The organism is Vibrio sp. 1-1(7), from assembly GCF_013048485.1.
Lineage (GTDB): Bacteria > Pseudomonadota > Gammaproteobacteria > Enterobacterales > Vibrionaceae > Vibrio > Vibrio fujianensis.
The window spans coordinates 1211104-1268774 of record NZ_VHSP01000001.1 but is presented as its reverse complement, the minus strand read 5'-3'; the positions used below and the strand labels follow the sequence as shown (position 1 = coordinate 1268774).

The window sequence follows — 57671 nt, the reverse complement described above, 5'->3', positions numbered from 1 at the left end:
GGTCGAAAAGGCAATAATATCTTCGCCGCTTTCTGCCAGTACGTGGAATTCATGTGAACCATTACCACCGATAGCGCCGGTATCGGCTAATACTGGACGGTAATCAAGCCCCATGCGATCAAATGCTTTACAGTAAGCTTGGTGCATGGCTTGGTAAGATTTTTCTAATCCGGCTTTGTCGATGTCGAAGCTGTAAGCATCCATCATACAAAATTCACGAGCACGCATGACACCAAAACGAGGGCGGCGTTCATCACGAAATTTAGTCTGGATCTGATATAAGTTGAGAGGCAGCTGTTTATAAGAGCTCACCTCATTACGCACCAAGTTAGTGATTACTTCCTCAGCCGTTGGGCTAAGTACAAACGGACGAACATGGCGGTCAGTAAAGCGAAGTAGCTCGGGGCCCATTTTTTCTGAGCGACCAGTTTCTTCCCATAGCTCAAAGGGTTGAACTACGGGCATCAGGGTTTCAATAGCACCGGCATTGTCGATCTCTTGGCGAACAATATTTTCGACTTTACGCAAGACGCGCAGACCTGTAGGTAGCCAAGTATAAAGACCTGAAGCTAGCTTACGGATCATACCTGCACGTAGCATGAGCTGATGGCTCACAACTTCTGCGTCGTTTGGAGTCTCCTTCAGAGTAGAAAGAAGATATTTACTGGTACGCATTTAGGTATCCGTTCATTAAAAGTTTAAAGGGTTACCACCGTGTGGGTGATAAAAAATACATGAGTCGCTAATAATATCAGTCAAACGCTCATGTCAAAAGCGTTCTATGGCTGTGACTGTCACTAACTGCTCATTAACGGTGAATTTTACGTTAAGGTCGTACAAATTTACCGCATATTCTCGTGGATCAGGACGATTTTTCTTATAAGCCGGGCGGGGATCTTGAGCTAACACTTCGGCAATCACCGATTGTTGAACTTGTCCTTGCGGTAACTTTTGTAGCGTTGTCAGGGCTGATGAGCTAAATCGCACTTCGCTACGGTTTGGTTCATCTTCTGCGTAACCGCCTGTTGCATCTGGGATTGAATCGGAATAGGGCAGATAGGGCTTAATATCGATAATGGGTGTGCCGTTAACCAGATCGACACTACCGAGTTGTAAGTATATTTGCTCGCCCTCTTTTTCTACCCCTTGTAGCGTAACGGCGGACATGCCAATTCCATTAGGACGAAAGGTGGAGCGAGAAGCCAGTACGCCGATGCGTTCATTGCCACCTAAACGAGGGGGGCGCACGGTGGGTTTCCAGCCTGCAGAAAGATTTTTATCAAATAAGAACAGTAACCAGAGGTGGCTAAATTGTTCAATCCCTCTGATGGCTTCAAAGCAATTTAGCTCGCCAAGTAATTTGACTCGAGCTGTCGCACTGGGAACCAGACGAGGCTGGCGCGGAACGGCAAATTTTTCTTGGTAAGGACTTTCTATTATTGCGATGGGATCAAGGTTGTACATTATCGTGATATTCGGCAAAAAACAGAGCCAACAAAATATCACAGTCTTAAGCATAAATCGCTTGCAAAATATATGATAATGATTCCTAATTGTATTGTTATAACATAACAACTTTTTTTGGAGGGGTAACTATGAAACAAGGGATTCATCCCGAATATCGGCCTGTGGTATTCCACGATACAAGCGTTGATCACTATTTTGTAATTGGTTCGACTTTGAAAACGGATAAGACCATCGAATTTGAAGGAGAAATCTATCCTTATTTTACGATTGAAGTGTCATCACAGTCACATCCATTTTACACCGGCAAACAGAGAGTCATTCAAAAAGAAGGACGCGTTGCCAACTTCAATCGTCGATTTGCTCGTTTTAGTGAATAAGGAAAAAAAGTGAAAGTATTAAGTTCGTTAAAGAGTGCAAAATTACGTCATCCGGATTGTCAAATAGTCAAAAGACGGGGGCGCTTGTACGTGATTTGTAAAACTAATCCGCGTTTTAAAGCGGTGCAGCGATAGAGGGGCATGCGGATAAAATCGCCGTATTATTATCCGCTGAGCACTAAAGGGAAGGACATGTCGTGCTTCCCTAGTTCATTTAGCGTCGTTTGGTTAGCCACCGGTCGAGATGGTTGGCAAACTCACGTCGTTCAGTTTGCGAAAGTGCACTGGGCCCGCCTGTTTGAATACCACTTGAGCGCATGGTATCGAGAAAGTCACGTATATTTAAACGTGCTTTGATGGTTTCTGTCGTGAAAAGCTCACCCCTTGGGCTTAACGCGAGCGCCCCTTTACTGATCACTTCATCGGCCAATGGAATATCTGATGTAATGACCAGATCATGGGGCGCAACACGCTTAACTATTTCATTATCGGCAATATCGAATCCTGCTGGTACTTGTAGCGCAAAGATATTGGCGCGTTTCGGTAAAGGAATAAGATGGTTTGCCACAAAAGTACATTCCACACTGGTGCGCTCTGCCGCTCGAATTAATGTTTCTCGAATCACTTTCGGGCAAGCATCGGCATCAACCCAAATTTTCATACGGATTCCTTATTCAGTAAGGCGATTTCCAGCTTTTCCACACGGGTAATGAGCGCGAGAACGGTTTGTTCTAGTTCTTGAATTCGTTGTTGAGCGTCATTTTTGGGGGTGGCAATTTCTATTTTGGGGACTCGCTGACTATTTTTCCAGCTTTTGATGGCTGCAATTATCGCTGGCATTGGAACACTCGAAGATAACCGTGCTTTCACTAAGGCGACGGTGGGTTGTTTCCCTTGCTGCTGTAACTGAGTCAGTACCGTGGTTAACTCATGAGTGGCGTCTTGGGTGAGCATAATGGCTCCTTATATTTGATCCTCGCTCATCTTACTGATAAATCGTGGTTAGCAAAAGAGGGATTGTCATGTAAGAGATCGCTCACAAAGCCTGTGAGAGAAGAGCGTTTTTTGACGAGTTTTTATGGGGTTTTATCATTAACCTATTGAATTTATTTATTTTTAATTGATGGTTGTGATGTGGGGTGAGTATTAATCTCTTGTTTGGGGGATTGTAAAAGAAGCGAAAAGAGGTAGATTATGTCTTGTCGATAGGAACATGACAGGGAATGGGAAAGATTCACGGAAGAGCACTTCAGGATGAATACGGCAAGCAAGGATCGTTGCTGTCAGGAACGATGGACAAATAAGGATATGACCATTAACAAGAGGTTAATGGGCATGGATAGCTAGGATCCTCGGGATGAGGTAGGGATACCATCAGGATGATGGAAGGACACCGCTCAAGGAACAAGTGATGAAAGCTGATCGGGATAGATTGGCAAAACGGATTGTAAGGACACCGCCAAGGTGGCGAAGCAGAGGATTGGGTTGCTGGATTCAACCACTATTAAGGATGATGCAGGGAGCAACCATTTAGTGGCAGGATCGCTACGAGTAAGACTTAAGCCCCGATACGTTCGTGTCGGGGCTTTTCTTAGTCTTTTCTAAGAGCGTGCTCTGTTTGAAACGCTCATCAAGTAAATAAATAGAATAATAACTTGATGTGGTGAAAACCTTGTTAAGATCAATACAACACCGTCAGCATTGGTTTACCTTCTCGCTCACCTTTTCAGGTTAACCTTGAAGCGGTGAGTGAGTTCTAAAATATCTGCAAACAAAGGATTGTCAGTGACGATAGTGACACGTAGAACATTAATTGTTCCCTATACCGATGCGTTTGAATCTGACTTTTTAATGCTCAACTGCTGTGTGAAAAATCGCGCGCAAATGAATGGCCCGAAGACGGTAGCATCGGCTCGGCAGCTCTTTCAGCGTATTTTACATGATGAGCATTTATATGCCATGGCCGTGTTAGATAACTATAACCGAGAGTATATGGGGCATATGTATATTGAAATCTATGATGAGTATGCCGAACTCGGTTTTTTATTTGATAAGTCTTATTGGGGACAAGGGCTAGCCAGTGAAGCATTGAGCGCTTTTTTCCCCAATATCTGTCAACGATTAAACTTGAGACAGGTGATGTCAATAGTGAATGCTGAACATGCTTCAGCGATTGCCATCTTACATAAGTTGGGCTTTCAGCATCAACATACTCAGGAAGAGATGTTTGGTCATTTCCATCAGTATCAATGGTTAACCCCAGAACAAGAATGATGAGCTAGGCTATATTCTATACGGTGGAAGCTGAATGTTTACCGGACGAAAACCAGCCATTATAAGCTCTCCTTGGTAGCAATCGTCCCCCAGTGCCGAAAATTCAAAATAATAGATCGTATACCAGCGCCAGCCTTTATCTGGCGCTTTCCATTTGTGTTGGCCGAAAGAGACACTCAGCAGTTGTAATTCTAGGTTGGAACAGTGACGAGTAATGTGCCGTTTGGCTATCTCAGCTTGGCGGCGTTGTTGCCAAAATGCAAAGCAGATCAGGCTGAGTAAAAGGATATAAATGAGGTTACTCGTCATGAATGCTTTTTCCTTAGTTTATGAGGATTGTTTTGTTGAACGTTGTAACTGGAGCAGCGCTTTGGCTAATTCAGGTGATGGGCTGGTATGCAGCAAAGGCAATAACACCATGCGTAGTTCCGGTAACATGACTAAATCGGCAAAGAGCCGGTTAAACAGCGTTTGATTCTCCGTTTGTGCTAAGCGAAGTAAAAAACGTTGAGCGCGGCCACTCTCTCTCAGTGTTGACCAAGCTCGTCCAGCAAGACCAATTAATACCTCTTGATGGCAATAATCAGGTGTGGCGAGGATAGCATCGGTCAATTTAGCTAAATAATTTGGTGTTGCACCTGAAAGGGCACGTACTAAGGCTGAGAGCAAAAAGAGATCCGTTTGTGAGCTGGACATTTGCTGGTTGGCCATCTCGTACAGTTTACTGGCAATGTTATCGGGAATGTTGACATGTTCAAGCACCCCAAGCAGAGCATACAGTGGTGAGCTGGGGAGGTGGTCAAGGGCTTTGCGAATGAATACACTATTATTTTGTTGTCTTAAACGAGCGCCGATGTCACTGATGCCTTGCAGACCGACGGTTTGCCAATTTTCCCAGCCAAGCCTTCCGGAAAAATAGTGTTGCGCATGTTCATAATATTGGCTAGTGGGCAAATGAAGTTGGGCTCGAATTTGGCTATGTAACACGGCCATTTTTTCTTCGGTTGGTTGAAACGTGTAGGGGTTATTGGCTAATTTTTGCTGCTGTTCTTCAGTGAGCGTTTGTTGTAAGCGAGAGCCCATCGCTTCGATCACATACTGGATAAACTGATTTATCTCAGCTTGAATGAGTAATCCTCGCTCATTGAGTGGAAATTTCGTGAACCAGATCCACGGTTGCTGATGCTCATTCCAATACACAATGGCTAAATGAGCTTGACGTTGTAAAGGGTAAGGATAGGGCTGCTGGCCTTGTTCAATTTTTTGAAATTGTTTTGCTTCGATTGGCTGAATTCTCCGGCCAAGATCAAACACAAGGTATTGGCAGCCACTTTGCTTAAGCAGCGTCGTAAGGGGATGGATAGGTTGCATAGAGATTAATTTGATCCTAACTTTTTGTCATGAATAGATGGTATCATCTGCCGCTAATTCAAGGCTAGCGATGTAAAACTTCATGACTCATCTAATTCCTTTCTCCGCTTTATTAACCGCATTGGAAAAAGAGCTTAAAGCGGCGGCTCTCTGGCAACATCAGAAACCAAAGGTGCACTATTTACAGAGTAAAGAACCCTTTTCATTGGACATTTTACATCCTCATGAGTGGTTACAATGGATTTTTTTACCGCGTATGCAGCAGTTATTGGCAGATAACGCCCCATTACCGCAAGGCTTTTTACTCACTCCCTATTTTGTTGAAGTGTGGCAAGAACAACCACAATATCAAGCCATATTAAATGTATTACATCAGATAGATAAGGCAGTGGCATCATGCTAGAGATCATTTATCAAGATGATTACTTGGTGGCGGTTAATAAACCCGCTGGAATGTTAGTGCATCGCTCTTGGTTGGATAAACATGAAACACAATTTGTCATGCAGATGTTGCGTGATCAAATCGGTCAGCATGTCTATCCTCTGCATCGTCTAGATAGACCAACATCGGGTGTGTTGGTTTTTGCTTTATCGAGTGAAACCGCGGCCATGATGATGCCGATGTTTGCTGAGCATAAAATGGAAAAAACTTACCATGCTCTTGTTCGGGGCTGGATTGAACAAGGTGGAGTATTAGATTACCCGTTGAAACAAGAACTGGATAAAATCGCTGATAAATTTGCTAAGCAGGATAAAGCACCTCAGTCAGCGATTACTGCCTATCAGCCGATTGCTAAAGTAGAAGTGCCGTATTCAACGGGGGCTTTTCCAACCACGCGCTACTGTCTCATGGAACTAAAACCACAAACTGGGCGTAAACATCAGTTACGTCGCCATATGGCACATTTGCGCCATCCGATTGTCGGGGATACCACGCATGGAGATGGAAAACATAATCGTTTGTATCGACAGCAATATCAAATTCAACGTTTGATGTTGCATGCGAGTGAACTCAGCTTTATTCATCCTTATACTGAGCAACCGTTAATACTCACAGCCTCTTTTGATGAGCATTGGCAACGACTGTTTAGTTTATTTGCTTGGCAAAATCCAATACAAAAAGGCCTTCTCGAATAAGAAGGCCTGAGTATTATTTCGCTAAATAGGCTTCAATGGCCCTTTGAATACCGGGGCCATCCAAACCTAATTCCGTATGCAGCTCTTCTTGGGTGCCTTGGGCGATAAATTGATCGGGCAAACCGAGGTGAAGCACTGGTTTGACGAGTTTTTGACTCATTAAAAACTCAACCACACCGGTTCCTGCTCCACCAGCGATGACATTTTCTTCTAGGGTAACCAAAACATCGTGAGAGTTTGCTAACTCTATAATCAAGGATTCATCAAGTGGTTTAACAAATCGCATATCGGCTACAGTGGCATTTAGTTCGGCAGCGGCGTCTAATGCATAAGGAAGTAGTGTGCCAAAGCTAAGGATGGCGACTTTTTCACCATGACGCATGATTCGCCCTTTACCTAATTCTAATGCGGAAAAGGTTTGATCAATCGAGACGCCCATACCATGACCTCGAGGATAACGCACTGCGCTAGGGCCTTGGTGTAAATGGCCGGTATAGAGCATTTGCCGACACTCATTTTCGTCAGCAGGCACCATGATCAACATATTTGGAATACAGCGCATAAAGCTGAGATCAAACGCTCCTTGGTGAGTTTGACCATCAGCACCGACTAAACCTGCACGATCAATGGCAAACATGATAGGTAAGTTCATGATGGCGACATCATGAATGAGCTGATCATAAGCGCGTTGTAAGAAGGTGGAGTAAATAGCGACAATCGGATGGTGTCCCCCGATCGCCATACCCGTTGCGAGTGTGACCGCATGTTGCTCAGCAATCGCGACATCAAAATATTGTTGTGGATATTCTTTGGAAAAACGAACCATGCCCGAGCCTTCTCGCATGGCTGGGGTTATCGCCATCAACTTAGGATCTTGTGCCGCCATATCACATAGGAAATCACCAAAAATTTTTGAAAAAGTAGGTTGATTATTTGTGCTTTTTGGCAAGCTAGTGTGGCGTAAATCAAATTTAGGCACCCCATGATAACCAATAGGATCTTTCTCTGCTGGCTCATAACCTTTGCCTTTTTTGGTCATGACGTGTAAAAACTGAGGGCCTTTAAGGTCACGCATATTTTTAATGGTTTTGATCAACTCAAGAACGTCGTGTCCGTCGATAGGGCCAATGTAGTTAAAGCCCAATTCTTCAAATAAAGTACCGGGCACAACCATTCCTTTTAAGTGTTCTTCAGTACGGCGAACAAGTTCTTTAATTGGCGGGATACCCGACAAGACTTTTTTGCCACCTTCACGAATCGAAGTGTAAAGGCTGCCTGATAAAACTTGGGCAAGATGGTTGTTGAGCGCACCAACATTTTCAGAGATAGACATTTCATTATCATTGAGAATAACGAGCATATCGGGATTGACGTCACCGGCATGATTCATGGCTTCAAACGCCATTCCGGCCGTAATCGCACCATCACCAATAACGCTCACCACCTTACGATTATTGCCTTCTTTTTCTGCGCAGATCGCCATTCCAAGAGCGGCACTGATTGAGGTTGAAGAGTGCCCAACCGATAAGGTGTCATATTCACTCTCCTCCCGCCAGGGGAAAGGGTGGAGCCCATCCTTTTGACGAATAGTCGACATTTGCTCGCGTCGCCCGGTGAGGATTTTATGTGGATAAGCTTGGTGTCCAACATCCCAAATTAAGTGATCAAAAGGTGTTTGATAGACATAATGCAATGCGACGGTGAGTTCAACGGTGCCTAAGCCCGAAGCAAGATGACCACTTGAACGACTGACGGAGTTGAGTAAATAGGTGCGTAGTTCCTCACACAGTTTTGGGAGAACTTCTTTTGGCAGACTTCGTAACTCATCAGGAGTATTTGCGAGAGCCAGTGTCGGATATTTTGAGATATCAAGAGTCATAGTTATGCGCGCTTATAGTGTTAGTTTTTGCGCTCGATGACGTATCGGGCGAACGCTTCAAGGTGCTCGGTATTATAAGGAATTGTCCGTAACGCTTCGAGCGCTTCTTCAAACAGAGCCTGAGCTTTATTGATGGCACCTTGTAATCCCAGTAAAGCAGGATAGGTACTTTTATTCAATTGTTGATCGGAGCCTTGCGGTTTCCCTAGCGTTTGTGTATCACTGATGATATCTAAAATATCATCTTGTACTTGAAAGGCGAGGCCAATTGCAGCAGCATAGCGATCTAACTGCGGTAAGACCTCTAATCCGGCTTGACCTGCAGCCAATGCTCCCATTTGGACCGCACAGCGCATTAAGGCTCCAGTTTTATGATGATGAATCGCTTCTAGATTTTGTAAACTGATATGCTGATTTTCTGCCGCTAAATCTAATGCTTGACCCAAACACATGCCTTGTGCTCCGGATGCTTGAGCCAGAATTTGAATCATTTTAATACGATGACTTTCGGCTAAAGTCGCAAGAGGCCCTTCAGATAAAATGGTAAAAGCCAATGTTTGTAATGCGTCACCAGTTAAAATTGCCGTCGATTCATCGAATTTAATATGACAAGTGGCTTGACCTCGACGCAGTTCATCATCATCCATGGCGGGTAAGTCGTCATGAATGAGTGAATAAGCATGGATGCATTCCACGGCGCAAGCGGGGGTATCTAAATCGGATAATTCACGACCTAGCATCTGTCCAGTGATATACACCAGATAAGGTCTGGCCCGCTTACCTCCGAGCAATAGGCCATAACGCATCGCTTCGATCAAAGGAAGATGTTGGTAGGGTAAACGATTTAACCATTTATCCAGTTGCTGGTTGTTTCTCTGCTGAAGAGAAGAAAGCGCCTCAATCATAGAACACTCATCAAATTTTAGTTATTCAGGCAAGTCAGTAAAATCAGTCAGTGGTGCATCGTCACTGTTACGGAGCAAAATACTTACCCGCTGTTCTGCTTCGTCGAGCTTTGTCTGGCCACTACGGGCAAGTGCAATACCGCGCTCAAATTTTTTTAGGGCTTCATCTAATGCAATGTCACCACTTTCTAGCTGTTCAACGAGATTATCTAGCTCTTCAATGGTCGCCTCAAAGGACATATTTTCAGGTTTTTTACTCGCCATAATCATTTTGCCTTAGAAAAGATGCACGAAAGTTACCCTAGGGCGTGGAAATGGTCAAATTTAACCAAGTAAATCGGTAGAAGTGGCGCACTTTTTCTTTTTAAAACCGTTTTTGTCCACAGTAAGCGATTGAGTATATCGATCCCATTTGGGTATTGTCACCACTGTGCGATCACACGTAAAAAAGAAAAATAGGTAAAAAATGATGGAATTGTTATGCTCACTTGGGGATAACAGACTTTAAGTATAAACTTACCGATAATTTAGTTAAAGATTTTACTCCTTCGCCGATAAAGAGAGTAATCAGAAAAACGCGAATGACAAGCATGAGGAGCGCTTCGTGGATTTAGCAACGCTGATAGGCCTGATTGGTGGCTTAGCTTTCGTCGTTATGGCAATGTTTGTGGGTGGCAGCCTGATCATGTTCGTTGATGTCACTTCGATCCTGATTGTTATTGGGGGAACAACGTTTGTTGTCTTAATCAAATTTACGGCTGGGCAGTTTTTTGGTGCAGCTAAAATTGCCGCTAAAGCCTTTATGTTTAAAATTGAAGATCCAGAAGAACTGATCGCCAAAATTGTGGAAATGGCAGATGCTGCTCGTAAAGGTGGATTTTTAGCGTTGGAAGAAATGGAAATTTCCAATTCATTTATGCAAAAAGGGATCGATTTATTAGTCGATGGGCATGATGCTGATGTGGTTCGTGCGGCATTACAAAAAGATATTATGCTCACCGATGAACGACATGAAATGGGAACAGGCGTGTTTCGCGCATTTGGTGATGTTGCCCCAGCAATGGGCATGATCGGGACCTTGATTGGCTTGGTTGCCATGCTTTCTAACATGGATGATCCCAAATCAATTGGTCCGGCAATGGCGGTGGCTTTATTAACGACATTATATGGCGCGATCATGGCCAATATGATCTTCTTTCCTATCTCTGATAAGTTGGCCTTACGTCGTGGACAAGAAACATTAAACCGTCGGCTTATTATGGATGGTGTGCTGGCGATTCAAGACGGTCAAAACCCGCGGGTCATTGATGGTTATTTGAAAAATTACTTAAATGAAAGTAAACGCTCGCTTGATGTCGATAACGAATAAGCGGAGTGAATAATGGATGAGCAAAAATGTAAATGTCCACCACCTGGCGCTCCTGCGTGGTTAGGAACCTTTGCTGATTTGATGTCACTGCTACTGTGCTTTTTCGTACTACTGCTTTCTTTTTCTGAAATGGATGTACTGAAATTTAAGCAAATTGCTGGCTCAATGAAGTTTGCATTTGGGGTACAAAACCGATTGGAAGTGAAAGATATCCCGAAAGGTACCAGTGTTATTGCGCAAGAGTTTCGTCCAGGCCGGCCAGAACCCACACCGATCGATATCATTATGCAACAAACGATTGATATTACTCAGCAAACCTTAGAGTTTCACGAGGGGGATTCTGATCGTGCTGGCGGAACACAGCGGGATTACGGTCAATTAACGGGCGGCGAAACACCGGAAACTTCTACCCAAAGTAACCAAGATAGTGATTTGGACCAGCAACAACAGCAAGCGCAGCAGTCTCAAGAAGTAATGGCTGAAGAGTTAGAAATTATTTCTGAAAATATCAAAAAAGCCTTACAAAGAGAAATTGAGCAAGGAGCGGTCGAAGTAGAAAATCTCGGTCAGCAAATTGTCATCCGCATTCGTGAACGTGGGGCATTCCCTGAAGGATCTGCGTTTTTACAGCCTAAATTTCGTCCTTTAGTCCGGCAGATTGCGGAGTTAGTCAAAGATGTACCTGGCATTGTGCAAGTCTCCGGCCATACAGATAATCAACGTTTAGAATCAGAACTCTATCGCTCTAATTGGGACTTGTCTGCCCAGCGGGCTGTTTCTGTTGCGCAAGAAATGGAAAACGTACAAGGGTTTGATCATATGCGATTAAAAGTTCAAGGCTTAGCAGATACGGCTCCGGTTGGCCCTAATGATACTGAAGCTCAGCGTTCTCGTAATCGCCGAGTGGAAATTAGCATTATGCAAGGTAAGCCTTTGTACAGTGAAGAAGTTCCTTCGCTTCCTCAATCGTAAGTGTTGTGCGACCCCTTTTATTGGTTGCGGGCAAGCTGAGTGGCTTGCCTGTTTTCTATTCTTTTCTCTCTAAGCCTAGATCGTGTATAATCCGCCCCCTTTAGTAACGCCAGTGATGGAGTGTATCCAGACACTGCGCGCTAATGTTGTCCAAATCCTGATTGCGAATCACCCTATGAAATTTATCGTTAAGCCCCATCCTGAAATTTTTGTTAAAAGTGAATCTGTCCGTAAGCGTTTTACTAAGATTCTTGAAACTAATATTCGCAACATTATTAAGCGGCGAACCGAAGGGGTGGTCGTGCTGAATCGTCGCGACCATATTGAAGTCACAGCGAATAACGATGATTTCTACGCACAAACGTTGGAGGTATTAACCACCACGCCGGGCATCCAACAAGTTTTAGAGGTCAAACAGTCACACTTTAAAGATATACATGATATTTATTTACAAGTCTTAGCACAAAGCGGTCATCTGATTGAAAATAAAACCTTTGTTGTGCGAGCAAAGCGTCGAGGAGAGCATGATTTTTCTTCGATCGAGCTTGAACGTTATGTTGGTGGTGGTTTAAACCAAGCTGTGGAATCGGCCAAGGTTAAGCTAAAAAAACCAGAGGTTACCATTCAGATAGAAGTAGCTGATGATTTACTCAATCAAGTGATTACTCGTTATAAAGGACTGGGGGGATTTCCTCTGGGCACTCAAGAAGATGTATTGAGTCTCATCTCTGGTGGATTTGATTCCGGTGTCTCTAGTTATCTTCACATTAAACGAGGCTCTAAAGTCCATTACTGTTTCTTTAATCTAGGTGGGCCTGCCCATGAAGTTGGAGTAAAACAGGTGGCGCACTATTTATGGAATAAATATGGCTCCTCTGCCAAAGTGCGTTTTATATCGGTTGATTTTGAACCAGTTGTGGCGGAGATTTTAGAAAAGATCGAGGATGGCCAGATGGGAGTCATCCTTAAGCGAATGTTTATGCGTGCCGCCGGGATGATTGCTGAAAAACTGGGAATTCAAGCGCTGGTCACGGGGGAAGCATTAGGACAGGTATCAAGCCAAACGTTGACCAACCTACGTCATATTGATGGGGTAACAGATACTCTGATTTTACGTCCGCTCATTAACTGGGATAAAGGCGATATTATTGATCTGGCGCGTGAGATCGGGACAGAAGATTTTGCGAAAACCATGCCAGAATATTGTGGTGTGATTTCCAAAAGCCCAACCGTTAAGGCAGTAAAAGCTAAATTAGAACAAGAAGAAGCGAAGTTCGACTTTTCTATTCTTGAGCAAGTGGTTTATAACGCTCGTCAAATGGATATCCGTGATATTGAGAAAGAAAGTCAGCAACAAGCGTTGGAAGTAGAGCAAGTTGACGCTGTACAAAACGATGCGGTTGTACTCGATATTCGGAGTCCGGATGAAGAAGAAGACAAACCATTACGTATCGATGGTGTGGTAGTAATGCACTTGCCTTTTTATAAACTGGCAACACAGTTTGGTGATCTTGATCAAACTAAGACTTATTTATTGTATTGCGAACGAGGTGTGATGAGTCGATTACAAGCGTTGTATTTACAAGAACAAGGTTTTCATAATGTAAAAGTTTATCGTCCGTAACGTCGTTTAACTCTAAGGCCTAGCCAAATGGTTAGGCTGAGTTATTCTCTATCTCTTCTTACACTGACTTTTCTTTCCCACATAAAAAAACACCGCTTTAAAGCGGTGCTAAATATTTGACAGACAGGTCAAAAATAAATACAGGAAGTATATGTTTTGTGGCAGGGGATAACTGCACAAAACAGGATGGTAGAAACTACCTAACTCGAATTCCGAGTTTGCAAACACAACATCGTAACAACAAAGCCTATTGATTCTCGAGAGAATCAAGCCGTTCAGGCTTGCGCTACGGGGTGAAATATAGATTTTCTCTGGCTGGTTAGCAATGGACAATTTATAATGTTTCAGATTAAAAAAACTAATCTACTATAGAGGGTTACCATGTCCAGAAGATTACCCCCGCTAAACTCGTTAAAAGTGTTTGAAGCGGCCGCGCGTCACTTGAGCTTTACTCGTGCAGCCGAAGAACTTTTTGTGACTCAGGCTGCTGTTAGCCATCAAATCAAAGCGTTGGAAGAGTTCCTTGGCTTAAAACTTTTTCGACGCCGTAATCGTTCTTTGTTACTAACTGAAGAAGGGCAAAGCTATTTTCTCGATATTAAAGATATTTTTGGCTCACTTGCGGAAGCAACGGATAAGTTATTAGAACGCAGTGAAAAAGGGGCTTTAACCATAAGTTTACCGCCTAGCTTTGCCATTCAATGGCTGGTGCCTCGTTTAGCTGATTTTAATCAACAAGAGCCAGATATTGATGTTCGAATCAAAGCGGTGGACATGGAAGAAGGGTCGTTAACTGATGACGTTGATGTCGCTATTTACTACGGGCGCGGTAATTGGCCTGGGCTGCGTGCTGATAAACTTTACCAGGAATTTTTAATACCACTTTGTTCCCCCGCTTTATTATTGGGCAGTAAACCATTAGCGACTTTGAGCGATTTAGCACAGCATACTTTACTGCATGACACCTCTCGTAAAGACTGGAAACAGTTTGCTAAAGAAAATGGTTTGGAGTCCGTGAATGTCAATCATGGGCCTATCTTTAGTCATTCAACGATGGTATTACAAGCCGCGGTGCATGGACAAGGTGTCGCCTTGGGTAATAATGTGCTTGCTCAGCCAGAATTAGAATCAGGGCGGTTGGTTGCCCCTTTTGATCAAGTGCTCATGACTAAAAATGCCTTTTATGTCGTTTGTCATGAAAAACAGGCGGATATGGGACGTATCGCAACCTTTCGTGACTGGATGCTTAATAAAGCACGCCGTGAGCAAGAAGTGATCTTAGAAGAAGTGACGACTTCTCGTGAGTGAGATTGTCTTTTCCGAGCGTTTATCATTGAGTGATTCGCTCAGTTTATTAGCGAGGTTTATGATGAGGAGTCAGTTTTTACTTATCATTGGTGGTTTTTTTTTCTGGTGTAGCGGTCGCTTTGGGTGCTTTTGCCGCTCATGCACTGAAGGCGCAACTTTCGACCCATTTATTATCGGTGTTTCAAACGGGAGTGAATTATCAATTTATTCATGGTGCTGCTTTATTGATGTGTGGCGTTTTATTGCAATTGCCTTTGCACGATAAAGCTCGAAAACATTTTAGCCGAGCAGCAATTTGCTTTATTATCGGCATCCTTTGCTTTAGCGGTAGCCTTTATGCGTTAGCCTTGACGGGCGCAAAGTGGTTTGGTCCGATTACCCCATTGGGTGGGGTGTTGTTTTTATTTGGCTGGGGAATCTTTATCCTAGCTGCTATGAATATGAAAGAGGTGAAGCGGTGAAACACGTAATGCTCTACTGCCGTGCTGGTTTTGAAAAAGAGTGTGCTGGTGAAATTCAGGATAAAGCGAGCCAACTGGCAGTCTATGGCTTTCCTCGTTTAAAACATAACACTGGGTATGTTCTGTTTGAATGTTATCAAGCGGAAGATGCCGATAAATTGATTAAGCAGATCGACTTTCAGGCGCTTATTTTTGCGCGACAAATGTTTGCAGTGGTTGCTGAGTTTGTCGATTTGCCAAAAGATGACCGAATTTCTCCTATTGTTTCACAGCTGTCAGCCATTGAGTCGCTACCTCGGTGCGGGGATATTCGGATTGAAACGCCAGACACTAATGAAGCGAAAGCGTTATTGAAATTCTGCCGAAAATTTACGGTTCCTTTGCGTCAAGCCTTACGTGGAAAAGGATTTTTATTGGCTAAAGATAACGCTAAGAAACCCGTATTCCATGTCTGTTTTATCGCTCCTGGGCACTGTTACATGGGCTATTCTGACAGCCAGAATAATTCGCCTTTTTTTATGGGGATCCCGCGCTTAAAGTTTCCTGCTGATGCACCAAGTCGTTCAACCTTAAAATTGGAAGAAGCGTTCCACGTTTTTATTCCCAAAGAGGAGTGGGATACCCGTTTAGCATCAGGGATGTGGGCGGTCGATCTCGGCGCGTGTCCAGGAGGATGGACTTATCAATTGGTGAAACGGTCTATGTTTGTTCATGCGGTCGATAACGGTATGATGGCTGATAGCTTGATGGAAACTGGCCAAGTAAAACATCATATGCAAGATGGCTTTAAATTTGAGCCCCCTCGAAAAAATGTCACTTGGTTAGTCTGTGATATGATTGAAAAGCCTTCCCGCGTTGCCCAATTAATGGGGGAGTGGCTTATTAGTGGTTGGGCCAAAGAGGCAATATTTAATCTTAAATTGCCGATGAAAGGCCGCTATGATGAAGTCTTAGAAGATATTGAAAACTTAAAGTTATTTCTTAAAGAGCATCAAGTAAAGTTTAGGTTGCAGGCTAAGCATCTGTATCATGATAGAGAAGAGATCACCGTACACGTGCAAACGTTATCGAATATCACCCCTTACTAATTCTTGTTGTCGAGCTTACGTGTTCAGGGTTGAAAACGAATATCTTGCAAGTTAAATCCTAGCTCAATATCGGTTTTGAGCTGGGCAACTTGCTTGCATATTCTGGCCATTTCTATTTGTTCATCCAGCTTTTTTCGATATTTATCTGCGAGTTGGTCGCTGGCATAAGCCTCTTCAATGGTTGCAAATTGTTGTAGAATAGCCCTAGCAGCTTTAGGGCCAATCCCGGTAACGCCAGGTACTTGGCTCGAACTTATCCCAGTTAATCCCCAGAAATCTGCCAGTTGAGTTGGCCGCACACCAAATTCGTTGTCAATAAATGGAACGTCAAGCCAACGTTGTTGAAAGTAGTCTCGAATTTGTAATGTAGGTGACAGGAGTTGGCAATAGCCTTTATCGGTGGAAATGATAGTCACTTTTTCTTGATGACGAGCGACTTTGCAGGCGAGCGTCGCCACTAAATCATCAGCTTCGTCCCCATCAGAGAGTAATGAGTCAATCCCTAACTCCCACCACGCTTGTTGAATGGTGTCTAAACCTTCTTGCAGTGGTGTTGGCATCGGCTTGCGCCCTTGTTTATAGGTTGGTAGCAACTGGGCTCGCCATCCCCTGTCTTGTAAGTGGTGATCAAAGACAGCGATGATATGGGTCGGTGTTGATTCATCAATGATACGCTGCAGTGTTCGGCACGTGGTCGTCGCTGTTCGCATGATATCCGTGGGATCGGGTTGCGCTGAGTGCACGCGACGAATGAGGTTTAATGCATCAATTATCACAAGATGGAGAGACATAATCACAAATAATAAGGGCTGATAAGCCCTTATTGTAATGAAATAAAATGAGATGACTATCCCTGTTGTTTTATTTGCCGGTGTCAGCGCTTAAGTGGTAATACGATAACAAGGTTCATAAGCGGTGCCCCCAGGTAATTTCATTCGATGTTGCTGTACAAAATCAGCAAGCAATTTATCCATTTTCTTCATTAGCATCGGATCGCCATGCAGTTCAAATGGCCCTTTACGCTCTATTTCACGAATCCCTTCCGCTTTAACGTTACCCGCTACTATACCGGAGAAAGCTTGGCGTAAATTTGCCGCCAGTACTTCAGGGCGTTGGTTGAGATGTAAGTCTAAGCTTGCCATATTGTCATGGCTTGGTTCAAAAGGTAGTTGAAATTCAGGTTCAATTTTAAGCGACCAGTTAAAACTATAAGCATCATCATGATCTCGACGGTGTTGTCGCACCAAGGGCATTGCTTCTTTCATAATACGCGCAGCTTGAGCGGGATCATCAATCACAATGGTATAGTGTTTTCTTGCCTCTTCTCCGAGTGTGGCCGCAATAAATTGATCAATAGATTGAAAGTAAGCTTCACTCTCTTTGGCACCAGTGAGAACGATAGGCATCGGCTGCTCAGTATTTTCTGGGTGCATCATTATGCCTAAAATATATAGCAGTTCTTCCGCGGTGCCTGGACCACCTGGGAAAATAATAATACCGTGTGCCATGCGTGCGAACGCTTCTAAACGTTTTTCAATATCCGGCATAATGATCAATTCATTTACGATTGGATTCGGTGGTTCAGCAGCGATAATGGAAGGCTCCGTTAAGCCTAAGTAACGTTGTTGACGGTAATGCTGTTTTGCATGACCGATTGCTGCGCCCTTCATCGGTCCTTCCATCGCTCCTGGGCCACAGCCAGTACAGATATTGAGTTCACGTAGCCCAAGTTCATGGCCAACAGCACGTGTATACTGATATTCAGTTTCATTAATGGAATGGCCGCCCCAACAAACAATTAAATTGGGTTCAATACCTGGGATTAATGCACCAGCATTACGCAAAATTCCGAATACAAGATTGGTAATGTGGCTAGCATTGGTGAGATTTAATCGTTGCTGATCCGACAAGTGCATGTTGACATAGACAATATCACGCAGTACAGCAAACAGATGTTCTTGAATGCCTTTAATGATTTGCCCATCTACAAACGCTTGTTCAGGGGGATTGGTTAGCTCAAGCTTAATCCCACGTTCACGACGTAGGACGGTAATATCAAAGTTTTTATACTGATCCAATAACTCTTTTGAGTTATCTGTATGGCTACCGGAGTTTAGTACAGCAAGACTACAATTACGATACAGTTGATAGAGATCACTGGACGCCGTTTTTTTTAGTCGTTCTACTTCAAGCTGAGACAGTAAATCCATACTGCCTGCTGGGCTAACTTGAGTGATCATCGAGACCTCCTTAACTAAGTTACCACAGACATAATCAGGGAATGAAATTGACCTGTTGCATCAAAAAGAAACCTGAATTAGCCGCGCTGTAACCGATAGAAATATTGCTATCAATCTTGTTCGCTTCCTTTGCATTGGGGAATCTTCAACCGCACAAGATGTGAGTTTAGTCACTAACTTTTGTTATCTTATGTCAGCTTTGTATGAAAAGTAGCCGAATTGGTTATTTCCATGCTAATTGATTTGGCCCATATTTTTTGACTTCTTGCAAAGAACGATAAAGACGGTCGAGCACAATTTCAGGGGTATCCGATTCTTTAAATGCAGAGGTTGCACCACTGAGAGTCATGGTAATGTGTTTATCTCTGAACTTAAATGGTAAACGAGCAACGTTGCGCTGTATTTGCTGGATAAGTTGATGGCATTCATTATCGTTGCGCTCTGGTAGCAGAAGAATAAACTCCTCACCTGAAAAACGTGCCAATGTGTCTGTTTTATTTAGTTCTTTATGAATCGTTCTGGCGATGATTTTTAACGCTTTATCACCGGCTAAATAACCAAAACTTTCATTGATCGCTTTAAATTTATCAATATCGAGCACAGCGACACGTAAATGGTGTTGAGAACGAATCCAGCGGCGGTATTCCAGTTCCAGGTGATCATTAAATGCGGTTCGGTTGTACACTTTAGTTAGTGGATCTTGCAGTAAGCGTTGCGCTTGATCTTCTAAGCGACGTCGATAATCTTGAGTTAGTTCAAACAAGGCTTCCATTTGATTTTTGCTGTAATGCATCCGTTCAATTAATGCTTGCTCTCGTTGTTGAGCTTGATCGAGACGTTCTGATAATGATGTGATTTCTCCGAATAAGCTATTCAATGCTGCTGTTGTCGTGGGCGATTCCAGTTTGTTTAATTCATGCTGTCCACGAGTAACTAACTGGTTTAATTCTTGATTGATTTCTTGCCGGTGAACGTAGTTCTCGGTGCTTTGCTGTAAATTTTGTCCGGCACTTTTTAGGTTTTTGATTAATGCAGTATTCACTTGCTGTAAAAATTTTTCAGAGCTTTTTCGTTCGTATTGAGTACCGTCAATAACCAGCCTTAATACTTGTAAGGCGAGTTCTAACAAAGTGTCGCTATTAACACCAAGCAGTAATTTGGTTCGAATATCAGCCAGTAAATCGCCTGATTCTCCCTCAAAGTCCAGTTCGGTGATTAAATTTTGTAACTCACTGTTTAATTGAGTGAGTAAGGCATGCTCGCTCGTCGAGGGAAATGCTTGACTCAGTGTATGTGAGTTATGAGTCAAAATTTTCACTACCCGTTCATAAAGTCTCAGTAGGTGAATGGCTTGTGTCGTTTGAGCTGCTGGTTGAGCATGGGATTGGTTAAAGAGTTCTCGAAGATCACGTTTTATTTTTACTGGTATCCCGGGAATTTGCAGTAAAATATTACGGCTATGCTTGATCTGTGCATCCAGATTGTCAGTCTGTTGTTCCGTTGCTAACGAGTTCGGTTTCAACATGTGCTCCAGTACGGCTAAAGGAGAGAGAATGAAAACCTGCATTTATTGTTGTATGGCCAAGCGTTATCACGTTACGCAGCTTGATAAGCATAACGTCATGGCCTTTAGAGTAGACAGTGGAGGTAAACTCATCTCTTTTCATTCTACTTTCAAAGCGAAACGCATTTATCTAGCGTGATAACGACTGCCCAAGTTGACTGGATACTGGATATCTCTAGAACACCCATCAACAACACATGAATGAGGTTGTAACCCTGATCCTATTTACTTATTTGTCGATAATAACAAATAATTATCTCGCGTCACCTAGCTTTGCTGATTAACCGTACACTATTTATTCATCTTTTAGGAGTTTTTTGATGTCCTCCTCATTCTTACAAGATGAGTGAACTTTTATTAACCCCTGATTAATCGCTAACTGACAACATTTACGGATATGATTGGAGGCAAAGCTTGCGGCTGGCGCATTATCAATAGCTTTAAAATAGACCCAATGGCTGTTTTTATCTCTTAAGCTCAATCCGCGTGCGACACTCGTCGCCATGAGTAAGATGTCTAATAGTTCTTTATCATTAATGGCGGTATATGATCGTGGCAAGAATGGATAGTCTGCAATGCCAACCCGAATGGTTCGGTTGAGGGGTTGATCGGGCTGGAACTGTTCAATCCAAGTTTGAATTTTATCAAATAACATTTCAGGTGGTTGTGCGCGATCACTATTGGCTTCTATATATAATAAGTTGGCATCAGAAAAATGGTATAGACGAGAAGGATCGGTTAAGTGGGTCTTCAAAAAAGCGCCTAGTGCATGTTCCATTTCGACACCACGACTGTAGCCATATTGCAGGTACATGTTACGTAGCAAGGGAAGATCGATCATGACGAAACGCAGTCGATCATTGAGCGGTTCATGGATCAATTCACCAATATGCCACTGTTCATAATTATGACTGCTGCGTTGTAATGACGAAAGAAGTTGAGTATTGAGCATTCTTAAATTGGGTAATCGTGAACGAGAGTGAGTAAATAAGTTGTTGTTGAGTTCATCAATCTCATCCTGTTGTCGTTGGATGACATAACCTCGGCGCATCAAAAATAAAAACAAAATGATACAGATGATAAACAGTGAAAAGGCAATTTTTTGAAATTTGCTGTATTCCTGCTGAGTTTCCAATAACGCCTTTTCTTGGCCAACTAGATGCAACGCCTGTTCAGCAAATTCTTTTTGTTGCCGGAAGGCATCTTCGCTAATTTGATTGAGTTTATTTTGACGAATTTGCGCAATAGAATTACTACGCTTGATATTGTCTAATGCTTGGGCGTATTGTCCTTTTTGTTCATAGCCTAATGACAGCAGTCGATAAGCTTGCTCCTGTGTGGTTAAGTCACTTAAAGATTCGGCTACATTGAGTGCCTGTTGAGCATAGTGAATGACGCGTTGGCTATTTTGTTGCGAATAGGCGAGGCCAGCATTGAGCAGAGCAGCTTGACCTTGTAGTTTTGGCATCGGGTGGGTTTGTAATAGATCTTGTGCTAAGAACAAATATTGTTCTGCTAAGGGATAGTTATATAACTGTAAATAAGTAGCGGCTAAGTTTAACCTTACCTCAATCACGTTGGTGATATTGATGTCACTACTTTCATGATCAATCGCATTAAAATAATGCACGAGCGCTAAATTGTATTTACCTTGTTGATAATACACATCACCCATCCGTTTTAGTACCGCAGCTAAAACGGGAGATTTCTCATAATTACCATAAAATTCTGCAGCTTGAGAAAGATGAATCAATGTTTTATCAAAAACTCTTCGTTCATAAAAAAGTTGTGCGAGTAAGGTGTTAGCTTTGGCCAGTTGAGCGCTGGCATCAATTTCAATCGCTTTCCAATAGGCAATCAGCAACTCGGATAGTGCTAGATTATATCGTTCATGCCTAAGATAATGTTCCCCCACGACGATATGATAATCAATCATCGGTTTTTGAGCAGATAACGACTCAATATAAGGTTTTACTTCAAGAAATAAACGGTTCGCTAATTGGACATCGTTGGCTTGTGATGCAATTTCCGCCCTTAGCATGGTGGTTTGATAATCGATCTCTTTAGTTAAGCGGCTACTCTCCTTGAGCGATTCATATCGGGCGATAATGTCTCGCAATTGGGCTCGAGCTGCACTGGCATTGCCATCGAAACGCCACTGTAAACGAACCGTTAATATATCAACACTTAATTCGAGATAAGGTAATTGATATTGAATCGCGAGCTGTTTGGCATTCTCTAACCATTCAAAAGCGGCTTCTCTATGACCAAGACGAAATTCAGCGTTCGCCAGTATTTTTATTGCCTCAATGCTGCTTCCTGGCGTTCGAATGCGACTGTCGGTTTCATCTCTGCTGATACTGGCGGGATTTTTTTCTGCTTTATCGGCTAATTTTCGCTGTTGAAGATAGTCTTGTGCGAGCGCCTTAGCTTGTATCGGGGAAATGTCAATTAAGCTATAGGCTTCATTTAGCATAGGAGAAGAATAAACGGCTGCGTAAGCCCAGCTAGGTAGACAAAGCAGTAACGTCACCAAACCACGATATATCCAGCGGAAAGATTGCATCCTAAACCGATTCCTTTTATTGGCGAGCCATACGTAAATTATGCGTTGGGGTGGCATGATGGGTAGAGCGGAACGGATTAATGTCCAGACCGCCTCGGCGAGTATATCGAGCTAGAACGGTGAGTTGTTCAGGATGACAGTACCGACAAATATCGGTAAAAATCCGTTCAACGCATTGTTCATGAAACTCATTGTGTTCGCGGAATGAGACGATATAGCGCAGTAAAGCCTCCCGGTGTATCTGTGGCCCTCGATAAGTAATTTCGATACTTCCCCAATCGGGTTGATTGGTAATTAAGCAGTTAGATTTGAGTAAATGACTATGTAGCGTTTCTTCGACAACCTCAGAACTGACCGCATGGCATAATGTATCCGGGTTAAATTGATAATCGGTAATGATTATATCTTGCTCATCAATGCATTCTCCTTGCATGGTTGCAATGGGTTGATGTGTATAGTGAGCGAGAGGGTAAAGTTGTACGCTAACAATCTCTCCTGCGCATTGAGACAGATCCTGACTTAAACATTCCTGTACCGCTTGCCAAGACGAAAATTGGGTTTGATTTAAGCTATTGAGGTAAAGCTTGAAGGATTTAGACTCAATTAAATTGATACTGGTGGCAGGAATCATCACCTCACCAATAGCGACTTGAGGCAGCCCTTTGTTATTGAGCCATGAAAGCTCATACAGTGTCCAGATATCACACCCAGTGAATGGTAATGACTCACCAAGTTTGAGTTGTTCTCGATTTAAACGACGAGGCACCGGTTGCAGTAAATGGGGATCATACCGATGGCTATAATCGGTTTTTTTGCCTAGCGTCAGTCCTGCTAGCTCTTTTGCTTCAGAATATTTGCTCATCATTTATCGTCAATTCGATTAGAATATGAGGAATTTTACGCAATATGACCGCTGGTGTCACTGGCTGTCTGTGCTTTGCAATGGAGAACCGCATGACTAATTTAGTCACCCGAGCCTTATTATCTTTTACACAGCGTTACTCTAACGCCTACTTTCAGCGCTATCAAACTTTACCTTGTAGCCATGACCTCGTGGGGTTAGCTTCCGTGTGTATTCAAGAGCAAGAGGACGATAAGGTTTATTGGCAAGCACAGCAACGAAATAGTATCGCGTCTCTCGCTTCGGTGGAACAAGGAATGGAGTTAACCCTTCATCCTGACATTGATCCTTTTTATGGCACACAATATTGTGCGGATATGCCAGCTTTGTGGCGAGATCAAGCATTAACACTAGTACAAGTCTGGAATAAAGATGATTATGTCAGGCTACAAGAAAATATACTTGGTCATCTTGTCATGCAACGACGCCTTAAACAAAAACCAACCGTTTTTATCGCGACAACCGATGATGATATGACGGTAATTTCCATTTGTAACTTAACCGGGAACGTCATTCGAGAAACGTTAGGTCGTAAGCATAGAGAGGTGCTTTGCATGGATGTGGTGGACTTTTTAAATCAACTTAAACCCGCGGTGTAACTTTTATGGCTTATGTAGTAGAGCTCGAATTTGAATGCTTTGATAATACGACTATCAGTGCGGTCGATAAAGCGGTTAATGGGTTAATGGAAGCATTGCGTTTCAATGGCCAAGTACTTGGTCGTGAATTTCCATTAGTACTCGGTGAAGGGGAGTTTTTTCTTCGAGCGGTGTGTCCTGAACAAGACAGTTTGCATCCTAAATACCATTCAGATTTTGTTAAAGTCTCTCTAGAACGTTTGTCTGAGGCATGTTTACTTGCTCCGAAAGTCCGCTTATTAGGGAGGGATATTAATTCAGAGCAAGCTGCGGATTCCGTATCACCGAGTTGGCAAGTGCTTTATACCACGTATCTGCATACTTGTTCTCCATTGCGTAGCGGTGAAACATTATTACCTATTCCTTTATATCGCCATCCAGCGACATTTAACGGCGATCATAAAGCGGTCATAAAATGGCAAACCGAGTGGCAGGCATGTGATGAAATTCAAATGGCTGGTGGTTGTAAAGCGGAACACGCTGCATTGGATGAGCTGTGTGAAATACAGAGTGACTTATTTCGTCGTGGCTGGGATTTGCGAGGAAGAATTGAGTATTTAACCAAAATTCCGACCTATTATTACCAATATCGAGTCGGAGGGACGAGTTTAGCGGCTGAAAAAGCCCGTCCTTGCCCTAAATGTGGTGGTATGTGGTTACTTAAAGAACCCTTGCATGACATTTTCCATTTTAAGTGCGATCAATGTCGCATCGTGTCGAATATTTCGTGGGATTATCTGAAAAACTAAAACAGGTTAGTTGCCTCATTCATTAAATGAGGCGAGATAAAAAGGAAATAATCGCTACTTGACGTTGCAGTGATATCGGTTGCGTTCGGTTGGCCAAACTATATTGTGTCGGGCTTGACGACATTGTGTCTGGCTTCACTTAGTTACCGTCGGCCTGCAACGCCAAGTTGTTCGGGTTTATCTTATGACTGTTTTTGAGGCGTCGTTGAGTTTACCAGCCTTTTACTGAACCACCATGGAAGATGGTTGACGCTGCGTTTGCGACTTCATCGGTTTGGTATGCCTTGAGGAAGTTCTGTACATTTTCAGCGTTGACGTTATCTTGCCGTGCAACTAGCAAGTTGACATAAGGTGACTCTTTGTCTTCGACAAAAATCCCATCTTTTTCGGGAGTCAAGTTGATAGAGCTGGCGTAAGTGGTATTGATAATGGCCAATGTTACATCATCCAGTGCGCGAGGCAGTTGTGCCGCATCAAGTTCCATAATGCGCACACCTTGGGGATTTTCGATGATGTCACGGACCGTGGCCAATAGACCAACGTTCTCACGTAGCGTGATTAACCCCTGCTGTTCAAGTAACAGGAGTGATCGGCCAAGATTGGTTGGGTCATTCGGTACCGCAATACGGGCTCCTTGTTCTATTTCATCGATGTTTTTGATCTGTTTTGAATAGCCAGCGATAGGATAGACAAAAGTATTACCAACAATGGCCAATTTATAGCCACGGTCAGCGATTTGTTTGTCGAGGTAAGGTTTGTGCTGGAATGCATTGATATCAATTGAACCATCATCTAATGCCGCATTAGGGGTAACGTAGTCTGTGAAGGTAACCAGTTCGACATTCAGGTTATATTTTTCTTTGGCAATTTTGGCGGCAACCTCTGCAACTTGAGCTTCGGCACCGGCAATGACCCCAACTTTGACGCTATTGACATCGACATTTTTTTCACCACAGCCAGACAAAACCAGCGCTGATGCAGCTACTGTAGCAGCCAATAGCCCTTTTAAGTTCAACTTCATATCTATTCTCCTTGTTATAAAACGATATTTTACTTATTTGTGATCAACGCGGCGCACGAGAAAATCACCGATGGATTGAATGATTTGTACTAAAACGATCAGCATAACCACCGTCACGGCCATAATCGTGACATCATAACGGTGGAACCCGTAACGGATTGCCACATCGCCTAAACCGCCACCGCCAACCGTACCAGCCATAGCGGAATAGCTGACCAGGGTAACTAAGGTAATGGTCACTGAATTTAAGATCGTTGGCATCGCTTCAGGTAGAAGTACTTTACGGATAATCTGCATTGGTGTTGCCCCCATCGCTTGGGCTGCTTCAACCAAACCGCTGGGCACTTCGATAAGAGCGCCTTCAATCAAACGCGCAACAAAAGGGATTGCGCCGATGGTTAAAGGGACGATCGCCGCAGTCGTGCCAATAAAGGTTCCGACTAATAGTTTCGTCACCGGGATAATCGCAACCATTAAGACTAAAAATGGTACCGAGCGGCCAATGTTGACGATAGCACCTAATATTTTGTTGAGTCGTATATTTTCTAATAACCCTCCTTTTTTAGTGAGGTGCAAAACGACGCCAAGTGGAATGCCGATAGCAAAGCCAATTAAGCCAGCAACGGCGACCATATATATGGTTTGCCAGGTTGCCGTTAACAGTAAGTCGCTGTTTAAGCTCAGCCACGCACTAATGGCATTCAGCCAGTCTACAATAATATTAAAGGACATAACCGAGCACCTCGACTTTTACGTTGTTGTCTCTGAGATATTGAATTGCGGCGCTATCATTTTGTTCGTCACCAAAGATTTCTGCCACCATCATGCCAAATTTTACCCCGCCAGCGTAGTCAAGATCGGAGCTGAGGATGCTTACATCGATATTAAACTTGCGAGAAATCTGTGACATCAGGGGAGCATCGACGGTTGAGCCAGTAAATTCGAGACGAACCAAAGGGTAACTGCCCGTGACTCGTTGTGGTTGTAAACGCGCTTGGTAATCGTCTGGAATAGACAGATCCAATGTCGAACGAATAAACTGATGCGCTAAGGTGGTTTTGGGGTAAGCAAAAATATCACCGACACTACCTTTTTCTACTAATTGTCCATCGCCGATGATGGCGACCTCGTGACAAATGTTTTTAACTACATCCATTTCATGGGTAATCAGCAAAATCGTAATATTTAATTGTCGGTTGATCTCTTTTAGAAGCTCAAGAATGGATTGCGTTGTTGCCGGATCAAGCGCACTGGTTGCTTCATCACAAAGTAAAACTTTAGGATCAGACGCTAAAGCGCGCGCAATTGCAACGCGTTGCTTTTGCCCACCACTTAAATTGGCTGGATAAGTATCTCGCTTTTCTGCTAAGTCTACTAAGGTCAATAATTCTGTCACTTTACGAGCAATATGTGTCGAGGGATGACCGGCTAACTCAAGGGGTAGCGCGATATTTTCAAACACCGTTCGGGAAGAAAGCAGGTTAAAGTGCTGAAAAATCATCCCAATATTGCGCCTTGCTTGGCTGAGCTGTCTGTTGTTCAGTGTCGTTAAATCGACACCATCGACAATGACACTACCACTGGTTGGTTTTTCCAACATATTGACGCAACGTATCAAGGTGCTTTTGCCTGCGCCTGATGAGCCGATAACACCAAAGATAGTGCCTTGTGCAATATGGAGATTAATGTCTACCAAGGCGTGAATTTCTTGATTACCTTGATAGAACACTTTATTTACTTGATTAATTTGAATCATAAAACCATGCCGCGTTCTTTCACTCTTGTCGATTGATGCTATGAGTTCTGTGATTTTAAGTCAATAGATATTTTTACGTCTAGACGGCTAAAACTTTTTTATGCTGTTAAGTATCGAACAAGAGGGGCTTGATTTTACTGGTAGACTTTCAACCTAGCATATTGGTGCTAGTTGAGTATAATTCTTGGAAAATCGTCACTAGAGAGCAATGTTTTGGCTAAACCCGCTGTGTTTTTAGACCGTGATGGGGTGATTAACCTCGATACGGGGTATGTGCATGATGAGCACGATTTCCATTTTATTGATGGTGTTTTTGATGCGACTCAACAATTGAAAGAGATGGGCTATCTATTAGTGCTGGTGACTAATCAGTCTGGGATCGCTCGAGGTCTCTTCAGTGAAGATCGCTTCTTATCCCTCACTCAGTGGATGGATTGGAACTTTGTTGATAATGGGGTTGAATTTGATGGTGTCTACTACTGTCCACATCATGCTGAACAGGGGATTGGAGACTATAAGCAAGATTGCGACTGCCGTAAACCAAAGCCGGGCATGTTTTTTTCAGCGCGTGATTTTTTGAAAATTGATATGGCGAGGTCGGTGATGGTGGGTGATAAAGTCGAAGACATGATGGCCGCAGAGGCTGCTGGGGTAGGACAGAAAATTTTAGTGCGCACCGGTAAACCGATTACTTCACAAGGTGAAACTTTAGCCAATGCGGTTCTCGATAGCATTGCGAATGTACCCGCCTATCTTCGCTCTTTATCTTCGGCTATCTGAACGTTATGAGTAAAAAACTGACGATCCTTGATATAGCAAAACTCTCCGGTGTCGGAAAATCGACCGTATCGCGAGTTCTCACCAATGATCCGAAAGTGAGGCCAGAGACGCGCGCGCGGGTTGAGCAAGTGATCGCTGAATCTGGCTATGTGCCGTCAAAATCGGCCCAATCTATGCGTGGTGGAAGCCAAAAAGTGGTTGGCGTTATTATTTCTCGTCTTGATTCGCCGTCTGAGAACCGTGCGGTCAGTCGTATGTTGCAAGTGCTTTATCAGCATGGCTATGATGTGGTCATTATGGAAAGCCAGTTTGACAGACAAAAAACGTTAGCTCACCTGCAAGTGTTGGCAAAGCGTAATGTTGATGGGGTAATTGTTTTTGGCTTTACTGATATCGATTTATCGACATTAGCGAGTTGGAATAAACGCGCTGTGCTTGTTGCAATGGACTGTGAATTTGTTTCTTCTATCAATTATGATAACCAAGGTATTATTAATCAAGCTTTGAGTTATCTCCAACAAAAAAATCTATCGCAAATCGCCTTTATTGGCGTTAATCCTCGAGATAAAACCACGGGGTTAATGCGTCTACAGGCTTATCTCGACTGGTGTGAGGCGAACGGCAAGTTGCCTAATTATCAAACCGGTGAGCTAGATCATGAAAGTGCCTATCAATTGGTCGACCACGTTTTATATCAAGACACTCAGGCGATTGTCTGTGCCAGTGATACCTTGGCATTAGGTGTTATCAAGCGCTTACAAGAGCGGCAACGTGATGATATTGCTGTGACTGGTGTTGGTGGTAATGAGCTTCTTTCTTTTCTCTTTCCGAATGTATATAGCGTTGATCCTGGCTACCATCAGGCAGGTGAAAAAGCGGCTAACTTACTGATTCATCAGTTATCAAACGATAGCACTGAGTGCGTTCATATCACACAACGACCAGCATCCACCTTGTGAGTAGCGCTCCCATTTCTTCTCTTTGACGTTTCGTTTTCGAATGATGGACTTTTTATGCATTGTAGCCATTTTCTTTCAATATGGCTTTTGTGTTTATTGGTGCTATCTAGGTTTCGTCAGGAAGCGGTTCTTGAGATAAACCCCGAACCATTTGTGATCCATTTCAATTTATGGGACTGTTCCCATTTTATCTTAATATCGAATATGTCAGTATCTGACCATTCGAATGGGATTGTTCCCATTAAAATATCAACTATGATAAATGAAAAACAAATGGGGTGGATGGGATATGGCTAAGATAGCGAAACAAGACGTCACTCGTCTGATTGAGCTGATTGGTGGCAACGAAAATATTGCGAGTGTCAGTCACTGCTTAACACGTTTACGGTTTGTACTGAATGATACCGCGAAGGCTGATAGTAAACAGATTGAAACGCTAAGTATGGTGAAGGGGTGTTTTACCAATGCTGGGCAGTTTCAGGTCGTGATTGGTACTGAAGTCGATCAAGTTTATAAAATTTTATTATCGTTAACGGGGAAATCAGAAACATCGAAAGATGATGCGAAACTCGCCGCTCGGCAGAATATGAATGTGCTTGAGAGAGGAATATCTCATTTAGCTGAAATTTTTGTCCCACTATTGCCAGCGATCATTACCGGGGGGCTTATTCTGGGCTTTCGTAATGTGATTGGTGACATTAAAATGTTTGACGGTCAAACCTTGACCGAGATTAGCCAGTTTTGGGCGAGTGTGCATGCCTTTTTATGGTTGATTGGCGAAGCCATCTTTTTCTTCCTTCCTGTTGGGGTGTGCTGGTCAACGGTAAAAAAACTGGGTGGGACACCGATCCTCGGGATCACGCTTGGGGTGACTTTGGTTTCCCCCCAATTGATGAATGCTTACTTAATCGGCACGCAGGTGCCAGAGGTGTGGGACTTTGGTTGGTTTGCGATTGAGAAAGTTGGCTATCAAGCTCAGGTCATTCCGGCTATTTTAGCTGGTGTTGTGCTCGCGTTTATTGAAACGAATTTAAAACGCATTATTCCTTCTTATCTCTATCTTGTGGTGGTTCCTTTCCTTTCTATTATTCTGGCTGTGATTTTAGCCCATGCCTTTATTGGCCCATTTGGACGTGTGATTGGTGACGGGGTGGCTTACGCGGCTAAAGCAGCGATGACGGGTGATTTTGCGGTACTTGGTTCCATGGTTTTTGGCTTTTTGTATGCGCCATTAGTGATCACCGGTATTCACCACACCACCAATGCCGTAGATTTACAACTGATGCAAGATCTCGGCGGGACACCCATTTGGCCGCTAATTGCGTTGTCAAATATTGCGCAAGCATCTGCTGTGATGGGAATCATCATCATTAGTAAAAAACAGGGTGAGCGAGATATTTCTATCCCCGCGGCTATTTCAGCTTATCTGGGCGTTACAGAGCCAGCAATGTACGGGATTAACCTAAAATATAAGTTTCCTATGCTGAGTGCGATGATCGGCAGTGCATTAGCGGCGGCAATTTGTGGCAGCGCTGGTGTCATGGCAAATGGTATTGGTGTGGGAGGGCTTCCAGGAATTCTTTCTATCCAGCCACAATACTGGGTTACCTATCTGCTGGCGATGTTGGTTGCCATTGTTGTGCCTGTAGCGTTGACCTTACTGATGTATAAACGTGCGCAATTAAAAGATGATTTAGCACCAGCAAGCGAGTAATTCTATTTTAGAGTGGTCGATTACCACTCTTTTTTCTCCATTTTTAGTCAGTGAGTAGAGAGCAGATGAGAGCAGTTAATAGCGATAATGAATGGTGGAAAACGGCCACGATTTATCAAATTTATCCGAAAAGTTTTTGTGATAGTGGTGCAAAAGGAACGGGCGATCTACAAGGGATTATTAGCAAGTTAGATTACTTAAAGCTGTTGGGGATCGATGCGATTTGGCTTACCCCCATTTATCCTTCACCGATGATTGATAATGGATATGATATTGCCGACTATTATGGCATTAATCCAGACTTTGGTTCGATGGCAGATTTTGAACAACTGCTCAATGAAGCCCATCAGCGCGATATTCGTATCATTATGGATATTGTGGTTAACCATACGTCAACCAAACACGCTTGGTTTCAGTCGGCTATTGGTGATAAAGCAAGCCCTTACCGAGATTATTATATTTGGCATCCCCCTGTTAATGGTCAGGTTCCCAATAATTGGCAATCGAAGTTTGGTGGCAGTGCTTGGGCTTTGGATGAAAAAACACATGAGTATTATCTACATCTTTTTGCTCCAGAACAGGCGGATTTAAATTGGGAAAACCCTCAAGTACGTCAAGAAGTTAAAGATATTATTCATTTCTGGGCTCAAAAAGGCGTTGATGGCTTTCGGCTTGATGTCATTAATCTCATTTCTAAACAGCAAGATTTCCCTAATGATGAACAAGGAGATGGTCGACGATTTTATACCGATGGCCCAAAAGTTCATGACTATTTGCAAGAAATCAGCCGTGATGTCTTTCAACGCTATGGTAGTGTAACGGTCGGCGAGATGTCATCGACCACGTTAGAGCATTGTCAGCAATATTCAGCATTAGATGGTAAAGAGCTTTCGATGGTATTTAATTTCCACCATTTAAAAGTGGACTACCCAAATGGTGAAAAATGGGCCAAAGCGCCATTTGATTTTTTGCAATTGAAGCAGATTTTTAACCACTGGCAAACTGGGCTTAATGGCCAAGGCTGGGGAGCTTTATTCTGGTGTAATCACGATCAACCTAGAGTGGTGAGTCGTTTAGGCGATGATCAGCAGTATCGTGTTGAATCGGCAAAAATGTTAGCGGCATCCATTCATATGATGCAGGGAACTCCCTATGTTTATCAAGGGGAGGAATTGGGCATGACGAATCCTGGTTATACTTCCATTGAGCAGTATCGTGATGTGGAAAGCACCAATATGTATGACATTATGGTTAATCAGAAAGGTGTCAATAAAGAGGACATGTTGGCTATTTTAGCCGATAAGTCACGCGATAACTCACGAACACCGATGCAATGGAATAGCGCTGTATATGCAGGGTTTAGTCAGGCGACACCGTGGTTATCCGTGGCTGAAAACTATCAGCAGATCAATGCAGAGCAAGCCTTAGCGGATAACAGTTCTGTCTTTTATTTTTACCAACGTTTAATTCAATTGCGTAAAAAGGTTCCCGTGATCACACAGGGAGATTATCTTGATTTGTTGCCGGATCATCCAGCCATTTTTGCTTATCAAAGACGGGATGATAAACAGACTCTATTTTGCCTTAATAACTTTTATAGTGGAGAGGAGGAGTGTGTTTTACCTGAATGGGTGCAATTAGAGAATGCGCGTTATTTATTGGGAAATTACTGGTTACCAACAGATCAACCAGTGCACGCTCATCAAATACTGCGTCCTTATGAAACACGAATTATTTTGGTTGAGCATTAAATAGGGTCTGTTGACCGATCTACGGCGTTATTGGCTTCAAGGCGGAATCGGCTTGAAGCCTTTTTATTTGTGAGTGAGAAGTCATTCACTGATTGATTGGAGGGTAATAAAAAAGCCCACTCAATGAGTGGGCTTTCTCTAATATGGTGGAGGGGGACGGATTCGAACCATCGAAGGCGGAGCCGGCAGATTTACAGTCTGCTCCCTTTAGCCACTCGGGAACCCCTCCAAGGGGTTTTAACGGGCAGTCATACTACCACGTACTTAACTGAGGTTTTCCCAACACATCAATCAAGGGTTTCTCTAATGAGAGAATATGGTGGAGGGGGACGGATTCGAACCATCGAAGGCGGAGCCGGCAGATTTACAGTCTGCTCCCTTTAGCCACTCGGGAACCCCTCCAGGGGTTTTTAACGGGCAGTCATACTACCGCGTACTTAACTGAGGTTTTCCCAACACATCAATCAAGGGTTTCTCTAATGAGAGAATATGGTGGAGGGGGACGGATTCGAACCATCGAAGGCGGAGCCGGCAGATTTACAGTCTGCTCCCTTTAGCCACTCGGGAACCCCTCCAGGGGTTTTAACGGATAGTCATTGACCATCACGTAAGTTAATCGACGTTTTCCCAACGCATCAATTAGCTGCGGAGCGCATATTATCAAACTCGCTCTTACTGTAAACCCTTTTTTTATGATTTTGAACTGAATGCTGGCTTTTTGGGCAGAAGTTATTAACTACGCTACGATTATGCGGGTAAAATGACAGCTATCCATATGATTTTCTCTGAGATCTTTACGTTACTTGACGTTTATTTACAAGATAACCAGTTACAATAAAGCAAGTTTCTTATTGTTTGACCTTAACCATGAAAAAATTATCATTTCTTGTTCGTTACCTATACACGTTCTTGGCTATTTTTATGTTCTTTCCCTTGGCGGCAAAGGAAGTTAAAAGTGTCCCAGTGGTCATTGAAAGCGTACAGATGCACCAAGTGTCACAGCATTTATCTCTGGTGGGTAAACTCCAGGCCGAACAATCGGTTGATATTGCTTCTGAAGTTTCAGGAAGAGTGGATTTTATCGCTGTAGCAACCAATCAAATCGTTAAAAAAGATCAACTGTTGGTCAAGTTAAATGACCATAAAGCTCAAGCAGCATTAGCGGAAGCACAGGCTTATTTGGTTGATGAACAACGTAAGTTGGCTGAATTTGAACGTTTGGTTAAACGCAGTGCCATTACTCAAACGGAACTAGATGCTCAAAAGGCCAGTGTCGATATTGCTCAAGCAAGGCTAGATGCAGCCAAGGCAAAATTGGCAGATTTACATATTACCGCGCCTTTTGATGGTACGATTGGATTTGTTGATTTTAGCCGTGGTCAGTTGGTCAATGTCGGTAGTGAATTACTGACATTAGATAATTTATCGCTGATGCGCTTGGATCTTTCGATTCCAGAGCGTTATTTGTCTAGTTTGTCACTTGGTATGTCGGTATCAGGTCAAACGTCGGCTTGGCCTGATCAAACCTTTCACGGTACTTTGGTTGCGATCAATTCACGCATCAATCAAGACACCCTCAATTTACCGGTTAGAGTTCACTTTGATAATAAAGAGGGAAAGCTAAAACCGGGAATGTTGCTTTCGGCTCGGATCGATTTTCCCGCCATCAGCGCTCCGATTATTCCAGTACAGGCTTTGGAGTATTCCGGCACGAAACGTTATGTATACGTCCTTGGTGACGATCAACGAGTCATCCGAACCGAGGTATTCTTAGGGGCGCGGATCGAAAATCAAGTCGTGATAGAAAAAGGGTTATCGATTGGGCAGCGTATTGTTGTGCAAGGTATTGTCAATATGCGCGATGGATTATCTGTTACCGAGGTGACCCAAGAGGGGTATCCTGTGGTAAGGGGTGAGCAATAATGTTGTTATCAGATTTTTCGGTTAAGCGGCCTGTTGCTGCGTTAGTCCTGAGCTTGTTGCTGTGCGTATTCGGTTTTGTCTCTTTTTCTAAATTGGCGGTTCGAGAAATGCCAGATATTGAAAATCCTGTGGTTTCAATATCAACGCGGTATAGCGGGGCTTCGGCTACCATTATCGAAAGTCAGATCACTTCAATTCTGGAAGACCAATTAGCCGGAATTAGTGGTATTGATGAAATCAGTTCTGTAACCCGTAATGGTATGTCACGGATTACCGTCACTTTTGATTTAGGCTACGATTTAAATACAGGCGTCAGTGATATTCGTGATGCGGTCGCCAGAGCGCAACGTTCTTTACCAGAAGAAGCGGATGACCCACTGGTATTTAAAAATAATGGTTCTGGTCAGGCTTCGGTCTACATCAATTTAAGTTCTTCTACGATGGATCGAACTCAGCTTACCGATTATATCGAGCGTGTATTGGTTGATCGCTTTAGTTTGATCAGCGGTGTCAGCTCAGTGGATGTTTCTGGTGGGCTCTATAAAGTGATGTATGTACGTCTTAAGCCTGAACAAATGGCTGGGCGAGGTATCACGACCACTGATATTTCTAATGCTTTACGGCGAGAAAATATAGAAAGCCCCGGTGGGCAAGTTCGAAATGATTCGACGGTGATGTCGGTACGTACCGCGAGAAGTTATCAAACACCGGAAGACTTTCAATATTTAGTCATCAAACAAGCCAGCGATCGTTCCCCGATTTATTTACAAGACGTTGCGGATGTTTTTATTGGTGCAGAAAACGAAAATTCGACCTTTAAAAGTGATGGCGTGGTAAATGTGAGCATGGGAGTAGTGCCACAATCGGATGCTAACCCACTTGATGTTGCACAGCGTGTTCACAAAGAAGTGGATCGTATTCAACAATTTTTACCCGATGGAACGCGGCTCGCCATTGACTATGACTCGACCGTTTTTATTGAACGTTCAATTGATGAAGTGTACAGCACTTTATTCATTACTGGTGGATTAGTAGTGTTGGTACTGTATATCTTTATTGGACAAGCCAGAGCAACTTTGATCCCCGCCGTTACTGTACCGGTATCTCTGATTTCATCCTTTATTGCTGCGTATTATTTTGGCTTTTCCATTAATCTCATTACCTTAATGGCTTTGATTTTATCAATTGGGTTAGTGGTCGATGATGCGATTGTGGTGATGGAAAATATTTACCACCATATTGAACAAGGCGAAAAACCGCTATTGGCAGCCTATAAAGGGACTCGAGAAGTTGGATTCGCGGTGGTGGCCACGACCTTAGTATTAGTTATGGTTTTTTTACCCATCTCATTTATGGATGGTATGGTGGGGTTATTGTTTACTGAGTTTTCTGTTTTGCTCTCAATGGCGGTTATTTTTTCATCATTAATCGCATTGACATTAACGCCAGTCTTAAGCAGTAAGATCTTAAAAAGTGGTACAAAACCAGCGCGTTTCACTTTGTTGGTCGATCGTTTGTTTAGTCGGTTAGAGTCGGGGTATCGCTTTGCTCTGAAAGGTGCACTTCGTTGGAAATGGGTGGCACCTATCGTTATTCTCGCGTGTGTCAGTGGGAGCTATGCCTTAAATAATATGGTTCCGGCACAGTTGACCCCTTCAGAAGATAGAGGGGTTATTTTTGCTTTTGTCCGTGGTGCAGACGCAACCAGTTATAATCGAATGGCAGCCAATATGGATCTGGTCGAGTCGCGTTTATTGCCTTTACTAGGGCAAGGTTTCTTGAAGTCATTTAGTATCCAATCGCCCGCTTTTGGTGGCAATGCTGGGGATCAAACCGGCTTAGTGATCATGATCTTAGATGATTGGAATGAAAGAGAGATCACCGCACAACAAGCGCTTGGGCAAATTCGGCAAGCGTTAGACGGTATCCCGGATGTGCGTGTATTTCCATTTATGCCCGGTTTTCGTGGAGGGTCGAGTGAACCCGTTCAATTTGTGTTAGGCGGCGCAGATTATACGGAGTTACAAAAATGGGCAGAGCAGTTGCAGCAAGAAGCAACCAACTCCGGCATGATGACTGGAGTCGACAGTAATTATTCGGAAAAAACGCCTGAATTAGTGGTGTCGGTTGATCGACAACGAGCTGCACAGTTGGGTATTAGCGTGCAAGAATTATCCGAAACATTGGAAGTGATGTTAGGAGGGAAAAAAGTCACCACATTTGTTGAGCGGGGTGAAGAGTATGATGTCTACTTACGTGGCGATGAAAATAGCTTTAATAATGTCGCCGATCTTAGCCAAATTTATATGAGAACCTCATCTGGAGATTTAGTCACGCTTGACACGATCACTCAGATTGAAGAGGTTGCATCACCCATTCGGCTTTCCCATTATAATAAGCAAAAAGCAATCACCATTACGGCTAACTTAGTCGAAGGGTATACGTTAGGCCAAGCTTTGGACTTTCTAGATCAAAAAGCGATAAAGCTATTGCCCAGTGATATTACCGTTAGTTATTCAGGCGAATCGAAAGATTTTAAAGAGAATCAATCGAGTGTTGTGGTGGTTTTTGCATTAGCACTGCTTGTTGCCTATCTGGTATTGGCTGCCCAGTTTGAAAGCTTTATCAATCCTCTGGTGGTGATGTTTACCGTACCAATGGGCGTGTTTGGTGGTTTCATCGGATTGTTTGTCATGGAGCAGGGGCTGAATATCTATAGTCAGATTGGCATGATTATGCTGATTGGTATGGTGACCAAAAACGGCATTCTCATCGTTGAGTTTGCCAACCAACTGCGAGATCGTGGTTATGAATTCGAACAGGCTATTATTGATGCGTCTGCACGCCGTTTAAGGCCAATTTTGATGACCGCATTTACCACCTTAGCTGGTTCTGTTCCACTGATTCTTTCCACGGGGGCAGGGTATGAAAGTCGAGTATCGGTGGGGACGGTGATTTTCTTCGGTATGGGGTTTGCTTCGTTTGTGACCCTGTTTGTGGTGCCCGCCATGTATCGGCTACTGTCTCAAGCGACTCGTTCTCCTGGTTATGTAGAATCTGAACTTAACAAAGCGTTAAGCCATGATGTGAAAGGTAGAGCGAGCCATTAATGGCTGATAATGATAAATCTTGAGCCGACCATGTTCGTCGGCTTAAGATCTGCTAGAAGGCTTCGAATTAAGGTTGGTAAGTCACTTTATAGCGAGTGGGTTTATGATTCATTGCCAATACAATATTAAGAATCAATGCCCCAAAAATCGAAAGCAGGATCGTAATCGGTGAGACAAGCAATAATGAGCTGGCCAAAATGATCCCATCAATGGCCATTTGTGTTTTACCGACAGAGATAGCATATCGATCTTGAATATATAGGCAAAGCACATTAAACCCGCCCAGGCTTGCACGGTGGCGGAAAAGAATCAGCATACCCAAGCCCATCAGCAAACCTCCTGCCAAAGCACAATAAAAGGGATTTACAGTGTTGAGTGAAATAAATAGCGATAAGTGATCGGCGAAGAGAGAGACCAAAGCACCACATATCACACTGTTTAAAGCAAATCGACGGCCAAAACGACGCCAAGCCAACAGATAAAATGGGCTATTGGCGATAAAGTAAAGAACGCCGAATGACCAAGGTAGCAAATGGGTCAAGAGCAATGCGAGCCCGGCGGTTCCTCCAGTAAGCAGCTCTCCAGCTTGAAGAAAAAAAACGCCTTGAGCGACTAAAAAGGTGCCAGTTAACATCGCGATAATATCTTCTTTATGGGTATGTTTTTCCATATTGACCAATATGTTCCCTATTCTTTCAGTTTGAGTATAGTGGCTGGTGGTCTTTCCTTGTCCGACTTGAACGAGGGCGATGATCAGCCAAAATGTATAAATAAGTCGTAGTCGGTTGGTGAGAAGGGAAATCGACTTATTCGGTCTATTTAGACCAGTAATCCGGTATACTAATGAAAACTCATTATTTTCGGTAGCAAGCGGAACAAAATTAAGGTACACCTATGTCACTGGCGCTTTACAGCGTGTAAAGCGTAAAATTGACACTTCGACAAGTGGTGCGCTTTTCCCAAGCGATAAGATGAAAAAACTTGTCCGTCATTATGAAAAAACTGCATGATATTTTGTGTGATTTGGGCTTTATGCTAAAGAACAAATTAGGTAGAATGCGCCCCATTAGGGTGACGAAAACGTTTGCGTTTGGGTCATTGTGTGGTTTTTAGCTAATTTCAGATAAATCTGAGTCAGGAGATACAGATGCTTAAGCGTGATATGAATATCGCTGATTACGATGCGGAGCTATTCGCAGCAATCCAAGAAGAAACCCTTCGCCAAGAAGAACACATCGAGCTTATTGCTTCAGAAAACTACACTAGCCCACGGGTTATGGAAGCGCAAGGTTCTCAATTAACCAACAAATACGCAGAAGGTTACCCCGGTAAACGCTATTATGGTGGCTGTGAATACGTTGATAAAGCAGAAGCATTAGCGATTGATCGCGCTTGTCAGCTATTTGGTTGTGAATATGCGAACGTTCAGCCGCACTCAGGTTCACAGGCAAACAGTGCCGTGTATATGGCACTGCTTAACCCAGGCGACACGGTTCTGGGGATGAGTTTAGCGCACGGTGGTCATTTAACTCACGGCTCCCCGGTAAACTTCTCTGGCAAGCTTTACAACATTATTCCTTATGGCATTGATGAGAGCGGTCAGATTAACTATGACGAAATGGAAGCCCTTGCGATTGAGCATAAACCTAAAATGATCATTGGTGGTTTCTCTGCTTACTCACAAATCGTTGATTGGAAACGGATGCGTGAAATTGCGGATAAAATTGATGCGTATTTATTTGTCGACATGGCTCACATTGCTGGTTTGGTGGCTGCAGGGGTTTATCCAACACCAGTACCCTATGCACATGTTGTCACCACAACAACGCACAAAACGTTAGCGGGGCCGCGCGGTGGTTTGATTTTGTCAAACGCAGGCGAAGAGTTGTATAAAAAACTCAACTCAGCGGTATTCCCTGGTGGTCAAGGTGGCCCTCTAATGCACGTAATCGCGGCTAAAGCGGTGGCATTTAAAGAAGCGATGGAGCCTGAATTTAAAGCTTATCAAACTCGTGTGGTACAAAATGCCAAAGCGATGGTGAGCCAGTTCCAAGCTCGTGGTTATAAAATTGTATCCAATGGTACTGAAAACCACCTATTTTTGGTCGATCTGATTGATAAAGATATTACCGGTAAAGATGCTGACGCTGCGCTAGGTGCCGCGAATATTACCGTTAATAAAAACTCGGTACCTAACGATCCTCGTAGCCCATTTGTTACGTCTGGTATCCGTGTTGGTAGCCCAGCGATTACTCGCCGTGGTTTTACGGAGCAAGATGCGAAAGATTTGGCGAACTGGATGTGTGATGTCTTAGATAACATCAACGATCCTGCTGTGATTGAAGCAACGAAACAGAAAGTCTTAGCGATTTGTAAGCGCTTACCTGTGTACGCATAACGGCTAGTGGTTTTATTGGAAAATAAGGCCCGCATTGGCGGGCCTTATTTATAGACGAATGAGTCAATCATTGGCGATACTATTTTGAAATGCTTAGCAAGGTGCCTGACTTGCATTGAAAAAGATAGTACTTACTACTTTCGCTAAATTTACCTAACCCTTCACCATCACAATAATCAATGTTGATATCTCGCATGGTGTTTAATGTCTTTTCACTTTGTAGAGCAAACTTAGAGCCATCGGCGCAGACAATACGTACTCGACCATCATCACTGACCGAATAGATATTCACTTCGGTATTACACAGCTCAAAAGAGGCTTCACGAAAATTATCTTGTTGGGTATTAGAGCTACACCCAGCAGTCACTGCTACGGCTAGTAAAGCAAGAAAGCCGACTTTATTCATTAGCATGATCCTTATTGTCTAGATAGCGATGTTCTGTCTGCCCAAGCTAATCATTATTATTGATGTATTTGTTTAGTTTAATAAAAAAGTCGACATTTTGTCGACTTTTCTGCTATTCAGATGAATCTATTTAACTTCCATGCCTTTCGCTTGCAAATCAGCATGGTAGGAAGAGCGTACAAATGGCCCGCAAGCAGCATGGGTAAAGCCAAGCTCAAGGGCGATTTCTTTTAGCTCATCAAACTCTTCAGGTGGGACGTAGCGTTCAACCGGTAAGTGGTGGCGACTGGGGGCTAGATATTGGCCTAGCGTTAACATGGTGACACCGTGTGCACGCAAGTCTTTGAGAACTTCAATGATCTCTTCTTTGGTTTCCCCAAGCCCCATCATTAAGCCTGATTTAGTTGGGACATCTGGGTGTCTTTCTTTAAATTTTTTCAACAGTTCAAGTGACCACTTGTAGTTTGCTCCGGGGCGAGCTTTACGATACAAACGAGGGGCGGTTTCAAGGTTATGGTTAAAAACATCGGGTGGATTATCATTGAGTTTATCTAAAGCGATATCCATGCGACCCCGAAAATCGGGTACTAGTGTTTCTATTCGAATGCCTGGGTTGAGTGCTCGTATCTCCCGGTTACAATCGGCAAAATGCTGGGCTCCTCCATCACGTAAATCATCACGATCAACGGAGGTGATCACCACATATTTGAGTTTCATGTCATGGATAGTTTGGGCCAGTTTTTGGGGTTCTTCACTATCGGGCGCGATGGGGCGGCCATGGGCAACATCACAGAAGGGGCAGCGACGAGTACAAATCGCGCCAAGAATCATAAAGGTTGCAGTGCCGTGATTGAAACATTCAGCGAGGTTTGGGCAAGAAGCTTCTTCACACACGGAGTGAAGATTATTCTTACGCATTGCTGCTTTGATATCTTGGATACGTTGGCTATCCGCCGGTAATTTAATTTTCATCCATGCCGGTTTACGTAAAACTTCATGCTGCTCGGTGGGCATTGTCTTAACTGGAATTAAGGCCATTTTATCGGCGTCACGGTACTTAACGCCTCTTTCCATTTGAATTGGTTTGCTCATGCTATTTTACCTGTCAAAGGTGCTTCAGTGCTAAATTCGACTTGTTGATAACCGAATATACGGACAAGCTCTTGGATCATATTTTGTTCAACATCCTCAATACGGTGAGGGCCAGCTATGTCAGAAACCTGTGTCATTTCCATTCCTTGATAACCACAGGGGTTAATCCGTAAGAAAGGAGATAGGTCCATATTGACATTGAGGGCTAAGCCATGAAATGAACAGCCTTTACGAATACGTAAACCGAGAGAACAAATTTTTTTCTCTGCGACATACACACCGGGAGCGTCAGCTCGAGCATGCGCGTCAATGTGGTAGGTATTTAGCGTATCAATGACTAAGTGTTCAATATGGTTAACCAGATCTCGTACGCCTAGATGTTTGCGTCTTAGATTAATAAGGACATAAGCGACAAGTTGGCCAGGCCCATGATAGGTGACTTGGCCGCCGCGATCACTTTGTACAATCGGAATATCGCCAGGATTGAGAAGGTGCTCAGGTTTTCCGGCTTGGCCTTGGGTGAACACTGGATTATGTTCAACGAACCAAACTTCATCGCGAGTTGTTGCATCTCGCTGATTGGTGAACTGGTGCATCGCTTGCCAAACGGGAAAGTAATCTTGCCGTCCCAATTGTCTGATAACAAGTTGATTGTCCATTGCGATTGCCCATTCATAATATATAAAGTTTTTTGATTATAAACCTGTTAGGTCATTTGAACTACTCATCTGGCTGGCTTTTTTAACATTATATTCTGTAGGGTTATTTTAACTTTATGATAAATAAGAAAAAGCAGCCTTAGGCTGCTTTAAAAAATAATTGATTTTATTTAAAAATAATTGATAGCAATGTTTTATAGTACCATGCGCACGATGTCGATATTGCCGAGCTCTTGATAGAGTGTCTCAACTTGTTCGATAGAGGTGGCTGTAATGGTAACAGAGACAGAATGATAATTTCCTTTGCCACTGGGTTTGATTCGTGGGCTGTAATCACCTGGAGCATGGCGTTGAATCACTTCAAGGACCAACTCTGGTAGCTCAGGTTTCGCATGACCCATTACTTTATAGGTAAAGGAGCAAGGAAACTCTAGTAGATCTTTCAGTTTTGCATCAGAGTTTATTGTCATCATCGTAGAGACTCCAAGTTTGGCATCAAATTAAATGGTGGCGAATAGTACAGTTAATCAATCAAGAACTCAAGTTTGGGCAAGAGAGATGAACGGAGGGGATTTACTGCTAACCGTTCATCTATCATTGACACTTGTTTAGAAAAGCCCTTTAAATAGCAACACAATATAATCCCAAAGACGGCTAAATAAGCCGCCTTCTTTGACGTCTTCTAGTGCTATTAATGAGTATTGAGCGACATCCTTTCCTTGTAATTGATAGTAAAGCGTACCTACGACGTCGCCTTTATTAATTGGGGCTTTTAATTCTTTTTCAAGCACAAAGCTAGCGCTTAAATCTTTTGCTTGCCCACGAGGAAGAGTCACATAAGTATCTTCGTTTACACCGAGTGATACGGTCGATTTATCGCCCATCCAAATGGTTTCATCGACAAAGGTTTCGCCTGCTTTATGTGGTGCAACGGTTTCAAAGAAGCGGAAGCCATAACTGAGCAGTTTTTTACTTTCTGCTTTGCGCGCATTGATATCTTTAGTGCCCATAACGACTGCAATTAAACGCATTTTTCCTTCGGTGGCAGAGCTGACAAGGCTATAGCCTGCATTAGAAGTATGACCGGTTTTGATGCCGTCCACATTCATGCTTTTATCCCATAGCAACCCGTTACGGTTGTATTGAGTAATGCCATTATAAGTGAATTTTTGTTCAGAATAGAGCGCGTATTCATTGGGCACGTCTCGAATTAGAGCTTGGCCTAATAGTGCCATATCATAAGGAGTAGAGTAGAGGTTATCGTGATCTAATCCATGTACGTTAGCAAAATGAGTATTGCTCATTTTCAGTGATTCTGCCCAAGCGTTCATTAAATCAACAAAGGCATCTTCTGATCCAGCAATATGTTCTGCCATCGCAACACACGCATCATTGCCGGACTGAATAATAATCCCTTTATTCAAATCGCTAACTTTAACGGTTGTGCCCACTTCAATGAACATTTTCGATGAGTCTGGGTAATTTTTAGCCCAAGCATTGCGGCTAATCACAACATCATCATTGAGTGAAATATTACCTCGCTTTAGCTCTTGACCAATCACATAACTGGTCATCATTTTGGTTAAGCTGGCTGGCGATAATTTTGTGTTCATCTCTTTTTCAGCCAGAACTTTTCCTGAATGATAATCCATCAAAACGTAGCCTTTCGCTGCAATTTGTGGTGCATCAGGAATAACAACCGGTGATGCGAACACGGCAGTCGCAGAGAGCGCAATAGAAGACGCCAAAATAATGTGTAAAGTATTTTTTTTCATAGTGAATGCAAAACTGATTGGTTAGTTGTCCAGTATCCTAACAGAAACCGCTAGATAAATCAGGCCAGCATGGCGGTGATTCTCGTGTTGAACGGTGACTATTGCGTGAGATTTTTCCGAATAAAGGCGGTTTGATAACCGAGTGATTTTACTCGTTCTAAGGTTTGTTGCGTCAAGTTATAGTCAGTAAATGGACCTAAAAATATTCGATAGTGTTGATTTTCATGATCCACAAAGCTTGGCACGCTTAGCGTTTGACCTATTTTTTCTGCTAAAGTTCGTATATTTTGCTCGTGTTGAGAGGCGGCAACCTGAATGACGTAATCATGTTGTTGAGATTTTAGCGGTGTTAAAGCGGGTTTTTGTTTATTGATGACGCTAATTTCAACCTGAGCGGTCCCCGTTTGTAAAACGCCTAATTTATAGGCAGCGGCATAGCTTAAATCTATAATTCGACCATCATGGAACGGCCCGCGATCATTCACGCGAACAATGGTGCTTTTACCATTCTCAACATTCGTAACTTTGACATAAGACGGTAGCGGCAAGGTTTTATGTGCGGCACTCATGGAGTACATGTCATAAATTTCGCCATTAGAGGTTAAATGGCCATGGAATTTTTTGCCATACCAAGAGGCTTGCCCTGTTTCAACAAATCCTTCTGTGTCTCGGATGATTTGGTAGTTTTTTCCTCGCAATGTGTAATCTCGATTCCCTCCCAAACTATATGGTTCATATTGTGGTGTCGCATCCTCAATATGCTCGAGTGAAAGTGGTACATTTGGGGCGATATCATCATTTATTGAATAGCGTCCATTTGATGAGGAGCTACTGCAGCCCGAAAGGAAGGTCAAGGCGCTTAGCGTTAACAGCAGAGTCAGTAATTTCATCAGTATCAGTTTGCCTTCGAAAATGCTTTTCGGTGGGTATGAATAGACATCAAAATACCGAATCCGGCCATCAGTGTCACCATTGATGTGCCACCATAACTAATCAGAGGGAGTGGAACCCCCACCACAGGCAAGATCCCACTGACCATACCAATATTAACGAATACATATACAAAAAAGCTGAGCACAATACTTCCCGCCATCATCCGGCCAAAGGCTGTTTGTGCGTTGCTGGCAAGATATAAGCCTCGTCCAATAACGAATAGATAGACTGAGAGTAGGGCAAGCGTTCCGATCATTCCCCACTCTTCGGCAATGACGGCGAAAATAAAATCAGTATGGCGTTCAGGTAAAAACTCAAGGTTAGATTGGGTGCCGTGCAACCAGCCTTTTCCGGAAATTCCTCCAGATCCGATTGCTATTTTACTTTGGATAATATGGTAGCCAGCTCCCAATGGATCGGACTCTGGATTAAATAGAGTTCGAACACGAGTTTTTTGGTATTCATGCATCAAAAAAAACCATAATACTGGGACAAATGCACCGACTCCAATGCTGGCGGCTGCAATGATTTTCCAACTGATTCCAGCTAAGAAAATGACAAAAATCCCAGAGGCGGCAATGAGAATCGCGGTGCCCAAATCCGGCTGTTTAGCAATTAAAATAGTGGGAAAGAATACCATGAATAGCGAGACCGTTAAGGTCTTTAGATCGGCCGGAATAGGACGGTTACCAATATAGCGTGCCACCATTAGTGGAACCGCCAATTTTAGTAATTCAGACGGTTGAAAGCGTACGAATCCTAAGTTTAGCCAACGTTGAGCGCCTTTTGATATTTCGCCAAAAAATAACACTCCCAGCAGTAATAAGGCTCCAACAAAAAAGAGCAGTGGAGCTAGACGTTCATAGTTACGAGGAGAGATTTGAGCTAGCCCAACCATGATTAACAGTGCCATCCCCATCCGCATGGCTTGACGATCCATCATGGCAAGGCTTTGGCCACTGGCGCTGTACATGACAACAAGCCCAAATAACATTAAAACTAATAAGCCAAGTAAGAGTGGAAGATCAATGTGTAGTTTCTCAAAAAAAGCACGATTTCGGCCAGTGGCAGGATCCATCTTCATTGTTTGCCCTCTTTTTCTGCCAAGATTACGTGATCGAAAATTTGTCTAACAGGGGGGCCACCATTACTTGATCCCCCTCCTGCATTTTCTAGTACAAGGGTAACGACCAATTCGGGGTTCTCGATAGGGGCAAACCCTGTAAATAGTGCATGGTCACGTAGGTGTTCTGAGAGTTCTTCGGCGTTGTACTCTTGGCCCTCTGCCAAACCGAACACTTGAGCCGTACCTGATTTACCGGCACTTTTGTATTTTAATCCTTTGAATGCTCGGCGCGCGGTACCGCGTTTCCCGTGGTTGACTAAATACATGCCTTCTATTGCCATGTCCCAGTATTTTTCTGGAACTTCGTTAATCGCTGGATAGGTGACATATTCAGTTTCTTTTTGGGTTGAAAAAGGTTCACCATTATTGATGGTTGAGCGTAGTAAGTGAGGCGCAATGACTTTTCCCTTATTGGCAACTACCGAGGTGGCTTTGGCTAACTGCATCGGTGTTGCTGTCCAATAGCCTTGACCAATACCCACTGGAATGGTATCGCCTTGGTACCAAGGTGTTTTATGACGTGCCATTTTCCACTCACGGGTTGGCATATTGGCTTTGCTTTCTTCATAGATATCGATACCAGTATAATCTCCAAAACCAAAGCGCATCATCCAGTTTGATAAGCTATCGATTCCCATATCATAGGCAATTTGGTAGAAGAATGTATCGACCGACTCTTCTAATGCTTTGATAATATCGACTCGACCATGCCCCCAACGTAACCAATCTCGAAATGGGCGAGTGTTGGAGTTGGGAATTCGCCAGTATCCGGGGTCATTCCGTGTGGTATTGGGGGTAATAATTTTATCGTTCAGTGCTGCGACCGCAATAAACGGTTTGACGGTTGAGCCGGGGGGGTAAATGCCGATAGTGGCTCGATTGACGAGCGGACGATTAATATTATTGAGCAGTTGATTGTAATCGTGTGACGAGATGCCGTGCACAAAGGCATTGGGATCATAGCTTGGGCTAGAGACCATCGCTAACACACCATTGTCTTTAGGATCAAGTACAATGGCAGAGCCTCGTCGTCCATCTAACAGTTTATGAACAAATAACTGTAACTTGATATCGAGGTTGAGAACAATATCCTTACCCGGAGTTGGTGGAACATATTTTAGGGTTCGGATGATCCGACCGCGGCTGTTTACTTCAACTTCTTGATAACCAGCCGTCCCATGCAGTAAATCTTCGTAATAGCGTTCAATACCCAGTTTACCAATATCTCGAGTGGCTTGATAATTGGCCGCTTTATCTTCTCGTTCTAGTCGCTCTAAATCTCGGTCATTGATACGTGAAACATAACCAATAACGTGAGTGAGTACCTCGCCATATGGATAAAAACGTTTAAGGCTCGCGCTGACCGAGACCCCCGGAAACTTATGTTGTTGAACAGAAAACTTAGCGACTTCTTCTTGAGTTAATTGAGTGAGCAGCGGAATCGCGTTGAATCGGCGTGTTCGTTGGCGATCTTTTTCAAACGCAGTGATTCTATCTTCCGGGATGGTGAGTATTTCTTGTAAGCGAGCAAGCGTATCTTCCATATCTGTCACTTGCTCGGGAATAATTTCCAAGTTAAAAACAGGTCGGTTTTCTGCCAGTAAGTGACCGTGGCGGTCATAAATTAAACCGCGATTTGGTGCTATAGGTACCACTTTTATACGATTATCGTTAGAGCGTGTTTTATAGTCTTGATACTGTTTGACCTGAATCGTGTATAGGTTAGTAATCAAGATGCCGATGGCGACGATAATCCCAATAAAAGCGACGATTGCTCGATGGCGGAACAATCGAGCTTCGGCTTGGTAATCTCTAATTGGACTGCGCTTACGTCTCATCGCTCTTTATTCTCTATGATAAGGATGATTCGCGGTGATACTCCATGCCCGATATAGGCTTTCAGCCATCACGACCCGAACAAGAGGATGAGGTAAGGTTAAAGGAGACAGTGACCAGCTTTGATCCGCTGCCGCTTTACAAGCTGGCGCTAAACCTTCAGGCCCCCCAATCAGGATAGAGACATCACGCCCGTCTAATTTCCAGCTTTCTAATTGCTCTGCTAGTTGTTCGGTGTCCCAACGTTTACCGGGAATATCTAAGGTGATAATCCGATTACCTTTAGGAACGGCGGCCAACATAGCTTGTCCTTCCTTTTGTAAAATACGAGCGATGTCAGCATTTTTTCCTCGTTTCCCTGCAGATATTTCGATTAATTCTAGTGGCATATCATGAGGAAAGCGACGGCGATACTCTTGAAACCCCTCTTCGATCCATGTAGGCATCTTAGTCCCAACCGCGATCAATTGAAGTTTCACTCTTAACTCCAAAGCTTTTCTAGCTGGTATAAGGCACGAGGCTCCTCTTGCATGACATGTAACATAGTGCTTCCCATGTCTAACACGACCCATTCACCTTCATTTTCTCCATCCACCCCAAGTGGTTGCATGCCAATTTTTTTTACTTCATTGGCTACATGTTCTGCAATTGAGGCAACATGGCGTTTTGATGTTCCGGTACAGATGATCATGTAGTCGGTGATACTTGATTTGCCTTGTACATCAAGGGTAACAATATCAACAGCTTTCATGTCATCAGCTTTATTAGCCAGAAAATGGGTCAAATCGTTGCGTAGCAAGGGGGTATCCTCTGAATCTTGATATTTGGTTATTAAAAAGCGCAACAGTATACCACGGTTTTAGTTTGGTAAAGGTAAGTTTGCTTCGGGTAAACAGAATTCTAAACTCAGTTGTTGTAATAATGGCCAAATGGATTGGCTATATTGGGTTTTCGCTTGTTGTTCGATACAGGTCAGCAATTGTAATAAATGGCGTAAGTGATGACCGGATAAGCGCTGTAAAGCGGCAGAATACAGTGGACGTTTATTTTGCCAAATACGGTATTGTTCAAAGACTCTAGCGATCGGTTGAGTCTTTATCGCTTGGCGCATGTGTAGCAGTTGAAATATTTCTTTTTGAATGGTGCGAATTAAAATGATCGCTTCAATATCTTCCGATGCCAGTTGACGTAGAATCCGCTGTGCTCGGTTTGCTTTACCTTCTAATAAGGCGTCCACCCAATGAAAGGCCGTAAAATGATTATGGCGACTGAGTGATTCTTCTAAGCGAACCAAGGTCAAGCGACCATCAGGGTAGAGTAAGGTTAGCTTTTCTAAACTTTGTGCCAAGGCAAGCAGATTGCCTTCGTGCCATTGAGCGAGCATTTGGACGGCTTCAACGTCTGGCTGTAACCCTAACATTTTACAACGGGTCATCACAAACTGAGGCAAGCGAGATAAGTCAGGCGTCAAGCAGTTCACCCAACAACCTAGGTTGCTGAGGGTTTTAAACCAGTGACTTGTTTCTTGTGCTTTGGTGAGCTTATTGCCGACCACAACCAGCAGAATATCTTGATTCAAGTGTTGCGCTAATGTGCTGAGTGTTTTCCCAGTTGCGGCATTCATGCCACTGTCAGGAATATCAATTTCAATTAATTGCCGACTGGAAAAAAGGCTCATTGACTGGCAGCGATCATAGACTTCATTCCAATCAAGGTTACTATCGGCGGTAAATTGGTATTTTTCTTCGAAACCTAGTTCTCTGGCTTTATGTTCTATCACTACTCGTGCTTCTTGAATCAGTAATGGCTCATTGCCTAGCACGAGATAGAGAGGGGCTAGGCTCCGACTTAAGGTCTCAGGAAGTTTATCGGCGTACACTTTCATACTGACACTCGATTATTTGGATCTGATAGCATTTGAATGATCCATTTTTGGCTCGCTATTTATGGAGTCTTCAGAGGTGGAAAGTGTCTCGGCTTTGTCAATATCTCCAGTTTGAATGGCAATTTTAAGCCGTGCCATCTGACGAATAATTTGGCTGGCAGCCAGCTTACGCATTTCATCAACGATCAATTCCCTTTCTACCGATTTCGCTAATGCGGTTAACGGGTTATCTAAGTAACTACGAGTGACGCTAGTGGAAAAGGTTTTTATTCCCAGTTCGGGAATTGTAACCCGGTATGAGGCGATAAATGTCAGCTCTTTTTCTGCTGCTCGAGTGTTTTGATAAAGAGACAGCGTTCGTTCACTGGTACTTTCATTGACTAAGTGCAAATTAGGGACGTCTGCGGAAGGTGCGACTAATTCGATTTCATTCATGCGTAGCTGATCTTTCACAATCCGTGTGAAAGTACTGAATTGATCGTAACTAGTCAAAGACATGGTATTGAGTTTTTCTGGGATATCATAATCCCCACGTAATTGAAACCCACAACCCGACAGGAGCAGCGTCGTTAGAAGTAATAGTAATGTTGGTATTGACGAAAATTTAAAACACATGGGGCGATGATTCTCATGGGTGAATTTACTTATCTTAACTTACCTGTTGGGATAGGCTGAGATAAGTAAACAGGATATGCATACCCTGTTTACAGACCATCATTAGCCTAATTAGTTCGCGACAAGGTTGAGTAACTTACCGGGGACATAGATGACTTTGCGGATGGTTAAACCGTCGGTAAACTTCTTAACATTTTCATCCTGTAAACCTAATGCTTCAACTTGTTCCTTGCTGGCATCGGCGGCAACCGTCAATTTTCCACGTAATTTACCATTTACTTGCAGAACAATCAGTTTTTGATCTTCAACTAATGCGGCTTCGTCGTAAGTTGGCCAGGTTGCTTGGTCAATGTCCACTTCGCCGAGCGCTTGCCACATTTCAAAACAGATGTGTGGCGCGATAGGGTAAAGCATTACGGTGATTGCTTTAGCAGCTTCATCGATAATGGCTCGATCTTGTTCAGACTCTTGTGGGGCTTTAGTGAGTTTATTCATCAGCTCCATAATCGCAGCAATCGCTGTATTAAATGTTTGACGACGAGCAATATCATCAGTCACTTTAGCAATGGTTTTATGCACATCACGACGCAGTGCTTTTTGGTCGGCATTTAATGCATCGCTTTGTACCGCAACCGCAGCACCTTTCGCAGTATGTTCAGCGACGAGCTTCCATACTCGTCTTAGGAAGCGGTTCGCTCCTTCAACACCAGACTCTTGCCACTCCAATGTCATATCGGCAGGCGAAGCAAACATCATAAATAGGCGTACCGTATCTGCGCCATATTTATCGACCATCTCTTGCGGGTCAATGCCGTTATTTTTTGACTTAGACATTTTGATCATGCCTGAGTGTTCAACGGGGCGACCTTGATTATCCACCGCTGAAATAATGCGACCTTTTCCGTCACGCTCCACTTTGACCTCAGTCGGGGAAATCCACTCTTTGGTGCCTTTCTCATTGCTATAATAGAAAGCGTCAGCCAGCACCATGCCTTGGCAAAGAAGCTGTTTGAACGGTTCGTCTGAGGTGACATAACCAGCATCACGCAATAGTTTATGGAAAAAGCGTGAGTAGAGTAGATGCATACAAGCGTGTTCAATACCACCGATGTATTGATCAACCGGTAGCCAGTAGTTGGCTTTGGCTGGGTCTAAAATATCATCCGCTTGTGGTGAGCAGTAACGTGCATAATACCAAGACGATTCCATAAAGGTATCAAAGGTATCGGTTTCACGTAGGGCGGGTTGACCATTAAATGTCGTTTCAGCCCAAGTTGTATCCGCTTTTATCGGACTGGTTACACCATCCATGGTGACATCTTCAGGTAAGATAACGGGTAACTGATCGGCAGGAACAGGATGAACTTGACCATCTTCAGTGGTGACCATTGGGATAGGGGCTCCCCAATAACGCTGACGAGAAACGCCCCAGTCACGTAGACGGAAGTTAACGGTCTTTTTACCTTTACCTAGCGCTTCGAGTTTTGCTGAAATGGCATCAAAAGCCGCTTGGAAAGTTAGCCCGTCGAATTCACCAGAATCAAATAGTACGCCTTTTTCTGTATAAGCTTGCTGGCTAATATCTAACTCGCTGCCATCTTCAGGTTTAATGACGGGAATGATATCTAAGCCGTATTTGGTGGCAAATTCGTAATCGCGTTGGTCGTGTGCCGGAACCGCCATTACCGCCCCAGTCCCATAGTGCATTAGTACGAAGTTGGCGACATAGATAGGCACTTCACGGCCATTTAAAGGATGGATAGCCGTCAGGCCGGTCGCCATGCCTTTTTTCTCCATTGTCGCGAGTTCGGCTTCGGCAACTTTGGTGTTTTTACACTCATCAATAAATGCTGCCAGTTTAGGGTTATTCGCCGCCGCCTGTATTGCCAAAGGATGACCCGCAGCAATACCGACATAGGTAACGCCCATTAAGGTATCTGGACGGGTGGTATAGACTTCCAAATCCTGATCTTGGCCTTTAACTTGGAAGCTCAGTTCTACCCCTTCAGAGCGTCCGATCCAGTTGCGCTGCATGGTTTTAACCATTTCAGGCCAGCCGTCAAGGTTATCTAAATCATCGAGCAATTCTTGCGCGTAGGCGGTGATCTTAATAAACCATTGCGGGATCTCTTTTTGCTCAACAGGCGTATCACAACGCCAGCAGCAGCCGTCTTCTACTTGTTCGTTAGCGAGTACGGTTTGGTCATTAGGACACCAGTTTACTGATGAGGTTTTTTTATAAACCAGACCTTTTTCGTACAGTTTGGTGAAAAACTCTTGTTCCCAGCGATAGTATTCAGGACGGCAAGTCGCGAATTCACGGCTCCAGTCATAACCTAAACCCAGTAATTTGAGTTGGTTTTTCATGTATTCAATATTTTCATACGTCCAAGGTGCTGGTGCCGTTTTATTTTTAACGGCCGCATTTTCGGCGGGCAAGCCAAACGCATCCCAACCAATCGGTTGCATGACGTTTTTACCTTGTAAACGTTGGAAGCGAGAGATCACATCACCGATCGTGTAGTTACGCACATGCCCCATGTGCAGTCGACCACTTGGATAAGGAAACATAGAAAGACAGTAGAATTTTTCTTTATTTGGGTCTTCACTTACCACAAAGGTTTGGTTGTTATCCCAGTGCTGTTGAACTTTCTGTTCAATATCTTGCGGGTTATATTGTTCTTGCATCGATGACATCCGGTTATCTTGGAATTTGTGAGTTCGGTTCGAACAGGTACTTATAGATCAACATAGAATACCTAAAGCAGCCCAGCACAACAATAGCCAATCGGTTTTGATGGAGGTGACTTATGCGAAAAGAGACAGCAGGCTATGAGGCGTTATTGGAAGACGTGGTTGAAACCCTCAAACAAAGCCCACAAGAAGTAGACCGTATTATCGAAACATCCGGCAAAGTGGTTGCCGCCGCTAATGATTTAACCAAAGACGAATTAGCGTTAATTTCAGCGTATGTAAAAGCCGATTTAAAAGCTTTTGCTGCAGAGTATGAGCAAAGTAAAAACGGGCCATTTTATTTAATGATAGCGAATACCCTATGGCAAGGGTTGTTGGACATCACGGATAAAACTAAAGTGGAATGGGTGGAACTATTTCAAGATTTGCAACATCAAGGCCTTTATCATTCTGGTGAGATGATTGGTTTGGGGGTGTTAGTTTGCGAAAATTGTGCTCATAAAGTGGAGTATAATCATCCAACGGAAATTATGCCCTGCAGGCATTGTGGTAACACTCAATTTAGTCGTCAGCCTTTACAGCCATGAGTAAGGTCACCCCTTGAATTTATCATTCTAGGGGCGATGGATTGAGCGGCGACGATTCATCCCAAGGCTGATTGCCAAACTTAATCCACACCACATATAGAGCGGCCAGCTTCCCCATTGATGATAAGGAGTTTGTCCTCGAGTGGGGGTGATTTTTGCTTTGAGGACGCCAGTTTCAAATTGCGCCAGTTGGTGGGTGATTTTACCGTATTGATCGGTGATGGCCGTGACCCCATTATTGGTCGAACGTATTAAAGGCCTACCCAACTCTAAAGCTCGCATTCGAGCAATTTCCATGTGTTGCAGTGGCCCATTCGAGCGCCCAAACCAAGCGTCATTTGAGAGTGTGAGTAAAAAATCGGTTTGCTCGGTGACGTTGGCTCTTAGCTGTTCGTTGAAAATAATTTCGTAACAAAGGGCTGGGGCAAAGGCGAATCCCTTAGCGATGATATTGGGTTGAATATAATCCCCTCGGCTAAACGAAGACATCGGGAGATTAAACAGCGGCGCAAGAGGTCTTAGCCATGCTTCGAAGGGCACAAACTCACCAAATGGCAGCAAGTGATGTTTGTGATAGCGTTGAGTGACATCGTAGCGATACTCTGCATGTTCTGTCTCACCTAACGCTAAAATACTATTAAAATAATGTCCCTGCTGATCATGGTTTAAGATGCCGGTGATGACTGCGCTCTGGTTCATTTGTGCAGCAGAATCTAAGTTGCTAAGAAATGAACCAATTTCTCCTTCAAAAGCCGGGATGGCGGCTTCTGGCCAAATAATAATATCAGCATCCCAATTTTCACGACTCAGATCGGTATATTTCATAATGGTTGGCCAACGTTGGTTGGGATGCCACTTGAGTGATTGTGGAACATTACCTTGAACGATAGCCACTGTGATGGTTCTTTCCGGTTCAGGCGTGACCCAGGAGTGCTTCTGAAGGGCTAAAGCGCTCACAAAGAATATCAAAGGGAGCAACAAAGCTAGCCATGAGCGATTCAGAAATGAATAACTCAGAGAACTTGCACTTATAATGACAACCCAAGTAATCAGCTCCACCCCTCCGATCGGGGCAAAATAAGCCAATGGACTATCTATTTGACTATAGCCGAGCCATAACCAAGGAAAGCCGGTCATTATCCAGCCTCGAAGCCAATCGCAGAGTAACCAAAGGACAGGAGCGGTGAGTAAAAACTTAACCCAATGAGTGCGAGGGAAAAAGCGATTCAGTGTCCAACTAAAGAGCGCACTATAGATGGATAAATACCCGACCAGCAGTAACATCAGAGAGAAGCTGGCGATTTTGGGTAATCCGCCAAATGTATCGATACTAATGTGTACCCAACTGATCCCAAAGCCAAATTGCCCTAAGCCCCAACAATAACCAATCAGCGCTGCTTGTTTTGCTGAACGATGATGAAGCAGTATTAGTAAGAGGCATGGGCTAAGAATAGCGAGTGGCCAGACTTGATAAGGTGCAAAAGCTAAGGTGGTGAGTGCGCCGATAGATAAGGCCATCAGAGGCCGTATTAGGCGATGAATACAATTTTTCATCAACGGTAACTTTCTTAAGTAATCAGCTCAGCCAGAAGTTTGGCTGAGCAAGGTGGGCACTTTTTTACTCTTCCTGAGTTTCCGGTAGCGTTTCAAAATCAGGAATTGTCACTTGCAACTGAACCACTCGACGGCTATCTGCAGCGGTCACTTTAAAGCTGTAATGGCCAATTTCAATGACTTCACCACGAGAAGGTAAGTGACCGAATGCGGTCATGACTAAACCACCGACAGTATCGACTTCTTCATCACTGAATTGTGTACCAAAGGTATCATTAAACGACTCAATGGTAGTCAGGGCTTTGACCGCATAAGTATGCTTACTTAATTTGCGAATATCGAGTTGTTCTTCATCATCAAATTCGTCTTCAATATCACCAACGATTTCTTCTAGAATATCCTCAATAGTCACAAGGCCAGAGACGCCGCCAAATTCATCGACGACAATCGCCATATGGTAACGTTCCTCGCGGAACTCTTTCAGTAGACGATCAACGCGTTTACTTTCTGGAACCACCACTGCGGGTCGAATGACTTGTTCGATGTCAAACGGTGCGCTATTTGAGCCTAAGTATTTGAGTAAGTCCTTCGCTAATAGAATGCCTTCGACATGATCTTTATCTTCACTAATCACTGGGTAGCGAGAGTGCTGGGCATCTGTGATTAAAGCGACCAGAGAGTCCAAGTTGTCGTTACGTTCAACGGTCACCATTTGTGAGCGAGGAATCATAATATCTCGAACTCGCATCTCTGCAATTTCCATCACTCCCTCAAGCATATCTCGAGTGTCATGGTCGATGAGGTCATTCACTTCAGAGTCTCGGATCACATCCACTAACTCTTGGCGATCTTTGGGCTCACCCTGAAAGAGTTGACCTAGGCGTTCAAAAAAGGACTTTCTACTCGGACCTTCAGATTTTTCTTTTTTTCCTTCAGTAGAATGGGGCGAATTATCGTCGTTCATTGTGTCTCTTATTGATAACGCTATCAGATGTGTGATAGCTCACATTAAGCCGATGGGGACGTCAGTGATCCAATCCACCGCTTAGTTTTTCTCCGCTAAATAAGGGTCGTTAAACCCCATTTTTTGCATGATTTCGGTTTCAAGTGCTTCCATTTCATCAGCATCTTGATCATCGATATGGTCATAACCTAGCAGATGAAGGCTACCATGTACAACCATATGCGCCCAGTGGGCCATTAATGGTTTTTCTTGTTCAATGGCTTCTTGTTCGACAACGGGTTGACAAATTACCAAATCCCCTAAGAGATCGAGCTCGACCTCTGGTGGTGCCTCAAAAGGGAAAGAGAGCACATTGGTTGGTTTATCTTTGCCGCGATAGTCTAAATTTAGCTGATGACTCTCTGCTTGGTCAACGATTCGAATCGTCACCTCTGCTTGGTACTGGAAAGGCGTGATTGCCGCGGTAAGCCAGTTTGAAAAATCCTCAAAACTCGGTAAGTTTTGTTCATTTTCAACTGCAATTTGTAAATCCAGTTCAATACTCATGATTGATTTGATTCCTCAGGCGTTGATTGGGGCGAGGTGGGACTGGTTTCTTCCAATTTAGCGTCTCGCTCTTCACGTCGGCGTTGTTCATAAGCTTTACGTTCTTTTTGATCTTGTGCTTCCCATTTTTCATAGGCGTTAACAATACGTGCCACAACGGGATGGCGAACCACATCGTCTGATTGAAAAAAGTTAAAGCTAATTTCATCAACTTCGCTGAGCACTTCAATCGCATGACGTAGTCCTGAACGCGCCCCTCTGGGTAAGTCAATTTGGGTGACATCGCCAGTAATAACTGCACGAGAATTAAAGCCAATTCGGGTGAGGAACATTTTCATTTGTTCCACGGTTGTATTTTGGCTTTCATCAAGGATGATAAAGGCATCATTGAGTGTACGACCACGCATATAAGCCAGCGGAGCAACTTCAATGACATTGCGTTCAATGAGTTTTTCTACGCGCTCAAATCCCAACATTTCAAATAGCGCGTCATACAACGGACGTAAATAAGGATCGACTTTTTGGCTGAGATCTCCAGGTAAAAAACCTAATTTCTCTCCAGCCTCAACGGCAGGGCGAGTGAGTAGAATGCGGCGGATTTCTTGCCTTTCTAGCGCATCAACGGCTGCAGCGACGGCTAAATAGGTTTTTCCTGTTCCGGCTGGGCCAATACCAAAACTGATATCGTGGGTGACCA

56 protein-coding genes and 3 tRNA genes (2 of these 59 only partly in view) are annotated in these 57671 nt (G+C 43.6%); 21 read left to right on the top strand and 38 right to left on the bottom strand.

Going from position 1 to position 57671, the window contains the following annotated elements; genetic code table 11:
* Both FKN05_RS05860 and tsaA read right to left on the bottom strand, forming a co-directional pair.
* A protein-coding gene (locus FKN05_RS05860) for a proline--tRNA ligase (protein ID WP_170887074.1) crosses the window boundary here: on the bottom strand, nt 1–675 show its start. 1041 nt of this gene lie to the left of the window's left edge; the window shows 675 of its 1716 coding nt (coding positions 1–675); the start codon lies at nt 673–675; its stop codon lies beyond the left edge, outside the window.
* Between the two features lie 93 nt (nt 676–768).
* On the bottom strand, nt 769–1464 hold the full coding sequence (gene tsaA / locus FKN05_RS05855) for a tRNA (N6-threonylcarbamoyladenosine(37)-N6)-methyltransferase TrmO (RefSeq protein WP_161427994.1): 696 nt from the start codon (nt 1462–1464) through the stop codon (nt 769–771).
* Between the two features lie 131 nt (nt 1465–1595).
* On the opposite strand from tsaA, the gene FKN05_RS05850 reads away from it, so the two are divergent.
* Together FKN05_RS05850 and ykgO are read left to right on the top strand one after the other, a co-directional pair.
* Complete coding sequence (locus FKN05_RS05850) at nt 1596–1844, top strand: type B 50S ribosomal protein L31 (protein ID WP_170887073.1); 249 nt, start codon at nt 1596–1598, stop codon at nt 1842–1844.
* A gap of 9 nt (nt 1845–1853) precedes the next feature.
* Nucleotides 1854–1979 carry a type B 50S ribosomal protein L36 gene (gene ykgO / locus FKN05_RS05845; protein WP_040904587.1) on the top strand — a complete coding sequence of 42 codons (126 nt, stop codon included), beginning with the start codon at nt 1854–1856 and terminating at the stop codon, nt 1977–1979.
* 79 nt (nt 1980–2058) lie between these two features.
* Here the strand turns inward: ykgO and FKN05_RS05840 are convergent, their stop codons facing one another.
* Both FKN05_RS05840 and FKN05_RS05835 read right to left on the bottom strand, forming a co-directional pair.
* On the bottom strand, nt 2059–2505 hold the full coding sequence (locus FKN05_RS05840; protein WP_170887072.1) for a YaiI/YqxD family protein: 447 nt from the start codon (nt 2503–2505) through the stop codon (nt 2059–2061).
* On the bottom strand, nt 2502–2798 hold the full coding sequence (locus FKN05_RS05835; protein ID WP_099611996.1) for a hypothetical protein: 297 nt from the start codon (nt 2796–2798) through the stop codon (nt 2502–2504). Before FKN05_RS05835 ends, FKN05_RS05840 begins: the two co-directional genes overlap by 4 nt.
* An 831-nt stretch (nt 2799–3629) precedes the next feature.
* Here FKN05_RS05835 and FKN05_RS05830 point away from each other — a divergent pair.
* Nucleotides 3630–4118, top strand: coding sequence for a GNAT family N-acetyltransferase (locus tag FKN05_RS05830; protein WP_161427345.1), 489 nt, complete (start codon nt 3630–3632; stop codon nt 4116–4118).
* Nucleotides 4119–4127: 9 nt separating this feature from the next.
* Here the strand turns inward: FKN05_RS05830 and FKN05_RS05825 are convergent, their stop codons facing one another.
* Nucleotides 4128–4427 (bottom strand): DUF3301 domain-containing protein, encoded by a 300-nt coding sequence (locus FKN05_RS05825; RefSeq protein WP_170887071.1) that lies wholly within the window; start codon nt 4425–4427, stop codon nt 4128–4130.
* 18 nt (nt 4428–4445) lie between these two features.
* Nucleotides 4446–5489, bottom strand: coding sequence for a DUF3549 family protein (locus FKN05_RS05820; protein ID WP_170887070.1), 1044 nt, complete (start codon nt 5487–5489; stop codon nt 4446–4448).
* Nucleotides 5490–5571: 82 nt separating this feature from the next.
* Here FKN05_RS05820 and FKN05_RS05815 point away from each other — a divergent pair, with 82 nt between their 5' ends.
* Together FKN05_RS05815 and truC are read left to right on the top strand one after the other, a co-directional pair.
* On the top strand, nt 5572–5892 hold the full coding sequence (locus FKN05_RS05815) for a YqcC family protein (RefSeq protein WP_099611999.1): 321 nt from the start codon (nt 5572–5574) through the stop codon (nt 5890–5892).
* Nucleotides 5886–6626, top strand: coding sequence for a tRNA pseudouridine(65) synthase TruC (gene truC / locus FKN05_RS05810; RefSeq protein ID WP_099612000.1), 741 nt, complete (start codon nt 5886–5888; stop codon nt 6624–6626). The genes FKN05_RS05815 and truC overlap by 7 nt, the downstream gene beginning before the upstream one ends.
* A gap of 13 nt (nt 6627–6639) precedes the next feature.
* On the opposite strand, the gene dxs is transcribed toward truC, so the two are convergent.
* Genes dxs through xseB form a run of 3 tightly spaced genes read right to left on the bottom strand, consistent with a single transcriptional unit; the run spans nt 6640 to nt 9674 of the window.
* Nucleotides 6640–8505, bottom strand: a complete 1866-nt coding sequence (gene dxs, locus FKN05_RS05805; protein ID WP_099612001.1) for a 1-deoxy-D-xylulose-5-phosphate synthase — start codon at nt 8503–8505, stop codon at nt 6640–6642.
* 20 nt (nt 8506–8525) lie between these two features.
* Nucleotides 8526–9410, bottom strand: a complete 885-nt coding sequence (gene ispA, locus FKN05_RS05800; RefSeq protein ID WP_099612002.1) for a (2E,6E)-farnesyl diphosphate synthase — start codon at nt 9408–9410, stop codon at nt 8526–8528.
* 21 nt (nt 9411–9431) lie between these two features.
* Complete coding sequence (xseB, locus tag FKN05_RS05795) at nt 9432–9674, bottom strand: exodeoxyribonuclease VII small subunit (protein WP_099612003.1); 243 nt, start codon at nt 9672–9674, stop codon at nt 9432–9434.
* Between the two features lie 340 nt (nt 9675–10014).
* Between xseB and pomA the strand changes: the two genes are divergently transcribed.
* From pomA to rlmM, 6 genes are all read left to right on the top strand, one after another.
* Nucleotides 10015–10779 carry a flagellar motor protein PomA gene (gene pomA, locus FKN05_RS05790; protein WP_099612004.1) on the top strand — a complete coding sequence of 255 codons (765 nt, stop codon included), beginning with the start codon at nt 10015–10017 and terminating at the stop codon, nt 10777–10779.
* 12 nt (nt 10780–10791) lie between these two features.
* Nucleotides 10792–11751 carry a flagellar motor protein MotB gene (locus tag FKN05_RS05785; protein ID WP_202597781.1) on the top strand — a complete coding sequence of 320 codons (960 nt, stop codon included), beginning with the start codon at nt 10792–10794 and terminating at the stop codon, nt 11749–11751.
* 175 nt (nt 11752–11926) lie between these two features.
* Entirely contained in the window at nt 11927–13375 is a 1449-nt protein-coding gene (thiI, locus tag FKN05_RS05780) for a tRNA uracil 4-sulfurtransferase ThiI (protein WP_099612006.1), read from the top strand.
* A 381-nt stretch (nt 13376–13756) separates the two neighbouring features.
* The gene (gcvA, locus tag FKN05_RS05775) at nt 13757–14683 is read left to right on the top strand and encodes a transcriptional regulator GcvA (protein WP_099612007.1); all 927 of its coding nucleotides are present in this window, start codon (nt 13757–13759) and stop codon (nt 14681–14683) included.
* Nucleotides 14684–14772: 89 nt separating this feature from the next.
* Nucleotides 14773–15144 carry a DUF423 domain-containing protein gene (locus tag FKN05_RS05770; RefSeq protein WP_346656357.1) on the top strand — a complete coding sequence of 124 codons (372 nt, stop codon included), beginning with the start codon at nt 14773–14775 and terminating at the stop codon, nt 15142–15144.
* Nucleotides 15141–16232 (top strand): 23S rRNA (cytidine(2498)-2'-O)-methyltransferase RlmM, encoded by a 1092-nt coding sequence (gene rlmM, locus FKN05_RS05765; RefSeq protein ID WP_099612008.1) that lies wholly within the window; start codon nt 15141–15143, stop codon nt 16230–16232. The genes FKN05_RS05770 and rlmM overlap by 4 nt, the downstream gene beginning before the upstream one ends.
* Nucleotides 16233–16255: 23 nt before the next feature.
* Here rlmM and xni read toward each other — a convergent pair whose 3' ends face one another.
* From xni to queF, 5 genes are all read right to left on the bottom strand, one after another.
* Nucleotides 16256–17023: a flap endonuclease Xni gene (gene xni / locus FKN05_RS05760; protein ID WP_099612009.1), complete on the bottom strand. Its 768-nt coding sequence runs from the start codon at nt 17021–17023 to the stop codon at nt 16256–16258.
* 90 nt (nt 17024–17113) lie between these two features.
* Nucleotides 17114–18472, bottom strand: coding sequence for a nucleotide 5'-monophosphate nucleosidase PpnN (gene ppnN, locus FKN05_RS05755; RefSeq protein WP_161428098.1), 1359 nt, complete (start codon nt 18470–18472; stop codon nt 17114–17116).
* Between the two features lie 223 nt (nt 18473–18695).
* On the bottom strand, nt 18696–20039 hold the full coding sequence (locus FKN05_RS05750) for a GGDEF domain-containing protein (protein ID WP_249339270.1): 1344 nt from the start codon (nt 20037–20039) through the stop codon (nt 18696–18698).
* A gap of 292 nt (nt 20040–20331) precedes the next feature.
* On the bottom strand, nt 20332–22602 hold the full coding sequence (locus FKN05_RS05745) for a tetratricopeptide repeat protein (RefSeq protein ID WP_099612010.1): 2271 nt from the start codon (nt 22600–22602) through the stop codon (nt 20332–20334).
* 16 nt (nt 22603–22618) lie between these two features.
* Nucleotides 22619–23464 (bottom strand): NADPH-dependent 7-cyano-7-deazaguanine reductase QueF, encoded by an 846-nt coding sequence (gene queF, locus FKN05_RS05740; RefSeq protein ID WP_099612048.1) that lies wholly within the window; start codon nt 23462–23464, stop codon nt 22619–22621.
* 92 nt (nt 23465–23556) lie between these two features.
* Between queF and syd the strand changes: the two genes are divergently transcribed.
* Nucleotides 23557–24102, top strand: a complete 546-nt coding sequence (gene syd / locus FKN05_RS05735; RefSeq protein ID WP_170887068.1) for a SecY-interacting protein — start codon at nt 23557–23559, stop codon at nt 24100–24102.
* A 5-nt stretch (nt 24103–24107) separates the two neighbouring features.
* A complete protein-coding gene (locus tag FKN05_RS05730) occupies nt 24108–24890 on the top strand; it encodes a Zn-ribbon-containing protein (RefSeq protein WP_099612012.1) in 783 nt (260 codons plus the stop codon).
* Nucleotides 24891–25101: 211 nt separating this feature from the next.
* On the opposite strand, the gene metQ is transcribed toward FKN05_RS05730, so the two are convergent.
* From metQ to metN, 3 genes are read right to left on the bottom strand one after another with little or no spacing between them, the layout of a single operon-like run.
* Nucleotides 25102–25911 (bottom strand): MetQ/NlpA family lipoprotein, encoded by an 810-nt coding sequence (gene metQ, locus FKN05_RS05725; protein WP_170887067.1) that lies wholly within the window; start codon nt 25909–25911, stop codon nt 25102–25104.
* A 33-nt stretch (nt 25912–25944) separates the two neighbouring features.
* Nucleotides 25945–26643, bottom strand: a complete 699-nt coding sequence (locus tag FKN05_RS05720) for a methionine ABC transporter permease (RefSeq protein WP_161428100.1) — start codon at nt 26641–26643, stop codon at nt 25945–25947.
* A complete protein-coding gene (gene metN / locus FKN05_RS05715; RefSeq protein WP_170887066.1) occupies nt 26633–27667 on the bottom strand; it encodes a methionine ABC transporter ATP-binding protein MetN in 1035 nt (344 codons plus the stop codon). Before metN ends, FKN05_RS05720 begins: the two co-directional genes overlap by 11 nt.
* A gap of 213 nt (nt 27668–27880) precedes the next feature.
* Here metN and gmhB point away from each other — a divergent pair, with 213 nt between their 5' ends.
* The 4 genes from gmhB (at nt 27881) to treC (ending at nt 32871) form a co-directional block, all read left to right on the top strand.
* Complete coding sequence (gene gmhB, locus FKN05_RS05710; RefSeq protein WP_161428107.1) at nt 27881–28447, top strand: D-glycero-beta-D-manno-heptose 1,7-bisphosphate 7-phosphatase; 567 nt, start codon at nt 27881–27883, stop codon at nt 28445–28447.
* A 5-nt stretch (nt 28448–28452) separates the two neighbouring features.
* Nucleotides 28453–29406 (top strand): trehalose operon repressor TreR, encoded by a 954-nt coding sequence (gene treR, locus FKN05_RS05705; RefSeq protein ID WP_161428102.1) that lies wholly within the window; start codon nt 28453–28455, stop codon nt 29404–29406.
* 289 nt (nt 29407–29695) lie between these two features.
* Nucleotides 29696–31120 carry a PTS trehalose transporter subunit IIBC gene (gene treB / locus FKN05_RS05700; protein WP_099612015.1) on the top strand — a complete coding sequence of 475 codons (1425 nt, stop codon included), beginning with the start codon at nt 29696–29698 and terminating at the stop codon, nt 31118–31120.
* 65 nt (nt 31121–31185) lie between these two features.
* Nucleotides 31186–32871 carry an alpha,alpha-phosphotrehalase gene (gene treC, locus FKN05_RS05695; RefSeq protein ID WP_170887065.1) on the top strand — a complete coding sequence of 562 codons (1686 nt, stop codon included), beginning with the start codon at nt 31186–31188 and terminating at the stop codon, nt 32869–32871.
* Between the two features lie 144 nt (nt 32872–33015).
* Here the strand turns inward: treC and FKN05_RS05690 are convergent.
* From FKN05_RS05690 to FKN05_RS05680, 3 genes are all read right to left on the bottom strand, one after another.
* A tRNA-Tyr gene (locus FKN05_RS05690) sits at nt 33016–33100 on the bottom strand.
* Between the two features lie 88 nt (nt 33101–33188).
* Nucleotides 33189–33273, bottom strand: a tRNA-Tyr gene (locus FKN05_RS05685).
* 88 nt (nt 33274–33361) lie between these two features.
* Nucleotides 33362–33446, bottom strand: a tRNA-Tyr gene (locus tag FKN05_RS05680).
* A 346-nt stretch (nt 33447–33792) separates the two neighbouring features.
* On the opposite strand from FKN05_RS05680, the gene FKN05_RS05675 reads away from it, so the two are divergent.
* Both FKN05_RS05675 and vexH read left to right on the top strand, forming a co-directional pair.
* Nucleotides 33793–34794, top strand: coding sequence for an efflux RND transporter periplasmic adaptor subunit (locus FKN05_RS05675; protein WP_249339286.1), 1002 nt, complete (start codon nt 33793–33795; stop codon nt 34792–34794).
* Complete coding sequence (gene vexH, locus FKN05_RS05670; protein WP_170887063.1) at nt 34794–37904, top strand: vibriobactin export RND transporter permease subunit VexH; 3111 nt, start codon at nt 34794–34796, stop codon at nt 37902–37904. Before FKN05_RS05675 ends, vexH begins: the two co-directional genes overlap by 1 nt.
* 67 nt (nt 37905–37971) lie before the next feature.
* Here the strand turns inward: vexH and FKN05_RS05665 are convergent, their stop codons facing one another.
* The gene (locus FKN05_RS05665; protein ID WP_099612065.1) at nt 37972–38574 is read right to left on the bottom strand and encodes a DUF6198 family protein; all 603 of its coding nucleotides are present in this window, start codon (nt 38572–38574) and stop codon (nt 37972–37974) included.
* A 477-nt stretch (nt 38575–39051) separates the two neighbouring features.
* On the opposite strand from FKN05_RS05665, the gene glyA reads away from it, so the two are divergent.
* Nucleotides 39052–40302, top strand: a complete 1251-nt coding sequence (gene glyA / locus FKN05_RS05660; protein WP_161428014.1) for a serine hydroxymethyltransferase — start codon at nt 39052–39054, stop codon at nt 40300–40302.
* Nucleotides 40303–40381: 79 nt separating this feature from the next.
* On the opposite strand, the gene FKN05_RS05655 is transcribed toward glyA, so the two are convergent.
* The 13 genes from FKN05_RS05655 to leuS all read right to left on the bottom strand — a co-directional run bounded on the left by FKN05_RS05655 (nt 40382) and on the right by leuS (nt 53317).
* Nucleotides 40382–40708, bottom strand: coding sequence for a hypothetical protein (locus FKN05_RS05655; protein WP_099612067.1), 327 nt, complete (start codon nt 40706–40708; stop codon nt 40382–40384).
* A 126-nt stretch (nt 40709–40834) separates the two neighbouring features.
* The gene (gene lipA, locus FKN05_RS05650) at nt 40835–41800 is read right to left on the bottom strand and encodes a lipoyl synthase (RefSeq protein ID WP_099612068.1); all 966 of its coding nucleotides are present in this window, start codon (nt 41798–41800) and stop codon (nt 40835–40837) included.
* Nucleotides 41797–42459, bottom strand: a complete 663-nt coding sequence (gene lipB, locus FKN05_RS05645; RefSeq protein WP_099612069.1) for a lipoyl(octanoyl) transferase LipB — start codon at nt 42457–42459, stop codon at nt 41797–41799. The genes lipA and lipB overlap by 4 nt, the downstream gene beginning before the upstream one ends.
* 194 nt (nt 42460–42653) lie before the next feature.
* Nucleotides 42654–42932, bottom strand: coding sequence for a DUF493 family protein YbeD (gene ybeD, locus FKN05_RS05640; protein WP_099612070.1), 279 nt, complete (start codon nt 42930–42932; stop codon nt 42654–42656).
* A 135-nt stretch (nt 42933–43067) separates the two neighbouring features.
* Nucleotides 43068–44234 (bottom strand): serine hydrolase, encoded by a 1167-nt coding sequence (locus FKN05_RS05635; protein WP_161428162.1) that lies wholly within the window; start codon nt 44232–44234, stop codon nt 43068–43070.
* 98 nt (nt 44235–44332) lie between these two features.
* Nucleotides 44333–45124 (bottom strand): septal ring lytic transglycosylase RlpA family protein, encoded by a 792-nt coding sequence (locus FKN05_RS05630; RefSeq protein ID WP_099612071.1) that lies wholly within the window; start codon nt 45122–45124, stop codon nt 44333–44335.
* A gap of 5 nt (nt 45125–45129) precedes the next feature.
* A complete protein-coding gene (gene rodA / locus FKN05_RS05625; RefSeq protein WP_170887062.1) occupies nt 45130–46251 on the bottom strand; it encodes a rod shape-determining protein RodA in 1122 nt (373 codons plus the stop codon).
* Nucleotides 46248–48131, bottom strand: coding sequence for a penicillin-binding protein 2 (gene mrdA / locus FKN05_RS05620; RefSeq protein WP_161428163.1), 1884 nt, complete (start codon nt 48129–48131; stop codon nt 46248–46250). Before mrdA ends, rodA begins: the two co-directional genes overlap by 4 nt.
* Before the next feature lie 6 nt (nt 48132–48137).
* The gene (rlmH, locus tag FKN05_RS05615) at nt 48138–48608 is read right to left on the bottom strand and encodes a 23S rRNA (pseudouridine(1915)-N(3))-methyltransferase RlmH (protein ID WP_099612073.1); all 471 of its coding nucleotides are present in this window, start codon (nt 48606–48608) and stop codon (nt 48138–48140) included.
* A gap of 2 nt (nt 48609–48610) precedes the next feature.
* Nucleotides 48611–48928 carry a ribosome silencing factor gene (rsfS, locus tag FKN05_RS05610; protein ID WP_170887061.1) on the bottom strand — a complete coding sequence of 106 codons (318 nt, stop codon included), beginning with the start codon at nt 48926–48928 and terminating at the stop codon, nt 48611–48613.
* A gap of 60 nt (nt 48929–48988) precedes the next feature.
* Complete coding sequence (holA, locus tag FKN05_RS05605; protein WP_170887060.1) at nt 48989–50014, bottom strand: DNA polymerase III subunit delta; 1026 nt, start codon at nt 50012–50014, stop codon at nt 48989–48991.
* Between the two features lie 12 nt (nt 50015–50026).
* On the bottom strand, nt 50027–50629 hold the full coding sequence (locus FKN05_RS05600) for an LPS-assembly lipoprotein LptE (RefSeq protein ID WP_099612076.1): 603 nt from the start codon (nt 50627–50629) through the stop codon (nt 50027–50029).
* Between the two features lie 111 nt (nt 50630–50740).
* Nucleotides 50741–53317 carry a leucine--tRNA ligase gene (gene leuS / locus FKN05_RS05595; RefSeq protein WP_170887059.1) on the bottom strand — a complete coding sequence of 859 codons (2577 nt, stop codon included), beginning with the start codon at nt 53315–53317 and terminating at the stop codon, nt 50741–50743.
* A gap of 122 nt (nt 53318–53439) precedes the next feature.
* Here leuS and FKN05_RS05590 point away from each other — a divergent pair, with 122 nt between their 5' ends.
* Nucleotides 53440–53910 (top strand): zinc ribbon-containing protein, encoded by a 471-nt coding sequence (locus FKN05_RS05590; RefSeq protein ID WP_099612077.1) that lies wholly within the window; start codon nt 53440–53442, stop codon nt 53908–53910.
* A gap of 27 nt (nt 53911–53937) precedes the next feature.
* On the opposite strand, the gene lnt is transcribed toward FKN05_RS05590, so the two are convergent.
* The 4 genes from lnt to FKN05_RS05570 all read right to left on the bottom strand — a co-directional run.
* Entirely contained in the window at nt 53938–55464 is a 1527-nt protein-coding gene (lnt, locus tag FKN05_RS05585) for an apolipoprotein N-acyltransferase (protein ID WP_161428165.1), read from the bottom strand.
* 64 nt (nt 55465–55528) lie between these two features.
* Nucleotides 55529–56428, bottom strand: coding sequence for a CNNM family magnesium/cobalt transport protein CorC (gene corC / locus FKN05_RS05580; protein WP_099612079.1), 900 nt, complete (start codon nt 56426–56428; stop codon nt 55529–55531).
* Nucleotides 56429–56509: 81 nt separating this feature from the next.
* Complete coding sequence (gene ybeY / locus FKN05_RS05575; protein ID WP_170887058.1) at nt 56510–56974, bottom strand: rRNA maturation RNase YbeY; 465 nt, start codon at nt 56972–56974, stop codon at nt 56510–56512.
* Nucleotides 56971–57671 carry the 3' portion of a PhoH family protein gene (locus tag FKN05_RS05570; RefSeq protein ID WP_170887057.1) on the bottom strand. 400 nt of this gene lie beyond the right edge of the window, so the window shows 701 of its 1101 coding nt (coding positions 401–1101); its start codon lies off the right edge, out of view; its stop codon occupies nt 56971–56973. The genes ybeY and FKN05_RS05570 overlap by 4 nt, the downstream gene beginning before the upstream one ends.

What these genes read in the sequence shown, in the direction of transcription:
- tsaA (WP_161427994.1), bottom strand. Translation starts at nt 1,464, where the DNA reads ATGTACAACCTTGATCCCATCGCAATAATAGAAAGTCCTTACCAAGAA.
- FKN05_RS05850 (WP_170887073.1), top strand. Translation starts at nt 1,596, where the DNA reads ATGAAACAAGGGATTCATCCCGAATATCGGCCTGTGGTATTCCACGAT.
- FKN05_RS05840 (WP_170887072.1), bottom strand. Translation starts at nt 2,505, where the DNA reads ATGAAAATTTGGGTTGATGCCGATGCTTGCCCGAAAGTGATTCGAGAA.
- FKN05_RS05835 (WP_099611996.1), bottom strand. Translation starts at nt 2,798, where the DNA reads ATGCTCACCCAAGACGCCACTCATGAGTTAACCACGGTACTGACTCAG.
- FKN05_RS05825 (WP_170887071.1), bottom strand. Translation starts at nt 4,427, where the DNA reads ATGACGAGTAACCTCATTTATATCCTTTTACTCAGCCTGATCTGCTTT.
- FKN05_RS05820 (WP_170887070.1), bottom strand. Translation starts at nt 5,489, where the DNA reads ATGCAACCTATCCATCCCCTTACGACGCTGCTTAAGCAAAGTGGCTGC.
- FKN05_RS05815 (WP_099611999.1), top strand. Translation starts at nt 5,572, where the DNA reads ATGACTCATCTAATTCCTTTCTCCGCTTTATTAACCGCATTGGAAAAA.
- truC (WP_099612000.1), top strand. Translation starts at nt 5,886, where the DNA reads ATGCTAGAGATCATTTATCAAGATGATTACTTGGTGGCGGTTAATAAA.
- dxs (WP_099612001.1), bottom strand. Translation starts at nt 8,505, where the DNA reads ATGACTCTTGATATCTCAAAATATCCGACACTGGCTCTCGCAAATACT.
- ispA (WP_099612002.1), bottom strand. Translation starts at nt 9,410, where the DNA reads ATGATTGAGGCGCTTTCTTCTCTTCAGCAGAGAAACAACCAGCAACTG.
- xseB (WP_099612003.1), bottom strand. Translation starts at nt 9,674, where the DNA reads ATGGCGAGTAAAAAACCTGAAAATATGTCCTTTGAGGCGACCATTGAA.
- FKN05_RS05785 (WP_202597781.1), top strand. Translation starts at nt 10,792, where the DNA reads ATGGATGAGCAAAAATGTAAATGTCCACCACCTGGCGCTCCTGCGTGG.
- thiI (WP_099612006.1), top strand. Translation starts at nt 11,927, where the DNA reads ATGAAATTTATCGTTAAGCCCCATCCTGAAATTTTTGTTAAAAGTGAA.
- gcvA (WP_099612007.1), top strand. Translation starts at nt 13,757, where the DNA reads ATGTCCAGAAGATTACCCCCGCTAAACTCGTTAAAAGTGTTTGAAGCG.
- xni (WP_099612009.1), bottom strand. Translation starts at nt 17,023, where the DNA reads ATGTCTCTCCATCTTGTGATAATTGATGCATTAAACCTCATTCGTCGC.
- ppnN (WP_161428098.1), bottom strand. Translation starts at nt 18,472, where the DNA reads ATGATCACTCAAGTTAGCCCAGCAGGCAGTATGGATTTACTGTCTCAG.
- FKN05_RS05750 (WP_249339270.1), bottom strand. Translation starts at nt 20,039, where the DNA reads ATGCAGGTTTTCATTCTCTCTCCTTTAGCCGTACTGGAGCACATGTTG.
- FKN05_RS05745 (WP_099612010.1), bottom strand. Translation starts at nt 22,602, where the DNA reads ATGCAATCTTTCCGCTGGATATATCGTGGTTTGGTGACGTTACTGCTT.
- queF (WP_099612048.1), bottom strand. Translation starts at nt 23,464, where the DNA reads ATGAGCAAATATTCTGAAGCAAAAGAGCTAGCAGGACTGACGCTAGGC.
- syd (WP_170887068.1), top strand. Translation starts at nt 23,557, where the DNA reads ATGACTAATTTAGTCACCCGAGCCTTATTATCTTTTACACAGCGTTAC.
- FKN05_RS05730 (WP_099612012.1), top strand. Translation starts at nt 24,108, where the DNA reads ATGGCTTATGTAGTAGAGCTCGAATTTGAATGCTTTGATAATACGACT.
- metQ (WP_170887067.1), bottom strand. Translation starts at nt 25,911, where the DNA reads ATGAAGTTGAACTTAAAAGGGCTATTGGCTGCTACAGTAGCTGCATCA.
- FKN05_RS05720 (WP_161428100.1), bottom strand. Translation starts at nt 26,643, where the DNA reads ATGTCCTTTAATATTATTGTAGACTGGCTGAATGCCATTAGTGCGTGG.
- metN (WP_170887066.1), bottom strand. Translation starts at nt 27,667, where the DNA reads ATGATTCAAATTAATCAAGTAAATAAAGTGTTCTATCAAGGTAATCAA.
- treR (WP_161428102.1), top strand. Translation starts at nt 28,453, where the DNA reads ATGAGTAAAAAACTGACGATCCTTGATATAGCAAAACTCTCCGGTGTC.
- treB (WP_099612015.1), top strand. Translation starts at nt 29,696, where the DNA reads ATGGCTAAGATAGCGAAACAAGACGTCACTCGTCTGATTGAGCTGATT.
- treC (WP_170887065.1), top strand. Translation starts at nt 31,186, where the DNA reads ATGAGAGCAGTTAATAGCGATAATGAATGGTGGAAAACGGCCACGATT.
- FKN05_RS05675 (WP_249339286.1), top strand. Translation starts at nt 33,793, where the DNA reads ATGTTCTTTCCCTTGGCGGCAAAGGAAGTTAAAAGTGTCCCAGTGGTC.
- vexH (WP_170887063.1), top strand. Translation starts at nt 34,794, where the DNA reads ATGTTGTTATCAGATTTTTCGGTTAAGCGGCCTGTTGCTGCGTTAGTC.
- FKN05_RS05665 (WP_099612065.1), bottom strand. Translation starts at nt 38,574, where the DNA reads ATGGAAAAACATACCCATAAAGAAGATATTATCGCGATGTTAACTGGC.
- glyA (WP_161428014.1), top strand. Translation starts at nt 39,052, where the DNA reads ATGCTTAAGCGTGATATGAATATCGCTGATTACGATGCGGAGCTATTC.
- FKN05_RS05655 (WP_099612067.1), bottom strand. Translation starts at nt 40,708, where the DNA reads ATGAATAAAGTCGGCTTTCTTGCTTTACTAGCCGTAGCAGTGACTGCT.
- lipA (WP_099612068.1), bottom strand. Translation starts at nt 41,800, where the DNA reads ATGAGCAAACCAATTCAAATGGAAAGAGGCGTTAAGTACCGTGACGCC.
- lipB (WP_099612069.1), bottom strand. Translation starts at nt 42,459, where the DNA reads ATGGACAATCAACTTGTTATCAGACAATTGGGACGGCAAGATTACTTT.
- ybeD (WP_099612070.1), bottom strand. Translation starts at nt 42,932, where the DNA reads ATGATGACAATAAACTCTGATGCAAAACTGAAAGATCTACTAGAGTTT.
- FKN05_RS05635 (WP_161428162.1), bottom strand. Translation starts at nt 44,234, where the DNA reads ATGAAAAAAAATACTTTACACATTATTTTGGCGTCTTCTATTGCGCTC.
- FKN05_RS05630 (WP_099612071.1), bottom strand. Translation starts at nt 45,124, where the DNA reads ATGAAATTACTGACTCTGCTGTTAACGCTAAGCGCCTTGACCTTCCTT.
- rodA (WP_170887062.1), bottom strand. Translation starts at nt 46,251, where the DNA reads ATGAAGATGGATCCTGCCACTGGCCGAAATCGTGCTTTTTTTGAGAAA.
- mrdA (WP_161428163.1), bottom strand. Translation starts at nt 48,131, where the DNA reads ATGAGACGTAAGCGCAGTCCAATTAGAGATTACCAAGCCGAAGCTCGA.
- holA (WP_170887060.1), bottom strand. Translation starts at nt 50,014, where the DNA reads ATGAAAGTGTACGCCGATAAACTTCCTGAGACCTTAAGTCGGAGCCTA.
- FKN05_RS05600 (WP_099612076.1), bottom strand. Translation starts at nt 50,629, where the DNA reads ATGTGTTTTAAATTTTCGTCAATACCAACATTACTATTACTTCTAACG.
- leuS (WP_170887059.1), bottom strand. Translation starts at nt 53,317, where the DNA reads ATGCAAGAACAATATAACCCGCAAGATATTGAACAGAAAGTTCAACAG.
- FKN05_RS05590 (WP_099612077.1), top strand. Translation starts at nt 53,440, where the DNA reads ATGCGAAAAGAGACAGCAGGCTATGAGGCGTTATTGGAAGACGTGGTT.
- lnt (WP_161428165.1), bottom strand. Translation starts at nt 55,464, where the DNA reads ATGAAAAATTGTATTCATCGCCTAATACGGCCTCTGATGGCCTTATCT.
- corC (WP_099612079.1), bottom strand. Translation starts at nt 56,428, where the DNA reads ATGAACGACGATAATTCGCCCCATTCTACTGAAGGAAAAAAAGAAAAA.
- ybeY (WP_170887058.1), bottom strand. Translation starts at nt 56,974, where the DNA reads ATGAGTATTGAACTGGATTTACAAATTGCAGTTGAAAATGAACAAAAC.